Below are 57,671 nucleotides of genomic sequence, written 5' to 3'. Positions count from 1 at the left end.
TTTCGCCGACCATGCTGCAGTATTCGGGCGATTCCGGAACCATGTTGAAGTCGCCCATCAGGACGTAGTCGTCCGGGAAGGGCGGCTGTCGAAGACCGAATTCCTCGGCGCCGGAAATCGCGCCGCCGTCGAGGGCATAGGCCTGGGCTTGCGTTTTCAGGTGGCGGATCTGTTCGATCCTTTCGCCGCGATAGACATGGTCGAGATGGACCGAATAGACGCGAAGGGCGCCGCCGGGCGCATCGATGACGGCCTCGGTCGCGCCGCGCTGCAGGTTGAGCTTGTCGAGCGTGCGGCTGCGCGGCAGAGGAATGAGGCGCGAGGCGAGGATGGGATGGCGCGACAGCACCATGTTGCCGAACTGGAAGCGGCGGCTGCGCGCGCGACCGTCCTCGACGACAGAGCCCGCGTCAACGTCGCAGGCCGGCCAGTAGACGGAAAAATGCCCGGGGAGAAGGCTTTGGAGCTCGGCGACCATGTCGATTTCGCCGTTGCGGTGGAAGCCGCGGGTCACCTCCTGCAGCGCGATGATGTCGGCGCCTTCGATCTCTGCGGCGATCCGGGCAAGGTCCAGCCGCCCGTCAAGGCCGATGCCATACTGGATGTTGTAGCTGACGAATTTCACGATAATCTTTGACCTCTGCAGGAACCGGCTATATCGAAGCTGCGAAACGCAAGCAAAAGAACGGCGAACCGAAATGAAGTTTCTCGATCAAGCGAAAGTCTATATCCGCTCAGGCGACGGCGGTGCAGGGGCTGTCTCGTTTCGTCGCGAAAAATTCATCGAGTTCGGCGGTCCGGACGGCGGTGACGGCGGGCGTGGCGGCGACGTCTGGGTGGAGGCCGTCAACGGCCTGAACACGCTCATCGATTTCCGCTACCAGCAGCATTTCAAGGCCGCCACCGGCATGCACGGCATGGGCCGCAACCGGACCGGCGCCGGCGGCGCATCGGTGACGCTGAAGGTGCCGGTTGGCACGCAGGTGTTCGAAGAGGACGACGAGACGCTGATCGTCGACCTGACCACGGAAGGGCAGCGTTTCCGGCTTGCCGCCGGCGGCAATGGTGGCTTCGGCAACACACATTTCAAATCCTCGACGAACCAGGCACCCAACTGGGCCAATCCGGGTCTGGAGGGCGAGGAGAAGACGATCTGGCTGCGGTTGAAGCTCATCGCCGATGCCGGGCTGGTGGGACTGCCGAACGCCGGAAAGTCCACCTTCCTTGCGACCTGCACGCGGGCGCGGCCGAAGATCGCCAACTATCCCTTCACGACGCTGCATCCGAACCTGGGCGTAGCGACAGTCGACGGTCGCGAATTCATCCTCGCCGATATTCCCGGCCTGATCGAAGGTGCGCATGAGGGAACCGGCCTCGGCGATCGTTTCCTCGGCCATGTGGAGCGCACGCGGGTCCTGCTGCATCTTGTCTCGGCGCAGGAGGAGAATGTCGGCAAGGCCTACAAGACCGTAAAGAACGAGCTCGAAGCCTATGGTGGCGGGCTGACCGACAAGCCGGAGGTCGTCGCGCTGTCGCAGATCGACATCCTGGACGAGGACGAACTGAAGAAGAAGGCAAAGGAGCTGGAGAAGGCCTGCGGCCAGAAACCGCTCCTTTTGTCTGCGATCACCAATGTCGGCATGCTGGATGCGTTGCGCGCCTTGCGCGACGAGATCGTCCGCTTCGGCACGGAAGAAAGGGAAGGCGACTAGCATGGCTTCGACCCGCACGGCGCTTTCGAGCCACAAGCGCATCGTCATCAAGATCGGTTCTGCGCTGCTGGTCGATCGGGCGACAGGGTTGAAAAAGGCCTGGCTGGATGCGGTTTGCGCCGACATCGCAGCACTTCGCGCCGGCGGCGCGGAGGTGCTGGTGGTCTCGTCGGGGGCGATCGCGCTCGGCCGGACCGTGCTGAACCTGCCCAAGGGCGCCTTGAAGCTTGAGGAAAGCCAGGCGGCCGCCGCCGTCGGCCAGATCGCCTTGGCCCGGGCGTGGTCGGAGAGCCTTTCGACCGAGGGAATCGTGGCCGGTCAGATCCTGCTGACCCTTGGCGATACGGAAGAGCGGCGGCGCTATCTCAATGCACGCGCAACGTTGAAGCAACTTCTGAAGCTCGGCTCCGTTCCGATCATCAACGAAAACGACACGGTCGCAACGACCGAGATCCGCTATGGGGACAACGATCGCCTGGCCGCGCGCGTTGCGACCATGGCGGGCGCGGACCTGCTGGTGCTGCTTTCCGACATCGACGGGCTTTACACGGCGCCCCCGCATCTCGATCCGCAGGCCCGGTTTCTCGACACGATCGCCGAGATCACACCGGAAATCGAGGCAATGGCGGGCGGGGCCGCTTCCGAGCTGTCGCGCGGCGGCATGCGTACCAAGATCGATGCCGGCAAGATCGCCACCGCTGCGGGCTGCGCGATGATCATCGCATCCGGTAAGCCGGACCATCCGCTCCGCGCCATTGCGGAAGGGGCTCGTTCCTCGTGGTTTGCCCCAGCCGGTTCGCCGGTTACTGCCCGCAAGACGTGGATCGCCGGACAGTTGCAGCCGGCCGGCATCCTTTCCATCGACGAGGGTGCGGAGGCGGCGCTGCGCTCCGGCAAGAGCCTCCTTCCCGCCGGGGTGCGGTCGGTGTCCGGCCTGTTCTCACGCGGCGACACTATTGCGATCGTCGGCTTGAATGGCCGCGAGATCGCACGCGGCCTTGCGAGCTATGACGCCGAAGAGGCCAGGCAGATTGCGGGAAAGAAATCGGCGGAGATCGCCGGCATCCTCGGCTATCCGGGGCGGGCCGCGATGGTACACCGCGACGACCTCGTCATGACCGGTGCAATGCGGCCGGACGGCGCGTCGGCGCAGAAGAAGGATCCCGCCCATGCTTGAGCAAACCAACGTCGCCGAACTGATGGCCACGATCGGCAAAAGAGCGCGCGCAGCCGCCCGCCCGCTGGCAACGGCGTCGACGGAGACGAAGAACCGCGCGCTCGAAGCGATGGCGAAGGCCATCCAGGCGGAAAGCGAAACGATCCTTGCAGCCAATGCGATCGACCTTGTGCATGCCCGCGAGAGCGGCGTTGCAGCATCCTTCATCGATCGGCTGACGCTGACGCCGGAGCGGATCGAGGCGGTTGCCGCCGGCATTCGCGACATCGCTGCCTTCAAAGACCCTGTCGGTGACGTGATCGCCGAATGGGATCGCCCGAACGGGTTGCATATCGAGCGTGTGCGCACGCCGCTCGGCGTCATCGGGGTGATCTACGAGAGCCGGCCGAACGTGACGGCGGACGCTGGCGCGCTGTGCTTGAAGGCCGGCAACGCGGTCATCCTGCGGGGCGGCTCGGACAGCCTGAACTCGTCACAGGCCATCCATGCCTGCCTGGTGCAGGGCCTGAAGGAAGGCGGATTGCCCGAGCATGCGATCCAGATGGTCCCGGTTGCCGACCGGGCGGCCGTCGGTGCCATGCTGTCGGGCCTCGACGGCTGCATCGACGTCATCGTGCCGCGCGGCGGCAAGAGCCTGGTCGCCCGTGTGCAGAACGAGGCGCGCGTTCCGGTCTTCGCCCATCTCGAAGGGCTCTGCCACATCTACGTCGACCGTTCCGCCGACCTGGAGATGGCGCGCCGCATCGTCGTCAATTCGAAAATGCGCCGCACCGGCATCTGCGGTGCGGCCGAGACGCTTCTGATTGACCGGGCGGGCGCCGAGACGCTGCTTTCGCCGCTTGTTTCGGCGCTGAAGGAAGCCGGCTGCGAAGTCCGTGCCACCGACGAGATTCGCGCCCGTGTCCCGGGTCTCGAGCTGGCGACCGAACAGGACTGGTCGACCGAATATCTCGACGCAATCATTGCCGTGGCGCTGGTCGATGGCGTCGAGGGCGCGATCGAGCATATCGGCCGCTGGTCATCGGCGCATACCGAGGCCGTGATCGCGCAGGATCAGGCCGTGGCCGACCGCTTCTTTGCGGAGATCGATTCTGCGATCCTTCTGCACAATGCCTCCACCCAGTTTGCCGATGGCGGCGAATTCGGCATGGGCGGCGAGATCGGCATCGCCACCGGCAAGATGCATGCCCGCGGCCCGGTCGGCGTGGAGCAGTTGACCTCGTTCAAATACAGGGTGCGCGGCACCGGACAGGTGCGGGCGTAAGTGAAGCCGGAGGGGATCGAGTCGCGCTACCTGCGGATGCCGCATGTCGAAAAGGGCATGGCGGTGGGCCTGTTCGGCGGCTCGTTCAATCCGCCGCACGAGGGCCATGTGCTCGTGGCCGATATCGCGCTTCGCCGCCTTCGCCTCGATCAGCTCTGGTGGATGGTAACGCCCGGAAATCCGCTCAAGGATCATCGCCAGCTCGCGCCGCTCGCCGAGCGCCTGCAGTTCTCGGAGGCGATCACCCCCGATCCGCGTATCAAGGTGACCGCCTTCGAAAAGACGACTGGACAGAACTATACGGCCCGCACGCTTGAAATCGTCAGGGCTCGCAATCCCGGCGTCCATTTCGTCTGGATCATGGGCGCAGACAGCTTGCAGGGCTTTCATCGCTGGCAGAACTGGCAGAGGATTGCCCGGACCTTTCCCATTGCGGTGGTGGACCGGCCGGGCTCTACGCTGGCCTTCCTGTCCTCGATGATGGCCAAGACGTTCGACCATGCCCGCGTGGACGAGGAGGATGCCGGCGCGCTTGCCTATCGTCGTGCGCCCGCCTGGACGTTCATTCACGGCCCGCGCTCGCTCCTCAGTTCCAGCGCGCTTCGCCACCGGGCCGAAGCCCAGAAACGCAGGGATGAAGAGTAGTATCTTGAAACCGGCCCCTATTGATGCCTAAATCTAGATGTGGTTCGACGCGAATGCGCGAATCACTACCGTGCCGGATCTGTTAAGTGGAAAGGATTTACTCTGACAACAGTGCACGCGAAGGGAAGCGTTCGCGCTCTTCCCAAAAGCGCAGGACGCGGCGACGATGCTGCCGAACGCGCTCTTCAAGCCGTCCTCGCAAGCCTCGAGGATTCGAAGGCCGAAGATATCGTCACGATCGACATTGCCGGGAAATCCGCGCTGGGCGACTACATGGTGGTCGCGTCCGGGCGATCCAACCGTCATGTCGCGGCGATCTGCGACCACCTGACCACCGACCTGAAGGATGAGGGCTTCGGTTCCGCCCGCGTCGAAGGATTGGAGACCGGCGACTGGGTGCTGATCGATACGGGCGACATCATCGTCCACGTGTTCCGTCCTGAAGTCCGCGAGTTCTACAACATCGAAAAGATGTGGGCCGCTCCGGACATGGAAGAGGGCACGTTGCACTAGAACGTCGCGCGCCCGCCTTCGGAGCGCGCCAGGCGGCCAAATGTTGAGACGCCCCTTGGGGCGAGCGTTGCCGCTGTGCGACGGAGGTACCGGGTCAATGCGAATCGGGCTTTTTGCGGTGGGACGGCTGAAGGCCGGGCCCGAGAAGGATCTTGCCGCGCGTTATCTCGATCGCTTTGCCAAGTCGGGTCCGGCAATCGGGCTCGAACTCGGCAAGATGGTCGAGGTGGCGGAGAGCCGTGCCGCAAATGCGCAGACCCGCAAACGGGAGGAAGCGGCCCTTCTCGAAAAGGCGCTTCCCACGGACGCTGTGCTCGTGCTGCTGGACGAGCGCGGCAAGGCGATCGGGTCGGAAGATTTCGCGGGCCTGATCGGAAGATGGCGCGACGATGGCAAGCGCGAGGTGATGATCGCGATCGGCGGCGCGGACGGGCTGGAACCGGCTCTGCACGCGCGCGCCGATGCTGTTCTTTGCCTCGGCAAGATGACCTGGCCGCACCAGCTTGTCCGCATCCTCATCGCCGAGCAGCTTTATCGCGCCACCACCATTCTCTCCGGCCATCCCTATCACCGTGTCTAGGCAGGATTTGTCCGTCAGGTCGAAATTTCGGCGCTGTGTTCTGGCGAAATTGCGCTAGGTCTCGTGAGGACGATTCGATCGAGCGCGCGTGCAAGCAAAATTGATTTCCAGTTGCGCACCCGCGTGCGCTAGACGGTTCGGATAAACAAGGCGCGGGAACATGGCAGCGTCGGCACCAGACAGAAGCGGGGAACGAAGGGCGGCCCGTCGCGCATCGCGACTGGGCCTGGTTGCGTTTGCCCTTGCGGCAGTGCTTTCCGCCCCCGTCTTTGCAACCGCTTCGGAACAGGAGCCCGGCACGACGGGGCGGATCGCCCAGAACTCGGATGGGGAAGCCGATCCGGCGGCCGCGATCGCGCTTCGTCGCGACGGCACCCGGCGCGAGTTGGAGGAGCTGTCGAAAACCATAACGCTTTCGCAGGACAAGGTTCGAGAGCTGGAAGTCGGTATCGACCGGCTGGCAAAGGATCGCGCGTCGCTGCGCGAGGCGATTGTCCAATCCGCCCGGGCGCGCCAGGAAATGGAAGCGAAGATTCTCGCCGGCGAAAAGCGCCTGGCCGAAATGCGCGGCGAGGAAGAGGCGGCCCGCGCTTCGCTGCACGAGCGCCGCGGCCTGCTTGCCGAAGTGCTGGCGGCGCTGCAGCGCATGGGACGCAATCCGCCCCCTGCCATCCTGGTCACGCCCGACGACGCGCTCGGCTCGGTGCGTAGCGCCATCCTGCTCGGCGCCGTCGTTCCCGGAATCCGGGCCGAGACTGACAAGCTTGTCGCCGACCTGCAGAAGCTTATCGCGATCCGAAACGAGATCGGCAAGGAGAAAGCCGATCTGGCAACCGCCATGGGCAACCGGCTGGAAGAGGAGAAGCGGTCGCAACTCCTGATCAGCGAGAACGAGGCTCTGGCGGCGGAGAATACGCGGACGTTGGAAGCGGAGCGTCGGCGCTCGGACGAACTCGCCGGACGTGCCACCAGCCTGGAAGGCCTGATCGGCAGCATGGAGCGCGAAATCGCATCGGTCCGCGAGGCAGCAGCTCTTGCACGCGTGCAGGAAGCCGAACGGGCGAAGCAGACGGAAGACGAACGCCGGCGCGCGCGCGAGGCGGCGCTCTCCGCCTCGCCCGACAAAAACCGCATTGCTCCCGCATATCCGTTCTCCGAATTGCAGAAGCGGCTGGCTTTTCCCGTTGCGGGTGACGCGGTGCGGCAGTTCGGCGATGCGGATGGCACGGGCCATTCGTCACAGGGGCTGATTCTTGCGACGAATGCGGGTGCGCTGGTAACGGCGCCCGCCGATGGCTGGGTGGTGTTCGCAGGGACATTCAGGAGCTATGGCCGGATGGTCATCCTCAATGTCGGGGACGACTATCATCTCGTGCTGTCGGGCATGGACCGGGTGAATGTCAGAGAAGGACAGTTCGTCGTGGCGGGTGAGCCGCTCGCCGTGATGGGTGAAAAAAGAGTGGCAAGCGTGAATGCATTGGCGCTGGAAACGGATCGGCCAACGCTTTACATTGAGTTTCGAAAGAACGGCAAACCGGTTGATCCCAGACCCTGGTGGACCGCAAGTGTCTCTGGAAAGGTACGTGATGATTCGTAGGGCTTCCCTTGTTCTCGTCGGAGCACTGATGGGTGCTACGGCCATGAGCGCAATCTATTCGGTGACGGCGCCGGCAGAGGCTGCGGGTTCGTCAACCTACCGCGAACTGTCGATCTTTGGCGACGTTTTCGAGCGTGTGCGCGCGCAATATGTGACCCCGCCCAAGGAAGACCAGCTGATCGAAAATGCGATCAACGGCATGCTTTCTTCGCTTGATCCGCATTCGTCCTACATGAACTCCAAGGATGCCGAGGACATGCGCACGCAGACGCGCGGCGAATTCGGCGGCCTCGGCATCGAAGTGACGATGGAAGATGAACTGGTCAAGGTCATCACGCCGATCGACGACACCCCGGCTGCCCGCGCCGGCGTACTTGCAGGCGACCTGATTTCGAAGATCGATGGCGCGGACGTTCGCGGCCTGAAGCTTGAGGAAGCCGTCGACAAGATGCGCGGCAAGGTCAACACGCCGATCAAGCTCACGCTCATCCGCAAGGGTGCCGACAAGCCAATCGAACTGGAGATCATGCGCGACATTATCGCGGTGAAAGCGGTGAAGTATCGCGTCGAGAACGACGTCGGGTACCTGCGTGTGATTTCGTTCACGGAGAAGACCTTCGATGACCTCGAAAAGGGCATCGAAAAGATCAAGGCCGATGTTCCCGCAGACAAACTCAAGGGCTTCGTTCTCGACCTGCGCCTCAATCCGGGCGGCCTGCTGGATCAGGCGATCAACGTTTCGGACGCTTTCCTGGAACGCGGCGAGGTCGTGTCGACGCGCGGCCGCAACGAGGACGAGACCCGGCGCTTCAACGCCGCCCCGGGTGATCTGACCGACGGCAAGCCGCTGGTCGTTCTGATCAACGGCGGCTCGGCTTCGGCTTCGGAGATCGTGGCAGGTGCGCTGCAGGATCTGCGCCGTGCCACCGTCGTCGGTACCCGTTCGTTCGGCAAGGGATCGGTCCAGACGATCATTCCGCTCGGCGACGCCGGTGCTCTGCGCCTGACGACGGCGCTCTATTACACGCCGTCGGGCAAGTCGATCCAGGGCACGGGTATCACGCCGGACATCAAGGTCGACCAGCCGCTGCCGCCGGAACTGCAGGGCAAGCTCGAAACCGCGGGCGAATCGAGCCTGCGTGGCCATATCAAGGGCCAGAGCGAGAACGAGGAAGGCTCCGGCTCCGCTGCCTACGTGCCGCCGGAAGCAAAGGACGACCTGCAGCTGCAGTACGCCCTCGAACTGCTGCGCGGCGAGAAGACCGATCCGTCGTTCCCCGCCAATCCTGAAAAGGCTGAGCTGAAGAACTGAACTCAGACGACCCGGCTTGCTGCTGTGGCGAGCCGGGTCTTTCGCATTCGCGGGCAGGGCGGCCTCACTTGGGAACGGATCTCAATGCACCCCTCGGTCAGAACCGGAAGGTGTCGTCCGGCCGCAAGCGCGCGCCGCGCCATTCGGCGGTGCGCCTGGCCGCCTTCTTCGTCATAGCCGGCGTTCTTGGCCTTTCAGCATGGTCGGCACTCGGCCCGCGCGGCGACTTCAAGACGCCCAATCCGGTCGACCAGCAAGCGCAGAAGGCGGAGAACCAGCCCGCCGTTCCGGACTCATCTTCGGAGAGCGCCGCAGGTTCGCCCGCGGCCGGCGGCGTGCGGCGCGAACGGGGTCTCTCCGGCGCGAGCGTGGAAGAAACCCGCAATGCCGATGGCAGCATCGTGAGAATATTCACGCCAAAGGATCGCGACGGCACGGGGCCGCTGATCATCGAAGCTAGCCGGATCGGGCAGGATCCGCGCTCCGCCGCCTTCCCCAACGAAGACCTCGTCGAGACGACCTCTTACGGAAAATTGCCGATTGTCGGACCTGACGGACTGCGTCCGATGGAGCAGTACGCCCGTCCCTGGTCGGGCGCACGCGGCACGCGGATCGCCATCGTGGTCGGTGGGCTGGGCCTCAGCCAGACCGGTACGCAGAAGGCGATTCGAGACCTGCCGCCGGAGGTGACGCTCGCCTTTGCATCGAGCGGCAACAGCCTTCCGCGCTGGATGCAGGAGGCCCGCCGCGAGGGACACGAGATCCTGCTTCAGATACCGCTTGAGCCCTTCGAGGATCCGAGCAACGAAACTGGTCCGCATACGCTGCGCACCGATTTCAGCGCCAAACGCAATCTGGACGAACTGCACCGGGCGATGGGGCAGATCACCAACTATACCGGCATCATGAACTACATGGGCGGACGGTTCCTGGCCGACGCCGATGCCATGGAACCGGTCATGCGCGACGTTTCCGAACGTGGGCTTCTGTTTCTCGACGACGGTTCCTCCGCCCAGTCGTTGTCCGGCACGATCGCCGGTGCGCTCGACATGCCGCACGCCTTTGCCGACGTGCAGCTCGACGCGACGCTTTCGCGAGACGCCATCCTGCGCAAGCTCGACGAGCTGGAGCGGATCGCGCGACGCAATGGCAGCGCGATCGGCGTGGCCTCAGCCTTCGACGAGAGCGTCCAGGCCATCGCAGAATGGTATCAGGAGGCCAGCCAGCGCGGTCTGGAGGTCGTCGGTGTCGCCGCACTTGCCGAACAGAAAAGCCAGCAGTAATCCGGCTGGAGTAGAGACAATCAGAAACGGAAACGACGATGAGCAAGGAAAAGAAGCGGTCGGTGCTGGCCGAAGACCTGCCGTACCGCCCCTGCGTGGGGATCATGGTGCTGAACCGGCAGGGGCTGGTCTGGGCGGGGCGGCGCATCGCCATCGGCAATTCCGAATATGACGGCTCGCCGCAGCTGTGGCAGATGCCGCAAGGCGGCATCGACAAAAACGAAGATCCGCTGAAAGCGGCGCATCGCGAGCTTTACGAGGAAACGGGCATGCGCTCGGTGTCGCTCATCGCGGATGCCGGCCGCTGGATCAACTACGATCTGCCACAGCACTTGATGGGCATCGGGTTGAAGGGGAAGTATCGCGGTCAGACGCAGCGCTGGTTCGCATTCCGCTTCGAGGGCGACGAGAACGAGATCGCCATCAATCCGCCGCCCGGCGGTCACGAGGCGGAGTTCGACGCCTGGGAATGGAAGGAGATGCGGCAATTGCCGGAACTCATCGTGCCGTTCAAGCGCAAGGTCTATGAGGAGGTCGTCGCGGCCTTCGCCCATCTCGCCCCGTAGGCTCCATCCGTCTGGTCTGTTGAACGCTCCACGTGAAACCGCCCACGGCTTGCGCCGCGGGCGGTTTGCTGTTTGGCGGTCGGGCTGGACGACGACGAAAGTCGCCTCCAGCCGAAGCCATTCCCGGTCAGATGAAGGCGAAGTCGTCGACGCTCAGCGACTTCACGCCTTGCAGCGTGGCGACGAGCTCCAGATCGGCGTCCGTTCCCTTGCCATCCGCATCGAACCAGAGGCGCCCGTTGTCGGTCTCGAACAGGAAGGTGCCCTTGGTGGCGGTCGCGACCGGGTCGGCGCCGGTCACGAGCGTCACGGTCTTGTCCGCCGCGGCGATGCCATAGGCGCCCTTGGAGATGACGAGCTTGTCCTGGCCACGGGTGAAGTCCGTGATCACGTCGCCCTCGCCGTCGCGACCGGCGCTGTCGAAGACAAACTGGTCATTGCCGGTGCCACCGGTCAGCCAGTCGTCACCGGCCCCGCCGATGAGCTTGTCGTTGCCGGAACGGCCGTCGAGGACGTCGTCCGAACCGTTGCCGTAGAACACGTTGTTCCCGGCGTCGCCGCGAATGGCGTCGTCATTGTTGCTGCCCTGGATGATTTCGATGTTCTTCACCGTCAGGCCAAGCGCCAAGCCCTTGTTCGTCGCCTGGTTCTGCAGGTCGAGGACCACGGAGGTGGTGCCCCCTCTGAAGGACAGCGTGTCGGTGCCGGACCCGCCGTCGAAAGCGTCCTTGCCGCCGAAGTCGGTCCGGATGAGCAGGTCATTGTCGGCGTCACCGAACAGACTGTCGTTGCCGGCTCCGTCTTCCAGCTTGTCGGCGCCAGCGCCGCCGCGCAACGTATCGTTGCCGGCATTGCCCTTCAGCCAGTCGGCCAGCGCACCGCCCGAAACGGAATCCTTGGCCTTGCCGCCATCATAGTCCAGCGCTTCGAAGCCCTGGAAGGACGTCGTTGCATCGACCTTTACGGTACCGGTGGAGAAGTTGAAGGCGATGTCCTTCGTCTGCTCCGTCATCAGGAGATGCAGCGTGTCGCCGCCTTCGCCACCATCGGCAAAGTCGCCCGCGCCGGCATAGACATGGTCGTTGCCCTTGTCGCCGTAGAGCTTGTCCTTGCCGCCGGTGAGGCCGAGGCCATCGCCGTAAAGCGTGTCATTGCCGTCACCGCCACGCAGCGTGTCGTTGCCGGCATCCCCTGACAGAAGGTCGTTTCCGCCGCCGCCGGTGAGGGTGTCGTCACCCGCCCGGCCGCGCAACTCGTCGGCCAGGTTGCCACCGGTAAAGATGTCCTTGCCGGACCCGCCGACCAGGGAGACGCGCTCCACGCTCTTCACCGTCACCGGCGCATTGGCCACGGTCACGGTAGAGGCGACCTTGTAGGTGATGCCCTGGGTATACTTGCTGAAGTCGATGGAGGCGAAGTCCGTGCCGGTGCCGCCGTCGAGCGTCAGCTTGCCCGTGGAAGCCGCGCGGTAGAACTTGTCGTCGCCGTCACCCATGTTGACGCTGTAATGGCCCACGGCCTTGGCACCGTCGCGGACATAGATGTCATCCGCTCCGCTGCCGGCGTCGATGGTGTTCGTGCCGCCGGCGTCACGGATCACGTCGTTGCCCGCGCCGGCGGTGAGCTTGTCATTGCCCTCGCCACCGTCGAGGACGTCGCTGTAGGCCGTGCCGATCAGCGTGTCGTTGCCGGCATAGCCGTAGAAGGTGACGCCCTTGGCAGCGCCGACCGATTTCACCACGTCGTTTCCGGAGCCGAACTCGACCTGGAAATACTCGAAGTTCTTCATCGAGGTGCCGTCCGTCAGGGACGCCGTCGCGGCGTTCACGGAGAAGGTCTGGCTCGACGTCAGCGACTTGCGGTCGACATAGAGGCGGTCGGTGTTTGCGCCGCCATCGGCCTTGTCGGCCCCGCCGTCGCCGAGATAGACGCGGTCGTCGCCATCGCCGGCATTGACCGTATCCTTGCCCGTCCCGGCGCGCAGTTCGTCGTTTCCGGCTCCGCCGTTGATCGTGTCGTTTCCTGCCCCGGCATCGACGACGTCATGGCCGCTGCCGGTCGTGATCTTGTTGGCACCGGAACCTACGGCATGAATGCTGTAGTGCTCGATGCCGGAGAAGGTCGTGCCGCCGGAAAGCGTGTTGACCTGGGTCGGCAGCTTGGCTGTGAAGTCGCCGGTGAACTTGGTGACGATGAGGCGGTCGCTGCCGCTGGCATCGGTGATCTTGTCCTTGCCGTCGCCGAAGGCATAACGATAGGTATCGTTGCCGCTACCGCCCTCGATGACGTCATCGCTGAGGCCCCCCGTGAGGTCGTCGTCGCCGGACCCGCCATTCATCGTGTCCTTGCCGGCGCCTCCATTTATGGTGTCGTTGCCATTGTCGCCGTAAAGGAGGTCGTTGCCGTCGTCGCCATTGATCATGTCGCCGTCGTCGCCGCCCCAGATCCTGTCGTCGCCTTCGCCGCCGGAAAGGATATCGATCCCTTTTTCACCGTAGAGTGTGTCCTTGCCCTCCGCGCCGTTGAGAATGTCGATTCCGTGGCCGCCATAGAGCGTGTCGTCGCCTTCGCCGCCGTCGAGGTAGTCGCTGCCGCGGCCGCCCTTGAGGGTGTCGTTGCCACCGCCGCCCATGAACATGTCGTTGTAGTTGCCGCCGGTGATACTGTCGGCGAAGTCCGTGCCGGTGATCTGGTAGCTCTCGACGTAGCTCGTCTTGATGTTGCCGATGAGCGTCTGTTCGGAAATCCAGTCCTTGATCGAGATTGAAACGCCGCTTGTGCGGTCGCCATAGTCGACGATCAGGCGGTCGGTGCCCGACCCGCCATGGACGATGTCGCCGGCCATATCCACGAGCCCGCCGGCCATGAGCGTGTCGCGGCCGGATCCGCCATTGAGACGGTCGGCGCCGAGACCGCCGGTAAGCATGTCGTCGCCACTGTCGCCGTTGAGCGTGTCGTTGCCGGTATCGCCGACAATATAGTCGCTCTGGAAGGAGCCGTTGAGCTGGTCGTTGCCGACGCCGCCCATGATCGTATCGCTTCCCATGCCGCCATTGACGATATCGTCGCCGTCGAGCGCCATGATCATATCCTGCTCGGCCCCCAAGAGGTCCTTGCCTATCAGATTGTCGGCTCCCATCGAGCCCATGATCGTTGCCATGCGTTTCTCCTAGTGATGGCTGTTGTCGGGATTTGCATTTCCCGGAGACGGCAGTCGTACCGCCGGCCGGGACGGGAGGAGCGTCGGCGGAGACTGCAGCGCCGGACATTGCTTCGCGTCACTGCACCTGGCTTTCGTCCTCCACACGCTGCCGGAGGCTCCGGCTTTCGAAGCGGCGCGCCAAACGCTGCTTCACGCAGCCATATTGAGGAGAAAGGGCGGGTTCTCTGTTCCGCCGGGAACAGCAACCAGCGATGGAGAATACGCCTAGGATGAGCGGGTGGGGCGCGGGCACTACGCTAGCCTGCCACCGAGCCGGCACACCCGCGACGTCCATCTTCTCTGCGCGTCGCGTTGTTCAGGGGGAACGAGAGTTCGAGCCGCCCGGCCATGCGCCACACGGGTCAGGCACCCCGGTTTGCGGAGGCAGAGACGTAGCCATGGCGAGGTCTGGTCGGGATGCGGGAATGTTCGGCTGCGGCGACCGGCGAGCGTTGCGTTTGCCGCAACCCTGTTGCGATGCTGCGGCGGATGATATTCGCGAAAAAAAAATCCCCGGCGGATGGCCGGGGATTCGATGTCGAGCGACGGTGGCGTCGAATGGTTGTGACGAACGCCGGTTATTCTGCTTCGTTGGCCGGAGCTGCGTTGAGCTGGCCGTATTTCTCGGCGCCGAGCGTGTTCAGCAGCTCCAGCTGCGTTTCGAGGAAATCGATGTGTCCCTCTTCGTCGGCCAGAAGCTCTTCGAAGAGTTTCATGGTGACGTAGTCGCCGGCGTCATGACAGATGTCGCGGGACTTCTTGTAGGCCGTGCGGGCGTCGTATTCGCCAGCGAGGTCGGCTTCGAGGACTTCCTTGACGTTCTGGCCGATGCGCAGGGGGGCGACCGTCTGCAGGTTGGGATGACCTTCGAGGAAGATGATGCGCGCGACCAGCTTGTCGGCGTGCTGCATTTCCTCGATCGATTCGGCACGCTCCTTCTTGGCGAGGAGCGTGTAGCCCCAGTCTTCCAGCAGGCGGTAGTGCAGCCAGTACTGATTGACGGCCCCGAGCTCGAGATAAAGCGCCTCGTTAAGCTGCTCGATTACTTTTTTGTCGCCTTTCAAGGTCCGCTCTCCTGTTGTCTTCATGGAATTGTTTGAGGCGGGCCATGAAATCAAATATCTCCGCGTCCGTCGAGTAGCGGTCGGCGTGATACTGTTCGGTGGTGCGGATGATGATGTCGACGACGTTGGGGAAACAGCCGCAACAGCGGCCACGTTTCTCCATGGCATGATAGACTTTTGCCGGCACGATCAGTTGCCAACGGTCCTGATCGAGGAGCTCGTTTATGACGTCAACGATCTCTTTGTCGCTAATGAAGTTGCAGCTGCAAACCAGCATTTGTTCTGCCTGCCATGCGTAACGCCCTGAATTCCAGCGATTAAGCAAAAGGAGATATTTGCTGTCAAGATAAAACGGGTCAGCATCGCTGCCGCATTCTTTAAAGTCATTCTAAACTTGAGAAATTTGTTCGTGTTTTCAAAATGTTGGATTGATCAATTGCTGTTTTAGCGATGGCAGATGTCGCCCTGGCCGGCGATCACTTTTTGTTGCAGGCTGGCCTTTTCCACGGGAGATCGACTGCGAAAAACTCGGCCGGCGCGATGCGCGTTTTCGTCCTGCCTCAATGAAAGTTGCGCCCCTTCGGCATGACCTGCGCGTCGTCCCGCAGCTCGGCGTGCGCGTCCGCCAGCCGGCGTGCATCATTTCCGGCCAGCCGCAACCGGCGCAGAGCGCCCTTTTCGCGACCCTCCTCGTTGACAGGATGGAGCACCTCGTCGGCCCGGCTCATGGAGGCGAAGCTGCGCAGTTCTTCCTTCAGCAGGCCGAGTGCCTGCGTCATGTCCTCCAGGTGCTCGGCAACCACATGGATGACGCCGCTTTCTCGCTGCAGCCGGCCGCGCACCTTCACGAGCCGTGCCCCCATCACGACCTGGCGGTATTTTTCCATGACCTTCTTCCAGATGATGATGTTGGCGCTGCCGGTCTCGTCCTCGATCGTCATGAAGATCACCCCCTTTGCCGACCCCGGCTGCTGGCGGACGAGGACGAGACCTGCAACGGTGACGCGGCTTCCCTTGGCAGCCGTTTCCAGTTCCGCGTTCGGTTTGATGTTCTGTCGGGAAAAATCGGCGCGCATGAATGAAACCGGGTGCGCCTTCAATGACAGCGTCAGGTAGCGATAGTCGTTGATCACCTGTTCGCCGGCAGGCATGGCCGGCAGCGGCACAGGCGGCTCGGGGCGCAATTCATCCGTCCCGACCCGCTCGAACAGCGGCAGCGTGCCCGGCCCGCCTCTCTCGTCCAGGGCCTTGACCGCCCAAAGCGCGGCTCGACGGTCGAGGTCCAGCGAGCGGAAGGCATCGGCATCGGCAAGCCGTTCGAGGACGGAGCGCGCCAGACCGGAGCGAAGCGCGAGATCGCGCACCGAGCGATAGCCCCCTCCCCGGTTCGCAAGCAGGATCGCCATGTCCTTTTCGGCCAGTCCCTTCACGAGACGAAAGCCGAGCCGCACGGCGCGCTTCGACTTGACGACGTCCCGCATCTCCCGGTGACGCGGCGCGATCAGTCTCCTATCGAAGGCGTCGTCGCCCTCGAGCGTACAGTCCCAGTCGGAAAGGTTCACATCGACGGGCAGCACGCGGACGCCGTGCTCGCGGGCGTCGCGCACGAGTTGTGCCGGCGCGTAGAAACCCATCGGCTGGGAATTGAGGATCGCCGCGCAGAAGGCATCGGGATAATAGGCTTTCAGCCAGGACGAGGCATAGACCAGAAGGGCGAAGGAGGCGGCATGGCTTTCGGGAAAGCCATATTCGCCAAAGCCCTCGATCTGGCTGAAACAGCGCTCGGCGAACGCCTGCGTGTAACCACGGCCGACCATGCCGTCGATCATCTGCTTCTTGAAGCCACTGACCTGGCCGGTCCGGCGGAAGGTAGCCATGGCGCGGCGAAGCTTGTCGGCCTGGGCGGGTGAGAAGCCGGCCGCGGTGATGGCGATCTGCATCGCCTGTTCCTGGAACAGCGGCACGCCGAGGGTCCGCTTCAAAACCTCTTTAATCTCATCCTTGGGATAGATCGCCTGCTCCTTTCCTTCGCGGCGCTTCAGATACGGGTGGACCATGTTGCCCTGGATCGGGCCGGGCCGGACGATCGCGACCTCGATGACGAGATCGTAGAACACTCTCGGCTTCAGCCGCGGCAGCATGCTCATCTGCGCGCGGCTCTCGATCTGGAAGACGCCGAGCGTGTCGGCCCGGCAGATCATGTCATAGACCTCGTCCTTCTGATCCTCATACACCGCTGCCAGCGTCTTCGGCTCATGGTAATGGCTTTCGAGGAGCTTGAAGGCCTTGGCGATGCAGGTCAGCATGCCGAGCGCCAGCACATCGACCTTCAGCAGCTTCAGGGTGTCGAGATCGTCCTTGTCCCATTCCACCATGTAGCGGCCGGGCATCGCCGTCGGCATGATCGGCACCACCTCGTCGAGGCGATCCCGGGTGATCAGGAAGCCGCCGACATGCTGGGAAAGGTGCCGGGGGAAACCCATCAGCTTCTGCGCATAGGAGAGCATCCGTAGCGTCGTCGGGTCGCGCAGGTCGAGACCGGCCGCCTTGACCTGCTCTTCGGAGAAGGAGGACCGCCCCCAGCCCCAGATCGAGCCTGAAAGGGCCGACTGGACATCGTCCGAGAGGCCGAATGCCTTGGCCACCTCGCGGCCCGCCGACCGGCCCCGGTAGCTGATGACGGCGGCGGCGAGGCCCGCATGCTCCCTGGTGTATGTCTCGTAGATGAATTCGATCACTTCCTGCCGGCGTTCGTGCTCGAAATCGACGTCGATGTCGGGCGGCTCGTCCCGGTCTTCGGAAATGAACCGGTCGAAAAGCAGGGTGAACCTGTTGGGGTCGACCTCCGTTATCGCGAGGCAGTAGCAGACGGAGGAATTGGCGGCCGAGCCGCGCCCCTGGCAGAGGATACCCCGACTGCGCGCAAAGCTGACCAGCTTGTGCACAGTCAGGAAATAGGGTTCGTAACGCTTCTTGTGGATGAGTGCGAGTTCATAGGCCAGTCGCTCCTCGACCTTGGCAGGCACGCCTTGCGGATAGCTTTGACGAGGATAGCGGCGGGATGCGCCTTCGCGAACGAGCCGCAGGAGCGTCTCTTCCGGGGTGGAGCCCTCGTCGGATTCGTCCGGGTAGATATGGCCGAGCTCCTCCAGATCGAAGGAAAGACCGCGAAGGAACCGGGCGCTGTTGGCAATCGCCTCCGGATGGTCGCGCAAAAGGCGGGCCATCTCGGCGGGAGACTTCAGGTGGCGCTCCGCATTGGACTGCCGACGAAAGCCGAGACCCTCGACCGTCGTGCGGCGGCGAATGGCGGCAACGACGTCCGCGATCGGGCGGCTGTCCGGCGCATCGAAAAGCGCGTCATTGGTGGCGAGGGGCCGGACGCGCGCCTGCCGGGACAGCATTGCCAGCGCGGCAAGATCGAGCCGGTCGAAGCCGTCGTAGCGCGGCACGAGGCCCAGATAGAGCCGGTCGGCGGCTTTCTGCCGCAAGGGTTCGAGCACCGCCAGCAGCGATTTCGGCTCCGGTCTGCCGGGGGGCGGCATGAGGATGAGCTGCAGTTCCGCCTGCCATTCGAGAAGGTCCGGCAAAAAAAGGGTGCAGTTTCCCTTGTCGTCCGCGCGCAGGTTGCCACAGCTCAGGAGGCGGCAGAGGTGAGCCCAGCCCCGCCGGTTCTGCGGAAAGGCGAGAACATCGGGCGTGCCATCGGCAAAGACGAGCCGGGCGCCGGGGCGGAAGCCGGCATAGTTGTCGGCCTTTGCTTTGTTGTAGGCCCGGACCACGCCTGCAACAGTGTTGCGGTCGGCGATCCCCAGGCCGCCAAGGCCGATCCGGCTGGCGGTCTCCACCATGGCTTCGGGGTGGGCCGCGCCTTCCAGGAAAGAGAAATTGGAACGCGCGCCGAATTCGCAGAAGTCGGGTGGGGTGCTCATGCCAGGATCCCATGGATGAACCAGCGCGGAAGGTGCGGCTGTTCCCCATAGATCCCCTCGCGGAACAGCCAGAAGCGGCGACCGGCCTCGTCTTCGACCCGGAAATAGTCGCGGGACGGCTGGTTCTCCCCGTCGATCCACCACTCTGCAGCGATCCGTTCAGGACCCTCCGTGCGGGCGATCCGATAAAGGCTCCGGCGCCAGCGGAAGCTTTTCGGCGCGTCCTCAGGTACGCCGGCCATGGTTTCGACCGGCTCGGGCGGGGTGAAGAGGCGCAACGGGCGGTCCATGCAGGCGGTTGCCGTGACCGCTGCCGCCCCGTTCCGGCCGACGGCTCGCTCGCTCTCCAGACGGTCCAGGATGGGGGCGAGACGCGCGGCGCGTTCGGGCAGATGGCTTTCGGCAAGCGTGACGGCAAGCAGGCTGTCGGGGCCGAAGCGGGCGACGATCCGCTCGGCGAAGGCAGACAGCGAGCAACTGTCGCCGGTGCCGTCGGCAAAGCCCTCCTGCACCGTCTCGAAAGGCTCGGCGGTGAGCACGCAGAGGCGGACGATCTCGAACCCGTATCCGGCATCCAACCCGTCATGAACCGCCGCAAGCCGCTCGCGGAACAGAAGCGTGATGCGATCGGGATCGCGCTGGGGGGCGGAGGTCGCCGCATGGATGCGAAAGACGCGGCCGTCGACGCGAAAGAGCAGAAGCGCAAACAGGCGTCCGCCCTCGCCGCGTCGCTCGAGGCCCTCCTTGAGCGACCCTGCAAGATGGGCGGAAAGCGCCAGGATGTCGTCCGCGGAACTGACGGGATCGAACAAACGGCGCTCTGCCGAAAGAACCGGTACCGGCAAGCGCGGCGAGATGGGCTCGTCCTCCAGGCCGAGCGCCTGGTCCAGCCGCAGGAGCAGCAACGGTCCGAAGCGGCGGGCAAGCGGCGCGCGCGGCAGGGGCAGAAGATCGCCGATTGCCTTCAGCCCGACCCGCCCGAGCATCTCGGCTGTATCCTTGGGCAGGCGCAGCGCCGGCGTCGGCAGAGGTGCCAGCGCCGCTTCCGCCACATCGGCATCGATCACGCCGCCCTCGCCGAAATGGCTGACCGCCCAGGACAAGCCGGGAGAGGACGAAATCGCTCCGCGTGCCTCGACGCCGAGCGCAAAGAGCGAGGATAGAAGTCCATCGAGCAGGGCCCGCTCACCGCCGTGCAGATGGGCGCAGCCGGTGATGTCGAGATAGAGCCCGTCGTCGCCGTCGAGGGCGACGAGCGGCGTGTAGCGGTCGCACCAGTCGGCCAGGGCCTCGAGCAGCGCCCGGTCAGCGGCGGGCTCGGCGGGAAGGATATCCAGCGACGGGCAGATGGCACGTGCCTCCGTGACCCCATGCCCCTTGCGCAGGCCGATGCGTTCGGCCTCACGATCGAGACGGCTTATCCGCATGGCATTTTCGCTGCGGCTGGCGAAGACGACGGGCGGATGATCAGGGCGTCCTTTGGAGAGCCACGACCGTCCCCAGCGGGCCCGGGCCACCCTGTCGGCGGGAAGATAAGGAAACCAAAGGCAAAGTATCCTCTGGCTGCCGCTGTGGCTGCTGAGCGGCAGGGTGTGATTCAGGATGGGGTTCGGGGCAGGTTTCTGTGCGGCGAAAGCGGCGGTCATCGGTGTTCCACTCCAGGACTGTGCCGACGGCGTCGGCGATCTTGCTTTTTTCCGGGGTGACGAGAAAAGCCGGATTGCCGAGGCTACCGGCCAGCGTCGACCCGTCCGGCAGCGGGCGTTCGCCTGAAGGCGCCGGCTCGACGCGCAGGCGGCAGAGCGCGCTGCTTGCCTCCTCCTCGCCCGCCTGGCGCAGCAGCAGAAGAAGGCTGCCGTTCGCCTTCGCGCGCAGTTGCAGGCGGCGGCTTTCCGTCAGGCCGAAACAGGCGGGATTGCCGCGGATCTCCAGAATGACGGCCGAAAAGGCCGAGATGCCGAGTGCGGCTTCCGCCATCCAGAGCGCATCCTGAACCGTCCGCGGGCGGGCGAGGAAGAAGCGTGCCGGGTCGAGGCCATAGTTCTTCAAGCCCGGGGCATGGGGCATTCCGGCCTCCGAAAGTGCCATTGCCTGGCTGATCCAAAGTGTTGCGCCGGTCTTCGCGATCTCCTGCCGCATGGCGGCAACGGCAAGCGTGAAGCCGGTGGCCGCGCCCATGTCGCGCGTCTGCGCATTGCGGATCTCGACGAGCCCGCAGGCCGGCAGGCCGGCTGCAAAAATAGCATCGAGGCCGTCTGTTGCCGGGGGATCGTTCCGCGCCGCCTCCTGCGCATCCCACTGCCAGCGGGATTTTCGCCCGGAGAGGCCGGGCCCGTCGGCGTTTTCGATGCGTGCGACGGCCTCTCGCAAGGCAACAAGCCGCTCACGCGCCAGGGCAGGCGTTGCCATGACGGTCGTTCCTCTATTTGTTCATGTTATGTTCTTATGGATTCCAGAACGGCCGAAAAGAGTCAACGCCAATTCGCTACAGGACGATCACAACATTGCGCTCCAGAGGATCAGAGGCAGCCTCTCGGAGAACATTTCAGCAGCACCCTCGATGATAGCGGCATCCCGCGGGATCCGGCCTGAACGGCGCGCCTCGCTCTCGCTCAGCCGCCCGCGCGGCAGGAAAGACCGCCATAGCGGGCATCAAGGCTGATTGCCGCGCGACGTACGGTATCGGCGAAAAGACGCCCGTCCGCACGCAATCCGCCGGCGGCGCGGCCAATCACGCTCACGCCGGGAACAGCCGCCCCGAACCGCAGCAGCCGTCCGTCGCCCTCAACCCGCATCGTGCCGGGCTGTTCGCATGGCGGAGGCTTTCCTGAGCGGAGAGCAGCCAGGATCCGAATCTATGGCGAAGTCAGTAGAAGACGTGGATCGGCCAGGCAGGGAACTGGCGGGTGGGACTTCCCTGCCCGTCGGCGGGTTTCAGGAAATCCAGAAGCCCCTTCTTGCGGGCTGGCTTTTCCGTGGTGTCGCCCTTCCGGCGTTCGCTGCCATCGGAAGCGCAGTCATCGACCGAATGCGGAGAGAAATAGCCGAGCGTCATTCCACCCATATAGAACATGCGCCAACTCCTGATCATCCCCGGCCGTTAACGACCGTGAAGTAATCATGGCGGAATCGTGACGCATGTCAATAGTCTATAGATTTAGTGCTCTAACCGACTGCGGGCTCCGGTCTAGGCCTGCTGGCCAACGGCCCTCTTTTCAGGGACGTCGTCCTCGATAAGCCCGGAAGTGCCGGGAGAAGCAACGAACTGCTCGAGCGTCATATTGTCGAGAATGGAAGCAATGGCGTCGCGCACGTCGGTCATGGCGCGGCGGACCTGACAGGCTGCCGGGTCCGCGCAATCGTCACAAGCCTCGTAAGCCGTGCGGCTGGCGCAGCGAATCGGTGCCAACGGCCCGTCCAGCACGCGGATGGCATGACCGATCCGGATCGCGGATGCGGGATGAGACAGGGCGTATCCGCCTCCCGGGCCCTTCTTGGAGCGCAGGATGCCGGCATTGCGAAGCTCGAGCAGGATGGTGTCGAGAAACTTCTTCGGAATGTTGTTGCGGAGCGCAATTTCACTGACGAAGGCGGTTTCGCCAGGGGCCAGGCGCGCCAGATCGACCAGAGCCTTCAGCCCGTACTTGCCCTTCTTTGTCAGCATGTCATTCTGCTTTCCAGTTGCAAAAACGGCGCCGTCAGGTCCGCCCAAGGGGGGCGCCCCGATCAAAAAAATCACCCGCCTGTCGGTGAGATCGAACGCCCGCCACCCATACGGATGATTCCGACGCATTTTAGGCACGCAAGTGCTAAAATCATATAAAAAAGGTATACTTTATTCGCGAACGGCAATGCAAGGCGGCGGATTGCCCCGAATCGTATTTCGCGCACCGAATTAGAGCCGACGTTGCCGATTGGCAACCGACCGGAGCACTCGGAAGAGCATTCAGGCCCGCCCGGCTCCTTCCCGGGATGCATGCGCGAGATGCCGCCGGCGCAACTCGGCCTGGACCTCGTCCTGAAAGTCCAGCACCTGCAGACGCATTTCCGCCTCGTCGCAGCCTAGCGCCAGCAGTTCTTGGGCAAGCCGGCGGCATTCGGCACGCCAGTAGTGCAGCGCGGGTTCGCCATGCAGGGTTTCCAGTTCGGCGGCGCAGCGCCGAACGACGCCCGTCCGCCGGGCGATCGGAAACGGTACCGTAGCCCTGTTAGACGTCAGGCCGGCGTTGGCAGATGCTGCGCTCATGAATGCTGTCCCCTCGTATGCGATCGATCCTGCATACCGGGCGCATGGTTAACGTCAGGTTTCCATTGCGGTATTGCTGTTCCGCTTGGTGACGGAAGCACAAGCGTCCTCCGTCCGAAGGTCATAGCTGCGCTTCAGAGCAATGCCGTCGGAGAGCCCGGCGCACCGTTGTCCTTGACCGCCTGCATCACCACGAAAGTGGAGGTATTGGAGACGTTCGGCAGGCTGGAGATCTTTTCGCCCAGCACTTCGCGATAGCGTCGGATGTCGGGAGTCCTGACCTTCAGGAGATAGTCGAACGAGCCGGCTATCATGTGGCATTCCTCGACCTCCTGGATGCGGCGGACGGCGCTGTTGAACGCTTCCAGCGCCTTCTCCCGCGTGTCCGACAGCTTCACTTCGGCAAAGGCGATGTGGTCGAGGCCGAGCTTGCGCAGGTTGATCTCGGCATGGAAGCCGAGGATGAAGCCATCCTCAATCAGTCGCTTCAACCGCGCCTGGCAGGGCGTCTTTGACAATCCCACCCGCTTGGACAACTCTGTCACGGAGATCCGTCCGTCCTGACTGAGCACGTCGAGGATGCGAATATCAAATTGGTCCAAATCGTCGATAGTCTGCAACTTCGTCATTCATTCGGTCTCGATTATGGTCGTAAAATAGTTTGATCGGACTAAAATTGGAAGAAATCAAGTCAACATGATTTCTTCGCCGGTGCTAACATTCACGGGCTGCGAAACGAGGCGCCGGAGGGCCGGCTTATCGGCGTGGCCCGTCCGGGCGACCGGTTGAAACGCCCCATCATTCACGAGCGCGTCACCATGACCAACACCTCCCCCTCCCCGAAGAATGCCGGCGTGGCCGGCGACCGTCGCCCCTTTGCCGATTTCGCCCCGCCGATCCGTCCGCAAGGCGTGCTGCGCCAGGCGATCACGGCCGCCTACCGCCTTCCCGAGGCCGAAGCGGTCGCCGCCCTGCTTGAAAGCGCCACGCTTGCGCCGGAGCAGCGCAATGCCGTAGGCGCCACGGCACGCAAGCTGATCTCGGCGTTGCGCGCCAAGCACAAGGGCACCGGCGTCGAGGGGCTGGTGCACGAATATTCGCTGTCGAGCCAGGAAGGCGTGGCGCTGATGTGCCTTGCCGAAGCGCTGCTCCGCATTCCCGACACGGCGACCCGCGACGCGCTGATTCGCGACAAGATCGCCGACGGCGACTGGAAGTCGCATATCGGTGGCGGCCGCTCGCTGTTCGTCAATGCCGCGACCTGGGGACTTGTCGTGACCGGAAAGCTGACGGGAACGGTCAACGACCGCAGCCTGTCGGCGGCACTGACCCGGCTGATCGCCCGCTGCGGCGAACCGGTGATCCGTCGGGGCGTCGACATGGCGATGCGGATGATGGGCGAGCAGTTCGTCACCGGCGAAACGATCGACGAGGCGCTGAACCGCTCGCGCGCCCTGGAGCAGAAGGGTTTTCGCTATTCCTATGACATGCTGGGCGAGGCCGCGACGACCGCTGCCGATGCCGAGCGGTACTATCGCGACTACGAGAATGCCATCCATGCGATCGGCAAGGCATCGGCCGGCCGTGGCATCTACGAAGGCCCCGGCATCTCGATCAAGCTTTCGGCGCTGCATCCGCGTTACGTGCGCGCGCAGGCCGATCGCGTCATGGTCGAACTGCTGCCCAAGGTGAAGGCGCTGGCGCTGCTGTCCAAGACCTATGACATCGGCCTCAACATCGATGCGGAAGAGGCGGACCGGCTGGAGCTGTCGCTCGACCTGCTCGAAAGCCTGTGCACCGATCCGGATCTTTCCGGCTGGAACGGCATGGGCTTTGTCGTCCAGGCCTATGGCAAGCGTTGCCCGTTCGTGCTCGATTTCATCATCGACCTTGCCCGCCGCTCGGGCCGGCGTATCATGGTGCGCCTTGTCAAGGGCGCCTACTGGGATGCGGAGATCAAGCGTGCCCAGGTGGACGGGCTCTCAGACTTCCCTGTCTATACCCGCAAGATCCACACCGACGTCTCCTACATTGCCTGCGCGCGCAAGCTTTTGGCCGCGACCGACGTGATCTTTCCGCAGTTCGCCACCCACAATGCCCAGACGCTGGCAACGATCTATCACCTTGCCGGTCCAGACTTTTCCGTCGGCAAATACGAGTTCCAGTGCCTGCACGGCATGGGCGAGCCGCTCTATGACGAGGTCGTCGGTCGCGGCAATCTCGACCGTCCCTGCCGCATCTATGCCCCTGTCGGCACGCACGAGACGCTGCTGGCCTATCTCGTCCGGCGCCTGCTGGAAAACGGCGCCAATTCCTCGTTCGTCAACCGCATCGCCGATCCCGCCGTATCGATCGACGACCTCATCGCCGACCCGGCCGAAGTGGTCCGCTCGATGGCGGTCGTCGGTGCCCGTCACGATCAGATCGCGCTGCCGGCAAATCTCTACGGCGTCCGCCGCAATTCCGACGGTCTCGATCTTTCAAACGAGACGACGCTGTCGGCGCTTTGCGATGCGCTGGAAGCGAGTGCTGCCGTTGCCTGGAAGGCAGAGCCGCAGCTGGCGGACGGTATCGCCGGCGGTGAGACCCGCCCGGTCGTCAATCCTGGCGACAACGGCGATATCGTCGGCCATGTCACCGAAGCCTCCGACGAAACGGCGCGCAAGGCCGCAACGCTGGCCGCTGCCGCTGCTCCCCGCTGGGCGGCCGTTTCCCCTGCGGAGCGGGCGGCCTGCCTGGAGCGGGCGGCAGACGCCATGCAGGCGCGCATGCCGACGCTGCTCGGGCTGATCGTTCGCGAGGCGGGCAAGTCGCTGCCGAACGCGATCGCCGAGGTGCGCGAGGCGATCGACTTCCTGCGCTACTACGCCGAACAGGCACGCCGCACGCTCGGCCCGGCGCATGCGCCGCTCGGCCCGGTCGTCTGCATCAGCCCGTGGAACTTCCCGCTGGCGATCTTCACCGGACAGATCGCAGCCGCACTCGTCACCGGCAATCCGGTGCTGGCGAAGCCGGCGGAAGAAACGCCGCTGATTGCCGCCGAAGGGGTACGGCTGCTGCACGAGGCCGGTGTTCCGGCCGAAGCACTGCAGCTGCTTCCGGGCGACGGTCGTGTCGGGGCCGCACTCGTCGCGGCGCCCGAAACCGCAGGCGTCATGTTCACCGGTTCGACCGAGGTCGCCCGGCTGATCCAGGCGCAGCTTGCCGGCCGCCTCTCCGCCGACGGCAAGCCGATCCCGCTGATCGCCGAGACCGGCGGCCAGAATGCCATGATCGTCGATTCGTCGGCACTGGCCGAACAGGTCGTCTTCGACGTGATCGCATCGGCCTTCGACAGCGCCGGACAGCGCTGCTCGGCGCTGCGCGTCCTCTGCCTGCAGGAAGACGTGGCCGACCGCACGCTCGGCATGCTGAAGGGAGCGCTGCACGAGCTCACCATCGGCCGGACGGACAAGCTCTCCGTCGATATCGGCCCCGTGATCACCGGCGAGGCGAAGGGCATCATCGAAGGCCATATCGAAGGCATGCGCAGCAAGGGCCGCAAGGTCGAGCAGATCGAACTCGCCGCCGAGACGGCCAAGGGCACATTCGTGCCGCCGACGATCATCGAGCTTGGCGGTATCTCCGAGCTTAAGCGCGAGGTGTTCGGTCCCGTCCTGCACGTCATCCGCTTCAAGCGCGAGAACCTCGACCGGCTGATCGACGAGATCAACGCCACCGGCTACGGTCTCACCTTCGGTCTGCACACCCGTCTCGACGAGACGATCGCCCATGTCACGAGCCGGGTGAAGGTCGGCAACGTCTACGTCAACCGCAACGTTATCGGGGCGGTCGTCGGCGTCCAGCCGTTCGGCGGACGCGGGCTGTCCGGCACCGGCCCGAAGGCTGGTGGTCCGCTCTATCTCGGACGCCTCGTCAAAACCGCGCCGATCCCGCCGCAGCACAGCTCGGTGCACACCGATCCGGCGCTGACGGATTTCGCCAATTGGCTCGGCATGCGCGGCATGAATGCCCAGGCGCAGGCCGCGCGCGATACGGGCAGCGCGTCTGCGCTCGGCCTGGACATCGAACTGCCCGGCCCGGTCGGCGAACGCAACCTCTATGCGCTGCACCCGCGCGGCCAGGTGCTGCTCGTCCCGCAGACCGAGATGGGCCTTTACAGCCAGATCGTCGCAGCGCTCGCCACCGGCAACCGTGCCGTCATCGATGCGGCTTCAGGCTTGCAGGCATCGCTGAAGGATCTTCCCGCAAGTGTTGCCGCCAGGGTTGCATGGTCGAACGACTGGGCGAAGAGCGGTCCCTTTGCCGGTGCCCTCGTGGAGGGCGATGCGGAACGGGTTCGCGCGGCAAATGAAAAGATCGCCGTCCTGCCCGGCCCGCTGGTGCTGGTACAGGCCGCATCCACGGAGGCGATCCTGGCCGGAAATGCGGAAGCCTACTGCCTCAACTGGCTGCTGGAAGAGGTCTCCACCTCGATCAACACCACGGCCGCCGGCGGCAATGCCAGCCTGATGGCGATCGGCTGATATCGGCTGATGAATCTCGCGGGTGCCGGACCAGTGTGTCGGCGCCCGCAGCTATCCGTGAGCCAAGATTTTTCGGCCGCAGCCGGAAGCGTCCAAACACTCCGCCAAGTGCGGTAGATCGTTCCTACCCGGCGGTCGCGTCGGCACTGGCCTCGATGCGTTCCATATCGTCGTCGGACAGGCCGAAATGATGGCCGATCTCGTGGATCAGGACATGCGTGATGATGTCGCCCAGCGTTTCCTCGTTCTCGGCCCAGTAATCGATGATCGGACGGCGGTAGAGCGTGATGCGGTTGGGCATCTCGCCCGTCTCGACGGTAAAGCGCTCCGAGATCCCGCGTCCCTCGAACAGGCCGAGCAGGTCGAAAGGCGTTTCAAGCGCCATGTCCTCGAAAACGTCGTCGCCCGGAAAATCGGAAATCTCGATAATCAGGTTGCCGGTGAGTGCGCGAAACTCGTCTGGCAAATTGCCATAGGCCTCTACAGCCAGCGACTCGAACGTGCTGATCGTCGGGGCGTGGCGGTTCTGCCAATCTTCTGTCTGGTCTACGCGGGCCATGAGCACTCCTTTATGCGTCATATAGCACTTCGCGAACGCATTTCGAGTGATGAATTCCGGCGCCGCCGCTCAAGGCTTCGTGTAAGGGAAGGCCCGACATTCTTTCGGCGACGAGACGACGGCACGAAAACGTCGATCTTGCGCGGTCAGATCGAGGCTAGGATAGCTATCGCGCGCAACGCTCCTGTTGCACCGTTAGCGCTGGCGCAGGGCCGTGACCTCGATCTCGATCAGCATTTCCGGCTTGATCAGGCCGCAGACGACCATGGTTGCGGCAGGGCGGATCTCGCCGAACGCTTCGCCGAGGATCGGGAAGACGGTGTCGGCGAAGGATGCGTCGGTGACGTAGTAGTGGCAGCGCACGGCGTCGGCGAGCGAAAAGCCCGCCTCCTCAAGTGCCTTGCGGATGGTCGACAGACAGTTGCGGGTCTGCTCCTCGACGCTGTCCGGCATCTTCATCGTGGCATAGTCGTAACCGGTCGTGCCGGAAACGAAGCACCAGTCGCCCTGCACCACCGCCCGCGAATAGCCGGCGGTGCGTTCGAAGGGCGACCCGGAAGAGATCAGGCGTCGCATGCTCGCAACCTCGCTCAGGCCCAGGGGCGCGCCGCTGCTGCCGCGTTCTCGTAGGCGTCGATGGACGCCGCTTTCTCGAGCGTCAGTCCGATGTCGTCGAGGCCGTTCAGCAGGCAGTGGCGGCGGAAGGCGTCAATCTCGAACGAAATCTTGCCGCCATCGGGGCCGGAGATCTCCTGTGCCTCGAGGTCGACCGTCAGAACGGCGTTGGAGCCGCGGCTGGCGTCGTCCATCAGCTTTTCAAGGTTTTCGGGGCTGACGACGATCGGCAGGATGCCGTTCTTGAAACAGTTGTTGTAGAAGATGTCGGCAAACGAGGTCGAGATCACGCAGCGGATGCCGAAGTCGAGGAGGGCCCAGGGCGCATGCTCGCGGGAAGAGCCGCAGCCGAAGTTGTCGCCGGCGACGAGGATGCTGGCGTTCTGGTAGGCGGGCTTGTTCAGAACGAAGTCCTGATTGAGCGAGCCGTCTTCGTTGTAGCGCGCTTCGGCGAAAAGACCCGTGCCGAGCCCGGTGCGCTTGATGGTCTTCAGGTAGTCCTTCGGGATGATCATGTCCGTGTCGATATTGACCACGGGCAGCGGCGCGGCGACGCCGGTCAGCTTGACGAACTTGTCCATGACGTGAACCTCGATTGCGATACTTTATCGTTCCGGGCCTGCGTTTAGATCAGTTTCGCCGGGAAATGAAGGAGAATCTTGCGTAGCGGAAGCTGCAAACGACCGAATCTTGCCCGTGGCGCGGCCACAGGTTGCGCGCAACGTCCGTGCGTCCGTTCCTCAGAGGTCGATGATCGTTCCGCGACCGTCGTTCCAGATGCGAGGTTCGCGCTGGCCGGGCTTGCCGGTGCGGGCGTAGCACCTGGCGCGAACCGGCGCCGGCTGCATCTTGGCTGCGATCCAGCTGCCGAACATGATCACGGACGCAATACCGGCAAGCGCAAGCCCGAGGGAGGCTGCGAACACAAGTGTCACGCCGGCGATGACGACGGCCAGGGTGGCGACGAAAATGGAGCGAATGCTGTGCATGATTGGCCCTTTCCTCTATCGTCAATGTGGGCAGCGAATGTGTTCATTGCAAGGCTTTTGCAGTGGCCAGTGTGTCGCACCTCGCGCTGCCACGAATCTGGCCCCGCCGGCGTGCCAATGTGCTTGCCCATCCGGCCGAACCGGGGCAGAAAGGCGAAATGAACACGCCGTTTCGCAATCATCCACTTCGCCTGCGCCGGTCGCTCCTGTCCGTCCCGGCGAGCAATGCCCGGGCGCTGGAAAAATCTGCCACGCTCGCATGCGACGGCATCATCTTCGACCTGGAGGATTCCGTTGCGCCCGAAAGCAAGGCGGCAGCGCGCGAGGCGCTGAAGCAGCATTTCGCCGGCCTCGACCGCGCGTCGCCTGTCGAACGCATCATCCGCATCAATTCGCCGTCCGGCAGTGACGGCCCTGCCGATCTCGAAGCGGTGCTTGCCTGCGGACCGAATGCCGTGCTTCTGCCGAAGGTGTGCGAGCCGCAGGACGTGCTTGCCGTTGCCGACTGGCTGGCAGACCAGGGAGTGGACGACAGCCCCCGGCTGTGGGCGATGATCGAGACGCCGGCGGCGATGCTCAATCTGGCAGCGATCGCGGAAGCGGGGCGCACCAGCGGAGGCCGGCTCGACTGCCTCGTCGTCGGCCTGAACGATCTCAGGCTTGCGACCGGCATTGCCGACGTGCCCGGCAGGCCCTTCCTCGTTCCGCTTCTGATGCAGGTGGTGGTTGCGGCGCGCGCTTCCGGGCTCGACGTGATCGACAGTGTCCATAATGGCTTTGCCGACATTGGAGCCTTCGGCGCAGAGTGTGAGCAGGGCCGGCAGATGGGCTTTGACGGCAAGATGCTGATCCATCCGGCGCAGATCGAACCGGCAAACCGTTCCTACGGCATTCAAGATGGGGCGGCAGACGAGGCCCGCGCCATTGTCTCAGCCTTCGCGCGGCCTGAAAATGCAGGCAAGGGTGCGGTCAATCTCGACGGCCGCATGGTGGAACGCCTTCATCTCGACCAGGCCGAGCGCCTGCTTGCCAAGGTCGAACTCATTGCAAAAAAAGAGAACCGCACATGAAAGTCTATCGCTTCCTGACCGGCCCCGACGACGCCTCCTTCTGCCACAAGGTGACGCTGGCCTTGAACAAGGGCTGGTCGCTTCACGGCTCGCCGACCTATGCCTTCAACGCCGAAACGAAGCTGATGCAGTGTGGCCAGGCCGTGGTGAAGCAAGTGGAAGGCAAGGAGTACCATCCGGACATCAAGCTTTCGGAGCAGTGACGGCCGGTAGGGACGGCGCGCGCATCAGCCGGTCCGTTCCTGCTCGAATATGATCCGTGCTTCCAGCCCGCCGGCATGTCCCTCCGGCGGCGAGGCCAGCTCCAGGCGGGCATTCATCTGGGCAAGCAGCCGCTCGGCGATGGATATGCCGAGTCCCGAACCCTTGGCATTGGTCCGGCCGCGGCCGAAGCGCTTGCGGATCATATCCAGCTCCCAATCGGCCAGCAGCGGGCCGCCGTTGATGATGCGGACGGTTCCGTCGTGTTCCAGCCGCACGTCGATCGGATTATCCGGGTCGCCGTGAACAAGGGCGTTTTCGATCAGGTTGCGAAGCGCGATGGCGAAGCCGTCCTCGCTTGCTGGCTTGCGTAGCACAGAGCCTTCGGCGCGATGGAACTGCAGCCGTCCGGCGCCTTCCGGGTGGCGCTGGAAATCGAGGACGACGAGTTCCAGAATGCGGGCGAGATCGACCGGCGCGCCGACGGCGCCGACGCCGGCCTCGGCGCGCGCCAGCTGCAACAGCTTCTCGGCGAGGTGGCTGAGCTTGACGAGCGAGGCCTCGACCTGGCGGGCGCGCGCCTTCCTGGGGCCCCCCGGCAGTTCGTCGATCAGCACCTGGGTTTGTGCCAGCGCGCCGGCGATCGGCGTGCGCAGTTCATGGGCGCTGTTGGCCGTGAACTCCCGCTCGGCCTCCAGCGCCGCCTTCAGCCGGGCGAGGAGCAGGTTCACCGAACGCACGATCGGCAGCAGTTCGCGCGGCATGCCTTCGCGCGCAATCACTGCCAGATTGCCGCCGTCCTTGCTCGCAATGCTCTGGCGCAAGGCGTCGATCGGCTTCAGCGTCCGCCGCACGATGTACCAGACAAGCGCCACGCTGGCAGGCACCAGCAGGAGAACGGGCAGGAACAGCGCCATCGCGCCCTCGAACAGCGCTTCGCGCCGGTTGGCCAGCGCATCCGCGACCTGAAGATAGAGCTTTTCACTGCCTTCGGTCGTGGCCGTATAGAAGCGGTAGTCGGAACCGCGCCAGAAGCCGCGCCTGAGCGGAGCGTCGAACCCGGCCTCCGGCGCATCGTGCGAACGCAGCAGCACGTCGCCCTCCTCGTCGCGCAGCTGGTAGATCAGGTATTCCTCGCCCGTTGCCGGCACGACGCCTTCAAAGCGGCGGTTCGAACCCGGTTCGTCGCCTCTTTCGACATCGTTGACCACCAGGATCAGCAGCCGCTCGGCCGTTTCCTGCAGCGAGCTGTCGAAAATCTCGCCGAATTCGTCCTGCATGACCATCGCGCCAAGTGCGGCGGCGAGCAGCCAGAAGCCCGCCAGCGCCCCGGACAATGCCAGCGTCAGCCTGCGGGTGATGCTGCGTTCGCTCATGCCTGCATTCCGAGGCGGTAGCCGACCCCGCGGACGGTCAAAATATGGTCGTGCCCCAGCTTCTTGCGAACACGGCTGACATAGACCTCGACGGTGTTGCTTTCGATCTCGGAGCCGAACGCATAGAGCGCTTCCTCGATCTGCCCTTTCGAGACTGTGGCGCCGGGCCGGGCCAGCAGGACGTCGAGGACGGCCCATTCCCGGCCCGAAAGCACAACCTCGCGGCCGTCCGTGACGATCCGCCGGTCCGCGGGGCCGATCTCCAGTGCGCCCAGCCGGATCACGGGGGAGGGATTGCCGCCATAGCGGCGCGCCACCGCAAGCATCCGCGCCGACAATTCGCCGAGATTGAAGGGTTTGACGAGGTAGTCGTCGGCACCGCTGTTCAGTCCCTCGATGCGGTCTGAAATCTGGTCATGCGCGGTCAGGATGATGACGGGCGTCTTGCTGCCGGCCTCGCGCAGCGCCTTGAGAAAGGCGATGCCGCTGCCGTCAGGAAGGCGCAGGTCCAGCAGGATCAGGCCGTAGTTGACCGCCTTTGCTGCCGCGCGCGCATCTTCGAGTTGCCGGACCCAGTCGACCGCGTGGCCATTCGCTGCGACATGGTCGCGGACGGCTTCGCCGAGAATGGCATCGTCTTCGATCAAAAGTACGCGCACGCCGCCCTCTTCCTGGAGCGCACGCGAATTGCCGGCGCTTCCGTGGTCATCGTCACGATTTTCGTGGATGCAATCAAGTCGCCGCCCATCGCTTGCCAGCGCGATCAGGTTGCGGATGTGGAGCGGCACCGCGAAAGAACGTCGAGCGCGGGGTCGTAGACGCTTGTCCGGACAGACATCATGCCAAGCACCGTGTGGAAGAGATTGTCGTGTGAGGCGGGCTCGTTCGCCCGCTCCGTGAGGCATGCAAGGTCGACTGCAGCGCGGTCCTTTCCTCCCAGCCACAGAAGGAAGGGAACGTGGGTCTGCACATCGGGAGCGATGATGTAGGGGGCGCCGTGCAGGTAGAGGCCGCTTTCGCCAAGCGATTCGCCGTGGTCCGACATGTACAGCATCGAGCCGTCGATGCTGGCGTCGCGTCGCTTCAGGCCGTCGATGATCGTTGCAAGCACATGGTCGGTGAAGGCGATGGAATTGTCGTAGGCGTTGACGATTTCATCCTGTGTGCAGTCGCCGAGTTCCGCCGTGCGGCAATCGGGCGTGAAGTGACGATAGGCGTCGGGGTAGCGTTCGAAATAGGCAGGCCCGTGGCTGCCGAGCTGGTGGATGACCAGCACGCTGTCCCTCTTCACGCCGTCGAGCCACCCGCCCAGGCGATCGAGCAGGATCGCGTCCGTGCATTCGCCGTCCGCGCAGAAGCGGGGATCGGTGCTGTCAGGCATGAAATGATAGGTCACGCGGTCGGCAACGCCCTTGCTGCCGGTATTGTTGTCCCACCACTCGGCGTCGATGCCCGCATGGGACAGGACGTCCATGAGGTTCTCCGTCTCGAGCCCCTTGCGATGGGTGTAGGTTTCGCGCGTGTAGACGGAGAACATGCAGGGCAGGGACACCGCGGTCGCCGTACCGCAACTGGTCGCGAAGGGAAAATAGACGACGTTGCGCGCCTCCAGCTCAGGATTGGTGGGGCGCCCGTAGCCGCCCAGCGAAAAGTTCTGCGCCCGCGCCGTTTCGCCTGCGACGATCACCAGAACGCGCGGCTTGCCGTCGGGCGGGGCCACGACGCGGGCATCCCTGCCCAACGGCTGGACGACGATGTTTTCCTCGGCGGTCGTGCGCGACACATAGCGCACGCCGCTGACGATCGGGCCGATAGGGTTGAGGCTCGTCAGCCAGTCGCGGTGTTCGCGGCTCGTGCTGATGATCAGTTTCATCTGCGTCAGTGCCGCAACCGTTGCGATCAGCAGCAGCGGAACGACGAATATCAGGTTCCGACGCGCCTTGGCGCGAAAGGCAAGGTGCTCCACCTTCACCCAGAGTATGAGCAGGGATGGCGCCGCGCCGTACAGAACGAGGTGCCAGACGAAGGTGGGCGTGATCAGATTGTCCGCTTCCGCCTGTGTCGTCTCTGCCGCATTGCGGATCATGTCGACGCTGATCACGACGCCGAAGCGGTCCATGAACCACGACGCTCCGGCGCTCGCCAGGACGAGGAAAATGAACAGCGGCTTCGTGACGAAGCGCATGGACAGGGCGATGCAGACTGCAAAGAGCAGGGCGGCAAGGCCAATGCCGAAGACCACCGTGGACTGAATGGTTCCGCTGAAATAGGTGGCAGTCTTCTGCCAGAAGCTGTGGTTTGCAGTCGCGAGGATAAAGCCCGCGACGAGGAAACTGAACGGCACGGCGCCGATGGCCGGACGCCATCCGCCCGCAGAGGGAGCAAGATTGCCCTCACAAGTCGCCATTCCCGTTCCTCTCGATCCGTTTCGATCGCGGACCGGGTGGTCTCGACCCGCGCCTGCATTAGGGCGTGGCCTGCCGCGACAGATATGACATCCGTTGCCGGGTGGCCCGACATTCGGAGGCGAAATCTGTAAGGGGAAGCTGACAGCAGCCTGAACGGCGATGGAGGAGCGTTGGCAGTTGCGACGGCAGGAACGGGCCGATCCTGCACAACGTCGTGTTGCAGCGCAAAAATGCCTTGATTGATCAATTCGTGGGCGGCGTGCGCGCTTGACTCGTTTTTGTGCGAATCCTATGGATTTTTAAACCATTTGGTCAAAGTGAAGGGGAACGAAACATGACGAACAGCCTCCTGATTAGACGCCGCACCGTTCTCGCCGGCGGCCTCGCTCTGAGCGCCAGCGCTTTCCTGCCGCAGGCGCGGGCGCAGGCGCCGCTCAAGGTCGCGGGCATCCATGCTTCCCCTGTCGAAAACGCCTGGAATTCGCGTCTGCACGAGGCGCTGCAGGCGGCAGCCAAGGACGGCGTGATCGAGTACACCTTTTCCGAAGGGGTTTCCGGCACTGACTATCCCCGCGCGATGCGTGAATATGCCGAGCAGGGCAACAAGCTGATCGTTGGCGAATCCTATGCCGTCGAGCGCGAGGCGCGGCAGGTGGCCGCCGACTATCCCGACACGGCCTTCCTGATGGGATCCAGCGGTGAGGCGGCCGGCGACAATTTCGGCGTATTCGGCACCTGGAACCATGACGGCGCGTATCTGGCCGGCATGCTGGCCGGCAAGATGACCAAGTCCGGCGTCGTCGGCTCCGTCGGCGCGATCCCCATTCCTGAGGTCAACATGCTGATCAACGCCTTTGCCGCAGGCGTGAAGGAAGTCAACCCCGACGCCAAGCACCTCGTTTCCTTCATCGGCACGTTCTTCGATCCGCCGAAGGCGCGCGAGGCGGGCCTGGCGCAGATCGACGCCGGCGCCGATATCCTGTTCGGCGAGCGTATCGGCACGGCGGATGCCGCCAAGGAACGCGGCATCAAGTCGGTCGGCTCGCTGCTCGACTATACGCCGCGTTACCCCGATACCGTTTTTGCCAATGCCATGTGGTATTTCCGCCCGATCCTCGATGCGGCCGTCGCCGATGTCAACGCCGGCAAGCCGGTGGGCAAGAGCTACACCGCATTCGGCCTGATGAAGGAAGGCGGCAGCGATATCGTCTACGTCAAGAGCGTGGCGCCGGCCGAGGCGGAAGCGGCGATGGAAGCGCGGCGCGCCGAGATCAAGGCCGGCACCTTCGAAGTGCCGATCATGATGGAAGAGCCGAAGTAAGCAGCGCAAGCCCGTGCCAAGCGTCGAAAGCGAAGCGATCTCGGATGCCACGGCTCTTGCCGGTGCGATCGCCAAAGGTGCGCTTTCGGCGGACCAGGCCATGGAGGCGGCAATCGCTGCCGCTTCCAGCCATGCCGGGCTTGGCGCGATCTGCCGGCTGGAAACCGACCAGGGTCGTGCCACAGCGGCAGCGCTCGAACAGGAGCGGATCGTCGATCCCGATCGTTTCGCGGAGCGCCCCTTTGCCGGCGTTCCGACGCTGGCAAAGGATCTCGGTGGCCCCTTCGCCGGATTTCCCGTGCGCGCCGGGTCGCGCATGCTGGACGGCAGGCTCGATTCCACGATGGATTCGGATCTTGCGGGGCGTTTCCGTGATGCCGGCTTTGCCCTGTTCGGGCTGACCACCACCCCGGAATTCGGCCTGTCGCTGTCAAGCGAGCCGGTGCGCGGACCGATCTGCCGCAACCCGCTCGATCCCCGGCTGACCGCCGGCGGGTCCTCGGGCGGCGCTGCTGCGGCTGTCGCGGCAGGGATCGTTTCGATCGCGCATGCCACCGATGCGGGCGGATCGATCCGCGTGCCGGCGGCCTGTTGCGGGCTTGTCGGGCTGAAGCCGACCCGCGGTGCCATCCCCGGCGGGCCGCTCTTCGGCAATCATCTCGGCGGCATCGTCGGTGAACTGGCCATCTGCCGTTCGGTTCGCGACAGCCGGATGATCTTCGAGGCGGTGCGCGGCAGGGCGAGAGGACCTTTCGCCGACCCAGCCGAAGCCGCTCCCGTCACGGGTCGCCTGCGGGTGGGCGTGTTGGCCGAGACCGGTTTGGAGTTTCCGACCGATCCAGCGCGCAGCGGGGCGGTTCTGGAGGCAGCAGGCGCGCTCGAGAGAGCCGGCCACACGGTCGCGCGCCTTAACTGGTCCGACTTCGCTCCGTTGGTTTCCGCCTCCTCGGCCATCTTTGCGGACATCATTTCGGTCAACCTCGCCTTACTGGTGGATACGCTATCGCTCGATCCCGGCCATGCCGAACCGCTGACCGCCGCCTTCGTCGAAAGAGGGCGGAGGATATCGGCGGCTGCCCTCTGGACTTCGCTCGATGCTGCGGTGCATGTGAGCCACAAGACTTGGGCGCTGTTTGACAGCCTGGACTGCCTATTGATGCCGATGCTCGCCACTGCTCCCCTGCCGATCGGATCCTTCCCGTCCGATCACGACGATACCGACCTGCACCTCAGGCGCATGACTGCCTTCGCGCCACTCGCCGGCCTTGCCAACATCTCCGGCTTTCCGGCATTGACCCTTCCCTTCGGCGCGGATACCGAAGGCCTTCCGCTGCCGGTCCAGCTGATGGCGCCGATGGGGGCGGAGGGGCTTCTCCTGTCGCTTGCCGCCCGCCTGGAGGCAGAAGGACGCTGGCAGCATTGCTTTCCCGTTTCGGGGCTTGCCGCATGACCAACGAAACGCGCGTTATTCCCGTCCTCGAACTCTCGCACATCAGCAAGCGGTTCGGCCCGATCGTCGCCAATGACGACATCTCGATCTCTCTGAGGCGCGGCGAGTTGCTGGCGCTGCTCGGCGAAAACGGTGCCGGCAAGACGACGCTGATGAGCATCCTCTTCGGTCACTACACACCGGACGAGGGCACGGTCCGCGTCGACGGCGTCGAGCTGCCGCAAGGCCGCCCGCGCGCGGCCATTCAGGCCGGCGTGGGCATGGTGCACCAGCATTTCTCGCTGGCTCCGAACTTGACAGTTCTCGAAAACGTCATGACCGGCACGGAGCCGCTGTGGTCGCTGCGCTCGGGCACCGCCGCTGCCCGCCGCAAGCTTCTGGCGATCGCCGAGCGCTTCGGCCTTGCCGTCGATCCCGACGCCCGCCTCGGGGATCTCTCCGTGGGCGAGCAGCAGCGGGTCGAAATCCTCAAGGCGCTCTACAACGATGCGCGGATCCTGATCCTCGACGAACCGACCGCCGTGCTGACCAATATCGAGGCAGAACGGTTGTTCAGCACGTTGCGCGAGATGGCGCGACAGGGGCTGTCGCTGATCTTCATTTCGCACAAGCTCGACGAGGTGATGGCAGCGGCCGACCGGATCGTCGTCCTGCGTGGCGGCGAGGTGGCAGCCGAGCGCAAGGCGTCCGAGACAAACAAGGCGGAGCTTGCCGAACTCATGGTCGGCCATCGCGTCACGCGGCCAAAGCGCGAGGCGGCGACACCCGGCGAGATCGTGTTCGAAGCATCTCGACTGACGGTATCGAGCGGCGGCATCGAGCGGCTGAAGGAGATCGACTTCTTCCTGCGCGAGGGCGAGACGCTCGGCATCATCGGCGTTTCGGGCAATGGCCAGGCGTCACTGTCGCAACTGATGAGCGGGCTGGCAAAGCCCGCGGCCGGCGAAATGCGGCTCTTCGGCGAGCCGGTCACGGCCCTCGACGTTCACGATCTCGTCGAGGCGGGCATCGGCCGCATTCCGGAGGATCGCCACAAGCAGGGCGCCATCGGCGAGATGGCGATCTGGGAAAACGCAGTGCTGGAACGCATCCGCCAGCCGCTGTTCTCGCGCCGCGGCATCGTGAACCGTGCGGCCGGCCAGGCCTTCGCCGCCACGATTATCGAGGAGTTCGACGTGCGTGGCGGCACACCCGCGAGCCGTACCCGGCTTCTTTCCGGCGGCAACATGCAAAAGCTGATCCTCGGCCGGAACCTTTATCGCCGCCCACGCATCCTGATCGCCTCCCAGCCGACGCGCGGGCTGGATGAGGGGGCCGTGGCGGCCGTCCACGCGCGCATCCTCGAGGCAAGGAAGCAGGGCACCGCCGTGCTCCTCATCTCCGAGGATCTCGACGAGGTGATCGGCCTTGCCGACCGTATCCAGGCGATCGCCAAGGGCCGGCTGTCTGCCCCGATCGCCGCAGAGCATGCCGATCCGCGCCGGCTCGGCCTGATGATGTCCGGGGACTGGACTTCCGGCGATGGCGTCTCCGGCGAAGGAAATTCCCATGCGTCTTGAACGCCGCGAACACCGGCCGCTCGTCCTCGTCGTGCTGTCTCCGATCCTTGCGGTGGTGGCGGCGCTTGCCATTGCCGGCATCCTGATCGCCGCCGCCGGGGCGCCGGTGCTGGAGGCCTATGGCCGCATCCTGACGGGCGCTTTCGGTACCCGGCTGGCCGCGACCGAGACGTTGACGCGGGCGACACCGCTGATGCTGACCGGGCTCGCGGCGGCGGTAGCCTTCCGGGCGCGGCTCTGGAACATCGGCGCCGAGGGGCAGTTCTACCTCGGCGCAATCATGGTCGCCGCACTGGGCTCGAGTGTTCTCTCCAGCCTGCCGGGGCCGGTGCTGATACCGCTTCTGTTTGCCGCCGGCGCGATTGCCGGCATGGCGCTGATGCTGGTGCCGCTGTGGCTGCGGCTGCGCTTCTCGGTCGATGAGGTGGTGACCAGCCTGCTTTTGAATTTCGTGGCGGTGCTGTTCGTCTCGATGATGATCGACGGGCCGCTGAAGGACCCGCTCGCCTTCGGCTGGCCGCAGTCGATGCCGGTGGCCGAGCACACGCTGCTGCCGAAACTGATCGAGCGCTCGCGCCTGCACATCGGGCTGGTGGTCGCGATCGTCGCAGCGCTGCTGGTCTATCTGTTGCAGGCGCGCACCGTCTTCGGGCTGCAATCGCGGGCTGCCGGCCTCAACCCGGAGGGCGCGGTCTTCGCCGGCGTGCCGCTCGGCCGCACGCTGGTCAAGGTCACCTGCCTGTCGGGCGGGCTTGCAGGTCTTGCCGGCGCGATCGAAGTCATGGGCGTGAAAAGCTATGTAACGACCGATCTTTCGCCGGGTTACGGCTATGCCGGCATCATCGTCGCGATGCTCGCCAACCTAAACCCGCTCGGGGTGATCGCGGCTGCGCTCTTTACCGCCACGATGTTCGTCGGTGCGGACGGGATGAGCCGGGCGATGGGCATTCCCACCTACATTGCCGACGTAACGGTGGCGCTGTCGCTGCTGACCATGCTCGTCGCCATCTTCTTCACCCAGTACAGGATCCGCCGATGAGTGCGTTTTTGGATATCATCGCCTCTGCGGGTCTCTGGGCGGCAGTGCTGCGCATCGCCACGCCGCTGATCTTTGGCACGCTCGGCGCGCTGCTTTCCGAGCGCTCGGGCGTGCTCAACCTCGGCATCGAGGGGATCATGACCTTCGGTGCCATGATCGGCTGGCTCGCGGTGTTCAACGGCGCGGACCTGTGGACGGGCATGCTGGTGGCGGCGCTGTCGGGCGCGCTGTTCGGACTGGTGCATGCGGCGATGACCGTGTCCCTCGGCCTGTCGCAGCACGTGACCGGCCTCGGCATTACCTTGTTTGCCTCGTCGCTCAGCTACTACATCTTCCGTCTGGCGGTGCCGCTCGCCTCCACGCCGCCGACCGTGACGCCGTTCCAACCGATCTCGGTCCCGGGCCTCTCCGACCTGCCCTTCATCGGGCCGGCGCTGTTCACGCAGACGCTGCCGACGTATCTTTCGATCGTCATCGCACTGCTTCTTGCCTACATTGTCTACCGCACACCGCTGGGGCTTGCGCTGCGGATGAGCGGGGAAAACCCACATGCGGCCGAGGCGCAGGGCGTCGATCCGATCAAGGTGCGCTACGGCGCCATCATGGCCGGCAGTGCGCTGATGGCGATGGGCGGGGCGTTCCTGACGCTGTCGGCCTTCAACAGCTTCTTCCCGACCATGGTGCAGGGGCGCGGCTGGATCTGCATTGCGCTTGTCGTCTTCGCCTCGTGGCGGCCGGGCCGGGCGCTGTTCGGCGCGCTGCTGTTTGCCTTCTTCGACGCCTTCCAGCTCAGGCTGCAAACCGTTCTGGGCAACGTGCCGTACCAGATCTTCCTGATGATGCCCTATATTCTCTCGATCGCCGCACTCGCCGTGATGGCGCGTCGCGCCCGCGTGCCGCAGGCGCTGATGCAGCCATACCGGCGCGGCGAGCGGTAGCCTTTCCCGTCCCGCAATTTGCTTCAGGTGACCAAATGTTCGATGTGCTGATCAAGAACGCCAATCTCCCCGATGGCCGCGAGGGCATCGACATTGCCATCAAGGACGGCAAGATCGTCGAGGTCGCGCAGGGGATCGAAGCGGAGGCGGGCGAGGTGATCGACGCCAGCGGCCGGCTGGTGACGCCGCCCTTCGTCGATCCGCATTTCCACATGGATGCGACGCTGTCGCTCGGCCTGCCGCGCATGAACGTCTCCGGCACGCTGCTGGAAGGGATTTCGCTCTGGGGCGAATTGCGGCCGACGCTGACGCGCGAGGCGCTGGTGGAGCGGGCGTTGCGCTACTGCGACCTCGCGGTAAGCCAGGGCCTGCTTGCGATCCGCAGCCACGTCGATACCAGCGACCCGAAGCTGGTGACGGCCGAAGCGCTGATCGAGGTGCGCGAGAAGGTGGCGCCCTATATCGATCTGCAACTCGTGGCCTTTCCGCAGGACGGCTACTACCGTGCCGAGGGGGGCGTGGAATCGCTGAACCGGGCGCTCGACATGGGTCTCGACATCGTTGGCGGCATACCGCATTTCGAGCGGACGATGGCCGACGGTGCTGCTTCCGTGTCGGCGCTGTGCAAGATCGCCGCCGATCGCGGCCTGCCAGTCGACATGCATTGCGACGAGACCGATGATCCGATGTCGCGCCATATCGAGACGCTTGCCGCGGAGACGGTGCGCTTCGGGCTGAAGGGACGCGTTGCCGGCTCGCACCTTACCTCGATGCATTCGATGGACAACTACTATGTCTCCAAGCTGATCCCGCTGATGGCGGAAGCCGAGATCAACGTGATCCCCAATCCGCTGATCAACATAATGCTGCAGGGCCGGCACGATACCTATCCGAAGCGGCGTGGCATGACGCGGGTGCGCGAACTGATGGAGGCCGGGCTGAACGTTTCCTTCGGGCACGACTGCGTCATGGATCCCTGGTACTCGATGGGCTCGGCCGACATGCTGGAGGTGGGCCACATGGCGATCCACGTCGCCCAGATGGCCGGTATCGAGGACAAGAGGAAGATCTTTGACGCGCTTACCGTCAATTCGGCCAGGACCATGGGGCTGGACGGTTACGGTATAGCGAAAGGCTGCAACGCCGACCTCGTGATCCTGCAGGCGCGCGATCCGCAGGAGGCGCTGCGATTGAAGGCGAACAGGCTCGCCGTCATGCGTCGCGGCAAGGTTATTGCACGTGCCGCCCCGCGCATCAGCGAGCTGCATCTTGCCGGCCGGCCGGCGACGGTCGATGCCGCAGCCTATGCACCGTTGCGGCTCGGCGCGAACTGACTTGTCCCTGCCCTTCAAGCGCGCGGGCTTCAGTCGAAGTCCGGCGGCCGGCGGTGCTGGAAGAGAAGGGTTTCGATCGCCGAGCGGATCGCGGCGACAACGGCTTCCAAGAAGGGAACCATGTTCAAGGTCTCCTGTGGTCATCCGCCAGTTGCCGGCGGCACGACACCCTGATCGCATGACGAAGCACATCGGCTCAGTTCCCGCGGGGACATCCCGCATGCGCAAATTTCTTTCGTCGCGGCGATTTTCCTTGAACGGAAGTTGCGCTAAGAACCGCGCGACCTGAGTTCCACCGAGCATTCGACAAGGATATCCCATGACAGTGCGCAACCTTTTCCTCCTGCCTGGCGACGGCATCGGCCCGGAAGCCATGGCGGAAGTCCGCAAGATCATCGCCTACATGAACGAAGACAAGGGCGCCGGCTTCGTCGTCGATGAAGGGCTCGTCGGCGGCTCGGCCTATGACGCGCATGGCGCGGCGATTTCGGAAGAGGACATGCAGAAGGCGCTTTCGGCCGATGCCGTCCTGTTCGGTGCTGTCGGCGGGCCGAAGTGGGACGCCGTCCCCTACGAGGTGCGCCCGGAGGCCGGCCTTCTGCGCCTGCGCAAGGATCTCGAACTCTTCGCCAACCTGCGCCCGGCGATCTGCTATCCGGCGCTCGCAGCCGCCTCGTCGCTGAAGCCCGAGCTGGTCGAAGGCCTCGACATCCTGATCGTCCGCGAACTCACGGGCGGCGTCTACTTCGGCGAGCCGAAGGAGATCATCGACCTCGGCAACGGCCAGAAGCGCGGCATCGACACCCAGGTCTACGATACCTATGAAATCGAGCGCATCGCCGGCGTCGCGTTCGAACTGGCGCGTACCCGCAAGAACCACGTCTGCTCCATGGAAAAGCGCAACGTCATGAAGTCGGGCGTTCTGTGGAACCAGGTCGTGACCGAGACACACAAGGCGAAGTACTCGGACGTGCAGCTGGAGCACATGCTGGCTGATGCCGGCGGCATGCAGTTGGTGCGCGCGCCCAAGCAGTTCGACGTGATCGTCACCGACAACCTGTTCGGCGACATGCTTTCCGACGTCGCCGCCATGCTGACCGGCTCGCTCGGCATGCTGCCGTCCGCCTCGCTCGGTGCGCCGGATGCCAAGACCGGCAAGCGCAAGGCGCTCTACGAGCCGGTGCACGGTTCCGCACCTGACATCGCCGGCAAGGGCATCGCCAATCCGATCGCCATGATCGCCTCGTTTGCCATGTGCCTGCGCTATTCCTTCAACCTGGTGCAGGAAGCCGACAATCTGGAGAAGGCGATCGCTAACGTGCTCGATCGCGGCATCCGCACCGGCGACATCATGGCCGAGGGTGCCACGCAGGTCGGAACCGTCGAGATGGGCGATGCCATTCTGGCGGAGTTCAAGACCCTCTAGGTCTGAGCGGTTCACGAGCCTTTTACCACGCCCCCGGATCAATCCGGGGGCGTTTTCGTTTTCAGTGCCTTGAAAAGGAGGCGCCCACCCTCACATCGTCGTGCACTGTGCTGCTTTCACGACGGAATGGCGGCGCTAGACCTGTAACCTTACGTCGGAGCCAGCATCCGGCCTGTATCGGGAGATTGAATGAACCGTCCGTTTGCCTCTACGCTCTGGATCTTCGTTTCTGCGGCGCTGCTTGCGGCCGCCCTTTTTCCGTTCGACCCAGCGCTGTCGCAGCGAGCGCAAGGGCTGCCGGAAGGGGTTGTCGCCTTCAACCGGCACATTACCGACTTCGGCACTTTCGGCTGGATGATCTATGGCTCCGGCCTGTTTGCCATCATAGCCTTCATCGTCTGGCGCGTCAGCGCTAACGAGGCGATCAGCAGGCGCGGCCGTACGGGCTGGCGGCTGTTTCTGTATTTTTTCCTGACCATTGGCAGCGCCAGCGCGCTGGTGCATCTCCTGAAGGCGGTCATCGGCCGCGCGCGACCCGAACTCTTTGCCGAACTTGGCGCCTATAGCTTGTCACCGATGACCGGCAACACGATCTTCGAGAGCTTTCCGTCTGGCCACTCGGCGGCGGTCGGTGCGTTCTTCGGTGCGTTCGCCCTGCTGGTGCCGCGCCTGCGACCGCTCTTCGTCGCTGGCGCCGTGCTGATCGGCGTTTCGCGGATCATTGTCGGCGCGCATTATCCAAGCGACGTCGCTGCCGGGCTGCTCGTCGGCCTTTGGTGCGCGCTGATGGTGGCGTTCGTCTTTGCGCGGCATAACGCCCTGTTCCGGCTGGACGGAGCCGGATGGCCGCGACCGAAGACCGCACTGGAAAAGAGGATGGAGGACAAGGCCGAACACTGAAAGACCGGCGCGTGTCGCCACGCGCCGGTCTCCATGTTCTGAACCTCGGGGGGAAGCTCAGTCCATTGCGTGTATGTCGCGATCCTTCGTTTCCGGCAGGAACAGCAGGCCGATGACCAGCGTGATCGCCGCGAAGATGATCGGGTACCAGAGGCCGAAGTAGATATCGCCCTGGGCCGCGCTCATCGCGAAGGCCGTCGCCGGAAGAAGGCCGCCGAACCAGCCGTTGCCGATATGGTAGGGCAGCGACATGCCGGTGTAGCGAATGCGGGTCGGGAATAGTTCGACCAGCAGGGCTGCGATCGGCCCGTACACCATGGTGACGTAGATCACGAGAACGGTGAGGATCGCGATGATCTTCGTCCAGTTGACCGCCGCCGGATCGGCGACCATCGAGAACGGACCGCCGCCGGCGATGGAGAAGACTGCCATGTCGTTTACGCCGCCTGCCTCTTCTGCGGTGAGCAGCTTGGCAGCGACGAGGTCCGCGCCCGTCATGGTCGTCTTCTCGCCGGCGCGGATCGCGGCGGCGTCAAGGCCGAGCTCCGGATTGGCGCCGACAAAGGCGTCGAGCTTGCTGTCCGGAACCATGGCGCCGGCACGCGCCAGCGGATAGCCGGCATCCTGCAGCGCTATGTTGACCTGCTTTTCGAAGGCAGCCGTCATTGACTTGGCCTGATCGCCGGCTGCGACGGCGTCGAAGCTGTTGATCGTGGCGTTGCCGATGACGACAGTTGCCGGCGTGCCGGCTGCGGCCGTCGTCACCACGTCATAGGGAACCGAGTTCTTCGTCAGGAAGGCGGTTGCGATGTCGCACGAGGTGGTGAACTTCGCCGTGCCCGTCGGGTTGAACTGGAACTTGCAGTCGCCGGGGGCGGCGCTCACCGTCGCGCGGACGGTTGCCTGTGCCTGTGCAAGTGCCGGATTGCCGGCCCAGGTCAATGCCTTGAACAGCGGGAAGTAGGTCAGGATGGCGAGAAGCAGGCCCGCCATGATGATCGGCTTGCGGCCGATCTTGTCGGACAGCCAGCCGAACAGCACGAAGAAGCCGGTACCGATGATCAGCGAGGCAGCAACCATGATGTTGGCCGACTGGCCGTCGATCTTGAGAATGCCTGTCAGGAAGAACAGGGCGTAGAACTGGCCGGAATACCAGACCACGGCCTGGCCAACCACGGCGCCGAACAGCGCCAGCAGCGCGATCTTGGCGTTCTTCCACTGGCCGAAAGCCTCGGACAGCGGTGCCTTGGAGCCCTTACCTTCTTCCTTCATCTTCATAAAGGCCGGCGATTCGTTCATCTTCAGGCGAATCCAGACGGAAATACCGAGCAGGACGACCGAGACGAGGAATGGAATGCGCCAACCCCAAGCGGCAAAGGCTTCCTTGCCAAGCATAAACTGTACCGACAGGATGACGACGAGCGACAGGAACAGGCCGAGCGTGGCTGTCGTCTGGATCCAGGAGGTGTAGTAGCCGCGGCGACCGTTGGGGGCGTGCTCTGCCACATAGGTCGCAGCACCGCCATACTCACCGCCGAGTGCAAGCCCCTGCAGCATGCGCAGCACCAGAAGCAGGATGGGGGCTGCGATGCCGATCGACGAGGCGCCGGGCAGAATGCCGACGAGGAAGGTGGACAGACCCATGATCAGGATCGTCACCAGGAAGGTATATTTGCGTCCCACCAGATCGCCGAGGCGGCCGAAGACCAGCGCGCCGAACGGGCGCACGAGGAAGCCGGCGGCAAATGCCAGCAGCGCGAAGATGTTGCGGGTTGTCTCTGGATACTCGCTGAAGAAGGCCGCGCCGATGAACACCGCCAGCGAACCATAAAGATAGAAATCATACCATTCGAACACGGTGCCAAGCGACGAGGCGAAGATGACTTTCTTCTCCTCGCTGGTCATTGGACGCGTCTTGCCGCCGTCCACTGTCGCGACATTTGCCATTGTGAAATCCTCCACTCCAAACGGCTATTTTGAGCGCTCCGTTCCCCGGATCCGGCCAACCCTCCTCGGTTGGGCGGACGTGGTGCGCCTTGTCACAAGATGGCAGAAAAGAGGCAGCGGCGCTGCGCGGCTTTCGGATTATGACTTTAGTCTAACGCCGGGCAGGCGAGGCGACACGACCGTGACGTGAACGTGAAGGCGATACAGTCAAGGATCTCCTTGACTCCCGGTCAAAATCGCTTAATAGCAGCCCCGGAAAAAGGACAGCGTCCCATGCTTTGCCGCGACCGTGACATCGCTCCCAGCAGCCTCCTGGCGGAACTCGCCGGGCAGGTACGGCGTTCGCCCGTTTCTTTCAAAACCACGGCCAAAACGACGACGAAAACCGTCTGACGTCTCTGGCCCGCCGCTCTCTCCCCGGCAAGGCCGGGGACAAGAAATCCGCGCTCGAAGACAGCGGATTTCCCCTCAGGACCGAGGAGAGACAGAGAAAGAGAGCAAGACCAATGGGTTTCAAGATTGCAATCGCCGGCGCCACCGGCAATGTCGGACGCGAAATGCTGAATATCCTGTCCGAGCGCGGCTTTCCCGCCGACGAGGTCGTGGCGCTTGCCTCGAGCCGTTCGGTCGGCACTGAGGTTTCCTTCGGCGACAAGACGCTGAAGGTCCACAATCTCGATACCTATGATTTTTCCGACACCGACATTTGCCTGATGTCCGCCGGCGGCGCTGCTTCGCTAAAGTATTCGCCCAAGATCGGCCAACAGGGGTGCGTCGTCATCGACAACTCGTCGGCCTGGCGCTACGACGCTGAGGTTCCGCTGATCGTTCCGGAAGTGAACCCCGATGCGGTCGAGGGCTTCACCAAGAAGAATATCATCGCCAACCCGAATTGCTCGACTGCGCAGTTGGTCGTTGCGCTGAAGCCGCTGCATGACCACGCGAAGATCAAGCGCGTCGTCGTTTCGACCTACCAGTCGGTCTCCGGTGCCGGCAAGGAAGGCATGGACGAGCTGTTCAACCAGACCCGCGCCGTCTTCGTCGCCGATCCGATCGAGAGCAAGAAGTTCACCAAGCGCATCGCCTTCAACGTCATCCCCCACATCGACGTCTTCATGGAGGACGGCTACACCAAGGAAGAATGGAAGGTGCTGGCCGAGACGAAGAAGATGCTCGACCCGAAGATCAAGGTCACCTGCACGGCCGTGCGCGTTCCGGTCTTCATCGGCCATTCCGAGTCGGTCAATATCGAGTTCGAGAACGAGATCACCGCCGACGAAGCCCGCGACATCCTGCGCGAAGCGCCGGGTTGCCAGGTCATCGACAAGCAGGAGAACGGCGGCTACATCACGCCTTACGAGTCTGCCGGCGAAGACGCGACCTATATTTCACGTATCCGTGAGGATGCGACCGTCGAAAATGGCCTGAACATCTGGGTGGTTTCCGATAACCTTCGCAAGGGCGCGGCGCTGAATGCAGTTCAGATTGCCGAACTCCTCGTTAATCGCGGCCTGATCAAGGCCAAGAAGCAGGCCGCTTGAAGGTCTGAACACTAAAGGACAATGAAGGTCCCGCCTCCAGCGTCAGACGGGTGCGGGACCTTTGCCTCAAACGAAGCACCGGTGGCGGATCGGCCCCAAGATTGCATCGAACGGCGAAGGCAGGTCTGACAAGAGTGGCATGTTTTCGTTAGAAGCAATTCGAGAGATCACGGGGTTTATTCAATGAACTTGTTCAAGCGGGTATTCCAGGGGCTGGCGGCAATGGCGCTGGTGGTGGCTATTCCGGCAGCGGCCTCGGCCGCGCAATGTGGCAACAATGCCGCCGGCTTTTCCGCCTGGGTTGACCAGTTCAAGCGGGACGCGTCCGCAAACGGGATCAGCCCGCGCACGCTCGACCGCGCCTTCACCGAAGTCTCCTACAACAAGGCGACTATCCGGGCCGATCGCGGCCAGAAGAGCTTCAAGCTGTCGCTCGACCAGTTCATGCAGAAGCGCGGCGGTCAGGCGATCATCAATCGCGGCAAGGGTCTGAAGCGCCAGAACGCCGCCCTCTTCGCGCGGATCGAAGGCCAGTACGGTGTGCCGGCCGGTCCGCTTCTCGCGATCTGGGGCATGGAAACGGGTTTCGGCGGCTTCCTCGGCAAGGAGCACACGCTTTCGGCCGTGGCGACGCTGGCCTATGACTGCCGCCGCTCGGAGTATTTCACCAACCAGCTCTACGCCGCGCTCAATCTCGTGCAGAACGGTACGCTGAGCACGCAGGCCCGCGGTGCCGCCCATGGCGAGATCGGCCAGACGCAGTTCCTGCCGGTCAACGTGCTGAAGTTCGGGGTCGACGGCGACGGCGACGGCCGCATCGACCTCGTTCGCTCCAAGGCGGACGCGCTCGCATCGACGGCCAACTTCCTGCGCGGGCACGGCTGGCAGCCCGGCGCCGGCTACCAGCCCGGGGAGCCCAACTTCGCCGCCATCCAGGGCTGGAACGCCGCCAATGTCTATCAGCGCGCGATCGCTATCATCGCAGCCGAGATCGACCGCGGCTGATCGCAGTTCCTGCATCAGGTGAAATCGCAAGGCCCGGCCCAGTGCCGGGCTTTCTCACATTCCGGGGCGGCCGAAATCGCCGGTCTTGGCATCCATGATCCACAGCTCGCCCGTGGAAATGTCGAACCATGCGCCATGCAGGTTCAGCTTGCCGCGCTGCTCCAGAATCTGGACGCAGGGGAAGGTGCGCAGGTTGGCAATCGAATTGCGGATCGAGACGCGCTCCAACGCACGCTGGCGCTCGGAGGCGGTCATGACGTCGTTGCTCTGGATCTGCTCGGCAGAGGGCTTCAGCAGGTTCATCCAGCGGCCGATGAAATCGCCGGGCGACAGCGGTTCCGCGTCGGGATCGAGCGCTGCCTTGATGCCGCCGCAACGCCCGTGCCCCATGACGACGATGTCGCTGACGCGCAGGGACTGCACGGCGAATTCGAGTGCCGCCGAAGTCGAATGATAGTGGCCGTCGGGCTCGTAGGGCGGCATCAGGTTCGCGACGTTGCGTACCACGAAAAGCTCGCCCGGGCCGCTGTCGAAGATCGTCTCCGGTGCAGCGCGGGAGTCGCAACAGGCAATCACCATCGTCTTCGGCTTCTGCCCGGCTTCCGCGAGCGTCTTGTATCGCTTCTGCTGTTCGCTGAAGCGACCATCCATGAAGTTCTGGTAGCCGGTCAGAAGGTGATCAGGAAAGCGATGCATGTGGTCGATACCCCCGTGCGGTGACGAATGAGTAGAAGGCGCGGGACCTGCTGTAACGACCGGGACTTGGCTGCGCAAGTCCGTGGTGGTCGCTCCCGCGGTTTCCCGGGCATGTTTGCGCGCTATGCGTCAAAAGCAGGCTGGCGCGACCTCATCGGTTGCGCTTCGACGCGCCCGGATGGACAAGCCGGCGTACCTGTACCATGGCCATCGGCGTCGAGAGGCTGGAGGAATCCTGTTCCAATGTCAGTTCGTCCGCACCGCGCTTGGCGCTGCGGGCCACGATCTCGAAGACGCTGGCCGTTGCAAGATGCAGCGCACGCTCCTCCGGAAGGCCGTCCAGCAGTCGTGACAGAAAGAGGGCCGCGACGAGGTCTCCGGTGCCGTTCGGCGGGTTGGGCACCTGCCGATGCTCGGCGAGCAGTGCTGTGCGGCCTGAAAGGTAGAGATTGCCGATGCTGCCGGTCATCATCGGATGAGCAGAGGTCACCAGCATCTGCGACGGTCCCAGCGACAGGGCGGCATCCATGATCGCACCGTTCGTCTCGAGCGGTGCTCCGGCGAGCCAGGCAAGTTCGAAGCGGTTGGGCGTGGCGATCGAGGCCAGCGGCAGAAGTTCGTCGCGGATGGCTTCGGCTATCGCCACCGGAACATAGAGACCGTTCTCGTCGCCGCAGACCGGGTCGCAGAGGTAAACGAGGTCGGGGTTTTCATTCTTCAACGCCTGCACGAGCCTGGCGATCGAGGCGGCCTGTTCGGCATTGCCGATATATCCCGACATGATGGCCTTTATCTCGCCGCGCCAGGGGGCCCGGATGAGGTCGTCGATCAAGGCGTCGAATTCGGATGGAGACATGGTCACGCGCGTCGCGCGTCCGTGGCCGGGATGCCAGGGCAGGATGACGGTTGGCAGGGCCCAGACGGGGTGGCCGAGCGTCTCCAGTGCGAACACCGCCGCGCGATTGCCGACCGTTCCGCGCACGACGTGGCTCGATATGACCAGAACCGCGCCCTTATCGCTCTCGTTCATCCGAAATGTCCTTGCGTTCCTTCGCCGGCAATTTCATTGGACCATGAACAGATGGACCGCAAGCCTATGTGGTGGTTCCACCTCCACGCCTCGCATGGGCGGCCACCATTTGCGTGCGTGGCGGCTCCGATTCGAGGAGGCTGCATCGAGATTTCACCCAATATCGTCGGAGTTTTCGCCAAAATTGCTGCTTTCCGGCGGCATTTTCGCCCTTCCGGGGCTGCTTTCCAACAAAATCGATTGAATTTTTCAAGGCCTCTATAAATCCGTCGCTTAGAAAATTTGTTCTGCTAGGTTCCGCATCGCAAACCTGTCGGGGGAAGTTTCATGGCATCACGCAGCAACACCAAACGCGACAAGCAGATCGAGGCCGCGACGGCTGCGGCGGCGAAGCTGGGCGAAAAGATCATCGATCCCGCGATCCTGTTCGGGCGGGCGAGCAACGACGACCTCGAACTCTACAGCGCCGAGATGCTGGCAGCGACGGCGGCGCATGCGCATGACGAGATCTATGCCTGGGATGGCTGCGAGCCGCGCGTGACGGTCGAGACGATCGCTGCGATTGCGCCGCAAGGAAAGCCGGTATCGGTCCTGTCTGTCACCGACCGGAACCAGCCGTTCCTGTACGATTCGGTGATGGGCGAAGTGACGAGCACGCACCGCGACATCCACCTTGCGATTCATCCTATCCTGGTGATCGAGCCGGAGCGGGAGCCGAAGCTTTTCTCGCCGGAGACGCTGAGCGACCCCAGCCATCGCGTCAGCCATATCGAGATCCACCTCAATGAGCTGGCCGCCTCCGAGGCGGCGAGCCTGATCGAGCGCATCCGCCACGTGCTGTCGCAGGTTCATCTGGCCGTCGGCGACTGGAAGCCGATGATGGACACGCTGACGCGTGTCGTTGCGGAAACCGCCGAGTTTGGGCCTTCGCGCCGCCCGGCGGAGAAGGATGAGGCGGTCGCGTTCCTCGAATGGCTGCGCAGCAACAACTTCACCTTCCTCGGCATGCGCGAATACACCTACAACAGGGACGGCGAGAATGCGTCGGTGGAGCGCAGCGTCGACAAGGGCCTGGGCATCCTCTCCGATCCCGACGTGCGCGTCCTGCGGCTCGGCAAGGATGCCGTGACAACGACGCCGGAAATCCTGGCCTTCCTCGAGGGACCCGATTTCCTGATCGTGACCAAGGCCAATGCCCGCTCCGTCGTTCATCGCCGCGCATACATGGACTATGTCGGCGTCAAGCGCTTCGACGAGAACGGCAAGGTTACGGGCGAACTCAGGATCGTCGGCCTCTTCACCTCTACGGCCTATACGCATTCGGCATCCGAGATCCCGCTTCTGCGTTCGAAGGCACAGGCGGTCATCGAACATTTCGGCTACGATCCGCAGAGCCATTCCGGCAAGATGCTGATCAATACACTCGAGGCCTATCCGCGCGACGATCTCTTCCAGATCGACGCCGGCCTGCTCGCCACCTTCTGCGAGCAGATCAACGAGCTGGCCGATCGGCCCCGCATCCGGGTGCTGCCCCGCATCGACCATTTCGACCGCTTCGTCTCCGTGATCGTATACGTTCCGCGCGAACAGTACGATTCCGACGTCCGAGAAAAGATCGGGGTCTACCTGAAGACTGTCTATGACGGGCGTGTCTCCGCTTATTATCCGGCTTTCCCCGAAGGTGGACTGGCGCGCGTGCACTTCATCATCGGCCGTTCCGGCGGGAAGACGCCACGAATTCCGCAGAAAAAGCTGGAAGCGTCGATCCGCGACATCGCGACCCGCTGGACCGACAGGTTCGAGGCGCTGTCGGGTCCCGATTCCGTCAAGCTCCTCGCACCGCAGGCCTATCAGGAGGCGTTCACTCCGGCCGAGGCGCATGCCGATCTCGGCTTCTTCGAGGCGGCGACCCCGGCCGATCCCATCCATATCGCCTTCTATCGAAAGTCGGACAACAAAGACACGAAGGCGCTCGAACTGAAGATCTTCCACGCCGGCGACCCCGTTTCGCTGTCCAGGCGGGTGCCGCTTCTGGAAAACCTGGGCTTCAACGTGGTCAGCGAACAGACCCATGATGTCACGGTGGTGGACCAGGACGGTGCCAGCCGGCTCGTCGTGCTGCACGATATGGAACTGCGCCATCGCGACGGGCTCGACATCGATCTTGCCAGGCTTTCCGGCGTGCTGAAGGACGCGTTCCTTTCGGCATGGCTTGGACGCACGGACGATGACACGTTCAACCGGCTGATCATGACTGCCGGCCTCGACGTGCGGGAAATCATGGTGCTGCGCGCCTATGCCCGCTATCTGCGTCAGACTGGGATTGCCTATTCTCAGGGCTACATCGCCGATACGCTCAACAAGTATCCGGCCATTGCCTCCGATCTGTTCCGGATGTTTTTCGCCCGGCTGGATCCGCAGCTTGCAGAGCGCAAGCGCACAAAGCGCAGTGAAGAGCTGGCCGCTTCGATCGAAGAAGCGCTCGGCGGCGTGCCGAGCCTCGACGAGGACCGGATCCTGCGCCGCTACGTCAACGCCATCCAGTCGACGCTGCGGACCAATTACTTCCAGCGCGATGGCGCCGGCCAGCCGCTCGCGACCCTTGCCTTCAAGCTCGACCCGCAGGCGCTCGAAGGCCTGCCCGATCCGAAGCCGTTCCGCGAGATCTTCGTCTATGGCGCGGAGGTGGAGGGCGTGCACCTGCGCTTCGGTCGCGTCGCACGCGGGGGGCTGCGCTGGTCCGACCGTGCGCAGGACTACCGCACGGAGGTGCTGGGTCTCGTGAAGGCCCAGCAGGTGAAGAATGCGGTCATCGTGCCTGTCGGCGCGAAGGGCGGCTTCTATCCGAAGCAACTGCCGGTCGGGGGTAGCCGCGATGCCGTTTTCAATGCCGGCAAGGAGGCCTACAAGACCTTCATCCGCACGCTGCTTTCGGTCACCGACAACATCGAGGGACAGGACGTCGTGCCGCCACGCGACACGGTACGCCTCGACGGCGACGATCCCTATTTCGTCGTTGCCGCCGACAAGGGCACGGCGACATTCTCCGACACGGCCAATGCGCTGGCGCAGGAAGCCGGATTCTGGCTGGACGACGCCTTCGCCTCGGGCGGATCGGCGGGCTACGACCACAAGAAGATGGGCATTACCGCCCGCGGCGCCTGGGAAGCGGTGAAGCGCCACTTCCGCGAGATGGATGTCGATATCCAGAAGACGCCGTTCACGGTCGTCGGCGTCGGCGACATGTCCGGCGACGTCTTCGGCAACGGCATGCTGCTCTCCCGCAAAACGCGGTTGATTGCTGCTTTCGACCACCGCGACATCTTCATCGATCCGAACCCGGATACGGAGGTTTCTTTCGCCGAGCGCAAGCGCATGTTCGCGCTGCCGCGCTCGAGCTGGCAGGACTATGATCGCGCGGCTCTTTCCAAGGGCGCCATGATCATCTCGCGCAACGAGAAGTCGGTGACGCTGACGAGCGAGGCCATGGCTGCAATCGGCATCGATAAGCAGAAGGCGACGCCGTTCGAGATCATGAGCGCGATCCTGAAGGCGCCCGTGGATCTCCTCTGGTTCGGCGGCATCGGCACCTATGTCCGCTCGGCCGGCGAGACGGACGCCGAAGTCGGCGACCGCGCCAACGACGCGATCCGCGTGACCGCCGACGAGCTGAGGGCGAAGGTCATCGGCGAAGGCGCCAATCTCGGTGTCACCCAGCGTGGCCGCATCTCCTTCGGCCTCAAGGGCGGCCGTTGCAACTCGGATGCGATCGACAACTCTGCGGGCGTCAATTCGTCGGACGTGGAGGTCAACATCAAGATTGCGCTCGCCTCGGCCATGCGCGACGAGCGTCTGACGCGCGAGAAGCGAAACAAGCTGCTTGCGACCATGACCGACGAGGTGGCGCATCTCGTGCTGCGGAACAACTACCTGCAGTCGCTCGCGATTTCGCTGTGCGAGCGACAGGGGCAGGGCAACCGTACCGGCCTTTCGCGGCTGATGAGCCGGCTGGAAGCGGCGGGCCAACTCAACCGCCAGGTGGAGGTGCTGCCGAGCGAACAGGCGATGGACGAGCGCTACCGGGCCGGCATGCCGCTGACCCGGGCGGAAATCGGGGTGCTGCTGTCCTATTCGAAGATCGTGCTCTTCGAAGAGATCCTGCATAGCGACCTGCCGGACGATCCCTATTTCGAGCCGACACTGACCGGCTATTTCCCGGGCAAGATGCAGCGCACCTATTCCGGAGACATCAAGACGCACCGGCTGCGGCGCGAAATCATCGCCACGATCCTGGCCAACGGGGTGATCAACCGCGGCGGTCCGGCTTTCGTGAGCCAGCTCACCGACGGGACCGGCTATATGAGCGCCGATGTGGTCAAGGCTGCGATGCTGGCTTTCGAGGGGTATGACCTGCTGCCGCTCTATGCGGCGACGGACGCGCTCGACAACCAGATTGCCGGTGCTGCGCAGAACGAAGTCTACGAGGATCTCGGCCGCGTCTTCTCCAATGCCACCGCTCTCCTCCTCACGACAGGGGCGATCGGTGCGCCGATGGAGACGGCCGTGCACAAGCTGAAGCAGGCGCTGAAGCAGCTCCGGCCGCATCTGGCCGATCTCCTGCCGGAATCCGCCCGCGACGAGCTGCGCCGAAAGGCCCTTGCGTTCGAGGACAAGGGCGTTCCGGAACAGTTGGCACGGGCGATCACGGAACTGCTCGCCATGAGCTTCGTGCCCGAGATCATGCTGATCGCGACACAGACCGGCGACAGCCTTATTCGCACGGCGGAAACCTATGCCGGGGTAAGCGATACGCTGAATATCGTCGCGTTGCTGGGGGCTGCCGGGCGGGTACCGACGACGGACCTTTACGAATCGCTGGCATTGTCGCGAAACCTTTCCGACATCGCGAACGCCCGCCGCGACCTGACCATCGCCATCCTCACCCGGCACAAGGGCGACAAGGCGCCGCTGGCGGCGTGGCGTGCGGCCGATGCGGAACGGCTCGGCATGGTCACCGGCCGGCTCGGCGCGCTGACGGAGGCGGGGGAGGCGACGCTTGCCAAGATCTCCGTCGCCGCCGGCGTTCTGAGCGACCTTGCGCATGGCAGGACGAGGTGACAATGTCCGGACAGGGTGCGGTCAGGCCGCGCCCTGTCTTGCCCGTCGCGCGGGCGAACACCGTCCGCTCGTTGCCGGCAGGCGGAAAAGCGGGTGATGGCGCCTAGAGGCGCGCCGGAGGACGGATGACGGAACAGCATGGTGAAGCCGGGCGCGCGGGGCGGCTCGGCATCTGGGGCTGGATGCTGTTCGACTGGGCGGCCCAGCCGTTCTTCACGGTCATCACCACATTCATCTTCGGCCCCTATCTCGTCTCGCGGATGGCGGCGGATCCCGTCGCCGGGCAGGCTGCGTGGAGCTACACGCTGACGATCTCGGGCATCGTGATCGCACTGATGTCACCGGTGCTGGGCTCGATTGCCGACGCTTCCGGGCGTCGCAAGCCGTGGATCGGCTTCTTCGCCGTGATCCAGATCGCAGCCTTGTGGATGCTTTGGTATGCCGCGCCGGGCACAAGCCTGCTCGTGCCGCTGACGATGGTGGTTCTTGCAACGGTCGCCGCCGAGTTTTCCATCGTCTTCAACGATTCGATGATGCCGAGCCTCGTTTCACCGCAGGACGCGGGGCGTGTCTCCAACCTCGCCTGGGGGCTCGGTTATCTCGGCGGCATGGTGGTGCTGATCGCGGTCGTGCTGTTCCTTGCGGCAGACCCCGCAACCGGGCTGACTGCACTCGGCATTGCGCCGCTGTTCGGCCTCGATGCCGCAGCCGGCGAAGATGCGCGGATCACCGGTCCGATTTCCGCCGTCTGGTATCTCGTCTTCATCCTGCCGATGTTCCTGTTCACGCCGGACCTCGGGCGCGGTCTGCCCATCCGCAAGGCGGTTCGTTCCGGCCTCGCCTCCATCGGCGACACGATCGCCGAACTGAAGGGGCGACGCGGCATCCTGCGTTTCCTGGTGGCGCGAATGATCTACCAGGACGGGGTCAACGGGCTTTTGGCGCTGGGCGGCACATTTGCGGCCGGCATGTTCGCCTGGCAGACCATGGAACTCGGCATCTACGGCATCATCCTCAACGTGGTCGCGATCGGCGGGTGCTTCTGGGCAAGCCGTCTCGACACGCGCCTCGGCTCGAAAAGGGTGGTCGTCGCAAGTCTTGCCTGCCTCACCGTCGCCACCCTCGGCATCGTCTCCACCGCGCCCGGCCATACGTTGTTCGGGCTGCTGCCGCTTTCGACGGACGATTCCGGCGGGCTGTTCGGCACTGCGGCCGAGAAGGCCTACATCGTCTACGGCCTACTGGTGGGGATCGCCTTCGGGCCGGTGCAGGCCTCGGCCCGTTCCTATCTCTCGCGCAGCGTCGCACCGGATGAGGCGGGACGTTATTTCGGCCTGTACGCGCTGACAGGCAGGGCAACCTCCTTTGCCGCGCCGCTTTCCGTCGGCCTGGTCACCAGCGCCACCGGCTCGGCGGCGCTCGGCATGGGGGCGCTGGTCGTCTTCCTCATCGTCGGGCTGTTGCTGCTGCTGCCCGTGCCCTATCCGGCCGATGCGGCGGGCGCCGTTGCGAAAACTCCGTCGCGATCGC

General features: G+C 64.1%; 46 protein-coding genes (2 of these 46 only partly in view). 25 read left to right on the top strand and 21 right to left on the bottom strand.

Translation table 11 applies throughout. The features are described from left to right. Nucleotides 1-625, bottom strand: the 5' portion of a protein-coding gene (locus HV823_RS02005; protein WP_176948069.1) for an endonuclease/exonuclease/phosphatase family protein. 236 nt of this gene lie to the left of the window's left edge; only the first 625 of its 861 coding nucleotides appear in the window; it begins with the start codon at nucleotides 623-625; its stop codon lies off the left edge, out of view. A gap of 73 nt (nucleotides 626-698) precedes the next feature. On the opposite strand from HV823_RS02005, the gene obgE reads away from it, so the two are divergent. From obgE to HV823_RS01955, 10 genes are all read left to right on the top strand, one after another. Next, complete coding sequence (gene obgE / locus HV823_RS02000; RefSeq protein WP_176948068.1) at nucleotides 699-1,712, top strand: GTPase ObgE; 1,014 nt, start codon at nucleotides 699-701, stop codon at nucleotides 1,710-1,712. A 1-nt stretch (nucleotide 1,713) separates the two neighbouring features. Next, nucleotides 1,714-2,889 (top strand): glutamate 5-kinase, encoded by a 1,176-nt coding sequence (gene proB, locus HV823_RS01995; protein ID WP_176948067.1) that lies wholly within the window; start codon nucleotides 1,714-1,716, stop codon nucleotides 2,887-2,889. After that, on the top strand, nucleotides 2,882-4,153 hold the full coding sequence (locus tag HV823_RS01990; RefSeq protein WP_246300655.1) for a glutamate-5-semialdehyde dehydrogenase: 1,272 nt from the start codon (nucleotides 2,882-2,884) through the stop codon (nucleotides 4,151-4,153). Before proB ends, HV823_RS01990 begins: the two co-directional genes overlap by 8 nt. A 15-nt stretch (nucleotides 4,154-4,168) precedes the next feature. After that, nucleotides 4,169-4,798, top strand: a complete 630-nt coding sequence (locus HV823_RS01985) for a nicotinate-nucleotide adenylyltransferase (RefSeq protein WP_176948181.1) — start codon at nucleotides 4,169-4,171, stop codon at nucleotides 4,796-4,798. A 39-nt stretch (nucleotides 4,799-4,837) separates the two neighbouring features. Beyond that, on the top strand, nucleotides 4,838-5,311 hold the full coding sequence (gene rsfS / locus HV823_RS01980; protein ID WP_176948066.1) for a ribosome silencing factor: 474 nt from the start codon (nucleotides 4,838-4,840) through the stop codon (nucleotides 5,309-5,311). 97 nt (nucleotides 5,312-5,408) lie between these two features. After that, the gene (rlmH, locus tag HV823_RS01975; RefSeq protein WP_176948065.1) at nucleotides 5,409-5,891 is read left to right on the top strand and encodes a 23S rRNA (pseudouridine(1915)-N(3))-methyltransferase RlmH; all 483 of its coding nucleotides are present in this window, start codon (nucleotides 5,409-5,411) and stop codon (nucleotides 5,889-5,891) included. Between the two features lie 160 nt (nucleotides 5,892-6,051). Continuing rightward, nucleotides 6,052-7,488, top strand: coding sequence for a murein hydrolase activator EnvC family protein (locus HV823_RS01970; RefSeq protein WP_176948064.1), 1,437 nt, complete (start codon nucleotides 6,052-6,054; stop codon nucleotides 7,486-7,488). After that, nucleotides 7,478-8,800, top strand: a complete 1,323-nt coding sequence (locus tag HV823_RS01965) for a S41 family peptidase (RefSeq protein ID WP_176948063.1) — start codon at nucleotides 7,478-7,480, stop codon at nucleotides 8,798-8,800. Before HV823_RS01970 ends, HV823_RS01965 begins: the two co-directional genes overlap by 11 nt. 68 nt (nucleotides 8,801-8,868) lie before the next feature. Next, on the top strand, nucleotides 8,869-10,083 hold the full coding sequence (locus tag HV823_RS01960; protein WP_176948062.1) for a divergent polysaccharide deacetylase family protein: 1,215 nt from the start codon (nucleotides 8,869-8,871) through the stop codon (nucleotides 10,081-10,083). Nucleotides 10,084-10,121: 38 nt separating this feature from the next. Then, nucleotides 10,122-10,649, top strand: coding sequence for an RNA pyrophosphohydrolase (locus HV823_RS01955; protein ID WP_176948061.1), 528 nt, complete (start codon nucleotides 10,122-10,124; stop codon nucleotides 10,647-10,649). 127 nt (nucleotides 10,650-10,776) lie between these two features. Here the strand turns inward: HV823_RS01955 and HV823_RS01950 are convergent, their stop codons facing one another. From HV823_RS01950 to HV823_RS01910, 10 genes are all read right to left on the bottom strand, one after another. After that, nucleotides 10,777-13,809, bottom strand: coding sequence for a calcium-binding protein (locus HV823_RS01950; protein WP_176948060.1), 3,033 nt, complete (start codon nucleotides 13,807-13,809; stop codon nucleotides 10,777-10,779). 620 nt (nucleotides 13,810-14,429) lie between these two features. Beyond that, nucleotides 14,430-14,915, bottom strand: coding sequence for a bacterioferritin (gene bfr / locus HV823_RS01945; protein WP_176948059.1), 486 nt, complete (start codon nucleotides 14,913-14,915; stop codon nucleotides 14,430-14,432). Then, nucleotides 14,881-15,192: a (2Fe-2S)-binding protein gene (locus tag HV823_RS01940; protein WP_176948058.1), complete on the bottom strand. Its 312-nt coding sequence runs from the start codon at nucleotides 15,190-15,192 to the stop codon at nucleotides 14,881-14,883. The genes bfr and HV823_RS01940 overlap by 35 nt, the downstream gene beginning before the upstream one ends. 283 nt (nucleotides 15,193-15,475) lie before the next feature. Further along, nucleotides 15,476-18,847: an error-prone DNA polymerase gene (locus HV823_RS01935; RefSeq protein WP_176948057.1), complete on the bottom strand. Its 3,372-nt coding sequence runs from the start codon at nucleotides 18,845-18,847 to the stop codon at nucleotides 15,476-15,478. Continuing rightward, nucleotides 18,844-20,364: a Y-family DNA polymerase gene (locus HV823_RS01930; protein WP_343051702.1), complete on the bottom strand. Its 1,521-nt coding sequence runs from the start codon at nucleotides 20,362-20,364 to the stop codon at nucleotides 18,844-18,846. The genes HV823_RS01935 and HV823_RS01930 overlap by 4 nt, the downstream gene beginning before the upstream one ends. Beyond that, on the bottom strand, nucleotides 20,315-21,256 hold the full coding sequence (locus tag HV823_RS27190; protein ID WP_343051701.1) for an ImuA family protein: 942 nt from the start codon (nucleotides 21,254-21,256) through the stop codon (nucleotides 20,315-20,317). Before HV823_RS27190 ends, HV823_RS01930 begins: the two co-directional genes overlap by 50 nt. A 457-nt stretch (nucleotides 21,257-21,713) precedes the next feature. Continuing rightward, the gene (locus tag HV823_RS01925) at nucleotides 21,714-21,920 is read right to left on the bottom strand and encodes a hypothetical protein (RefSeq protein ID WP_176948055.1); all 207 of its coding nucleotides are present in this window, start codon (nucleotides 21,918-21,920) and stop codon (nucleotides 21,714-21,716) included. A gap of 114 nt (nucleotides 21,921-22,034) precedes the next feature. Continuing rightward, nucleotides 22,035-22,511: an RrF2 family transcriptional regulator gene (locus tag HV823_RS01920; protein ID WP_176948054.1), complete on the bottom strand. Its 477-nt coding sequence runs from the start codon at nucleotides 22,509-22,511 to the stop codon at nucleotides 22,035-22,037. A 282-nt stretch (nucleotides 22,512-22,793) separates the two neighbouring features. Further along, on the bottom strand, nucleotides 22,794-23,093 hold the full coding sequence (locus HV823_RS01915) for a DUF6074 family protein (protein ID WP_176948053.1): 300 nt from the start codon (nucleotides 23,091-23,093) through the stop codon (nucleotides 22,794-22,796). Nucleotides 23,094-23,227: 134 nt separating this feature from the next. Beyond that, nucleotides 23,228-23,722 carry an Lrp/AsnC family transcriptional regulator gene (locus HV823_RS01910; RefSeq protein ID WP_176948052.1) on the bottom strand — a complete coding sequence of 165 codons (495 nt, stop codon included), beginning with the start codon at nucleotides 23,720-23,722 and terminating at the stop codon, nucleotides 23,228-23,230. Nucleotides 23,723-23,911: 189 nt separating this feature from the next. On the opposite strand from HV823_RS01910, the gene putA reads away from it, so the two are divergent. Next, the gene (gene putA / locus HV823_RS01905; RefSeq protein ID WP_176948051.1) at nucleotides 23,912-27,619 is read left to right on the top strand and encodes a trifunctional transcriptional regulator/proline dehydrogenase/L-glutamate gamma-semialdehyde dehydrogenase; all 3,708 of its coding nucleotides are present in this window, start codon (nucleotides 23,912-23,914) and stop codon (nucleotides 27,617-27,619) included. A gap of 124 nt (nucleotides 27,620-27,743) precedes the next feature. Here putA and HV823_RS01900 read toward each other — a convergent pair whose 3' ends face one another. The 4 genes from HV823_RS01900 to HV823_RS01885 form a co-directional block, all read right to left on the bottom strand. Beyond that, nucleotides 27,744-28,178, bottom strand: coding sequence for a metallopeptidase family protein (locus tag HV823_RS01900; protein ID WP_176948050.1), 435 nt, complete (start codon nucleotides 28,176-28,178; stop codon nucleotides 27,744-27,746). 195 nt (nucleotides 28,179-28,373) lie between these two features. Then, nucleotides 28,374-28,754 (bottom strand): RidA family protein, encoded by a 381-nt coding sequence (locus HV823_RS01895; protein WP_176948049.1) that lies wholly within the window; start codon nucleotides 28,752-28,754, stop codon nucleotides 28,374-28,376. A gap of 14 nt (nucleotides 28,755-28,768) precedes the next feature. Then, on the bottom strand, nucleotides 28,769-29,374 hold the full coding sequence (gene leuD / locus HV823_RS01890; RefSeq protein ID WP_176948048.1) for a 3-isopropylmalate dehydratase small subunit: 606 nt from the start codon (nucleotides 29,372-29,374) through the stop codon (nucleotides 28,769-28,771). Nucleotides 29,375-29,533: 159 nt separating this feature from the next. Then, on the bottom strand, nucleotides 29,534-29,782 hold the full coding sequence (locus HV823_RS01885; RefSeq protein ID WP_176948047.1) for a hypothetical protein: 249 nt from the start codon (nucleotides 29,780-29,782) through the stop codon (nucleotides 29,534-29,536). Between the two features lie 158 nt (nucleotides 29,783-29,940). On the opposite strand from HV823_RS01885, the gene HV823_RS01880 reads away from it, so the two are divergent. Together HV823_RS01880 and HV823_RS01875 are read left to right on the top strand one after the other, a co-directional pair. Beyond that, nucleotides 29,941-30,852, top strand: a complete 912-nt coding sequence (locus tag HV823_RS01880) for an HpcH/HpaI aldolase/citrate lyase family protein (protein ID WP_176948046.1) — start codon at nucleotides 29,941-29,943, stop codon at nucleotides 30,850-30,852. Beyond that, on the top strand, nucleotides 30,849-31,055 hold the full coding sequence (locus HV823_RS01875; protein WP_176948045.1) for a DUF1737 domain-containing protein: 207 nt from the start codon (nucleotides 30,849-30,851) through the stop codon (nucleotides 31,053-31,055). Before HV823_RS01880 ends, HV823_RS01875 begins: the two co-directional genes overlap by 4 nt. Before the next feature lie 24 nt (nucleotides 31,056-31,079). On the opposite strand, the gene HV823_RS01870 is transcribed toward HV823_RS01875, so the two are convergent. The 3 genes from HV823_RS01870 to HV823_RS01860 all read right to left on the bottom strand — a co-directional run bounded on the left by HV823_RS01870 (nucleotide 31,080) and on the right by HV823_RS01860 (nucleotide 34,836). Continuing rightward, nucleotides 31,080-32,429 carry a sensor histidine kinase gene (locus HV823_RS01870; protein WP_176948044.1) on the bottom strand — a complete coding sequence of 450 codons (1,350 nt, stop codon included), beginning with the start codon at nucleotides 32,427-32,429 and terminating at the stop codon, nucleotides 31,080-31,082. After that, nucleotides 32,426-33,088: a response regulator gene (locus HV823_RS01865; RefSeq protein WP_176948043.1), complete on the bottom strand. Its 663-nt coding sequence runs from the start codon at nucleotides 33,086-33,088 to the stop codon at nucleotides 32,426-32,428. The genes HV823_RS01870 and HV823_RS01865 overlap by 4 nt, the downstream gene beginning before the upstream one ends. Nucleotides 33,089-33,192: 104 nt before the next feature. Next, a complete protein-coding gene (locus tag HV823_RS01860) occupies nucleotides 33,193-34,836 on the bottom strand; it encodes a phosphoethanolamine transferase (protein ID WP_176948042.1) in 1,644 nt (547 codons plus the stop codon). Between the two features lie 335 nt (nucleotides 34,837-35,171). On the opposite strand from HV823_RS01860, the gene HV823_RS01855 reads away from it, so the two are divergent. The 8 genes from HV823_RS01855 (at nucleotide 35,172) to HV823_RS01820 (ending at nucleotide 44,804) form a co-directional block, all read left to right on the top strand. Continuing rightward, nucleotides 35,172-36,158, top strand: a complete 987-nt coding sequence (locus HV823_RS01855; RefSeq protein ID WP_176948041.1) for a BMP family protein — start codon at nucleotides 35,172-35,174, stop codon at nucleotides 36,156-36,158. Between the two features lie 13 nt (nucleotides 36,159-36,171). After that, nucleotides 36,172-37,608, top strand: a complete 1,437-nt coding sequence (locus tag HV823_RS01850) for an amidase (RefSeq protein ID WP_425487622.1) — start codon at nucleotides 36,172-36,174, stop codon at nucleotides 37,606-37,608. Further along, complete coding sequence (locus HV823_RS01845) at nucleotides 37,605-39,167, top strand: ABC transporter ATP-binding protein (protein ID WP_176948040.1); 1,563 nt, start codon at nucleotides 37,605-37,607, stop codon at nucleotides 39,165-39,167. Before HV823_RS01850 ends, HV823_RS01845 begins: the two co-directional genes overlap by 4 nt. Continuing rightward, entirely contained in the window at nucleotides 39,157-40,206 is a 1,050-nt protein-coding gene (locus tag HV823_RS01840; protein ID WP_176948039.1) for an ABC transporter permease, read from the top strand. The genes HV823_RS01845 and HV823_RS01840 overlap by 11 nt, the downstream gene beginning before the upstream one ends. Continuing rightward, nucleotides 40,203-41,144 (top strand): ABC transporter permease, encoded by a 942-nt coding sequence (locus HV823_RS01835; protein ID WP_176948038.1) that lies wholly within the window; start codon nucleotides 40,203-40,205, stop codon nucleotides 41,142-41,144. The genes HV823_RS01840 and HV823_RS01835 overlap by 4 nt, the downstream gene beginning before the upstream one ends. Before the next feature lie 35 nt (nucleotides 41,145-41,179). After that, nucleotides 41,180-42,478 carry an amidohydrolase family protein gene (locus HV823_RS01830; RefSeq protein WP_176948037.1) on the top strand — a complete coding sequence of 433 codons (1,299 nt, stop codon included), beginning with the start codon at nucleotides 41,180-41,182 and terminating at the stop codon, nucleotides 42,476-42,478. A gap of 319 nt (nucleotides 42,479-42,797) precedes the next feature. Beyond that, the gene (leuB, locus tag HV823_RS01825) at nucleotides 42,798-43,904 is read left to right on the top strand and encodes a 3-isopropylmalate dehydrogenase (RefSeq protein ID WP_176948036.1); all 1,107 of its coding nucleotides are present in this window, start codon (nucleotides 42,798-42,800) and stop codon (nucleotides 43,902-43,904) included. Between the two features lie 189 nt (nucleotides 43,905-44,093). Continuing rightward, nucleotides 44,094-44,804: a phosphatase PAP2 family protein gene (locus tag HV823_RS01820; RefSeq protein ID WP_176948035.1), complete on the top strand. Its 711-nt coding sequence runs from the start codon at nucleotides 44,094-44,096 to the stop codon at nucleotides 44,802-44,804. A 57-nt stretch (nucleotides 44,805-44,861) separates the two neighbouring features. On the opposite strand, the gene HV823_RS01815 is transcribed toward HV823_RS01820, so the two are convergent. Next, nucleotides 44,862-46,751 (bottom strand): MFS transporter, encoded by a 1,890-nt coding sequence (locus HV823_RS01815; protein ID WP_176948034.1) that lies wholly within the window; start codon nucleotides 46,749-46,751, stop codon nucleotides 44,862-44,864. Nucleotides 46,752-47,257: 506 nt separating this feature from the next. Between HV823_RS01815 and HV823_RS01810 the strand changes: the two genes are divergently transcribed. Continuing rightward, nucleotides 47,258-48,292 carry an aspartate-semialdehyde dehydrogenase gene (locus HV823_RS01810; RefSeq protein WP_176948033.1) on the top strand — a complete coding sequence of 345 codons (1,035 nt, stop codon included), beginning with the start codon at nucleotides 47,258-47,260 and terminating at the stop codon, nucleotides 48,290-48,292. Between the two features lie 183 nt (nucleotides 48,293-48,475). After that, nucleotides 48,476-49,297, top strand: a complete 822-nt coding sequence (locus tag HV823_RS01805; protein WP_176948032.1) for a lytic murein transglycosylase — start codon at nucleotides 48,476-48,478, stop codon at nucleotides 49,295-49,297. Between the two features lie 54 nt (nucleotides 49,298-49,351). Here the strand turns inward: HV823_RS01805 and HV823_RS01800 are convergent, their stop codons facing one another. Both HV823_RS01800 and pdxY read right to left on the bottom strand, forming a co-directional pair. Continuing rightward, nucleotides 49,352-49,993 carry a carbonic anhydrase gene (locus HV823_RS01800; RefSeq protein WP_176948031.1) on the bottom strand — a complete coding sequence of 214 codons (642 nt, stop codon included), beginning with the start codon at nucleotides 49,991-49,993 and terminating at the stop codon, nucleotides 49,352-49,354. 151 nt (nucleotides 49,994-50,144) lie between these two features. Further along, nucleotides 50,145-51,023: a pyridoxal kinase PdxY gene (gene pdxY, locus HV823_RS01795; RefSeq protein WP_176948030.1), complete on the bottom strand. Its 879-nt coding sequence runs from the start codon at nucleotides 51,021-51,023 to the stop codon at nucleotides 50,145-50,147. A 327-nt stretch (nucleotides 51,024-51,350) separates the two neighbouring features. On the opposite strand from pdxY, the gene HV823_RS01790 reads away from it, so the two are divergent. Further along, complete coding sequence (locus HV823_RS01790; protein ID WP_176948029.1) at nucleotides 51,351-56,141, top strand: NAD-glutamate dehydrogenase; 4,791 nt, start codon at nucleotides 51,351-51,353, stop codon at nucleotides 56,139-56,141. A gap of 125 nt (nucleotides 56,142-56,266) precedes the next feature. Then, nucleotides 56,267-57,671, top strand: partial view of an MFS transporter gene (locus tag HV823_RS01785; protein WP_176948028.1) — the 5' portion only. Its footprint extends 14 nt past the window's final position; 1,405 of the gene's 1,419 nt are visible here — the first part of the coding sequence; the start codon lies at nucleotides 56,267-56,269; its stop codon lies beyond the right edge, outside the window.

The sequence above is a fragment of the Mycoplana rhizolycopersici genome, from assembly GCF_013378445.1.
Lineage (GTDB): Bacteria > Pseudomonadota > Alphaproteobacteria > Rhizobiales > Rhizobiaceae > Mycoplana > Mycoplana rhizolycopersici.
The sequence above is the reverse complement of the archived record's forward strand: the minus strand, read 5'-3'. Positions and strand labels throughout refer to the sequence as shown.

Excerpts from the sequence above, each read along its gene's own strand:
- HV823_RS01840 (WP_176948039.1), top strand. The coding sequence starts at position 39,157 with ATGCGTCTTGAACGCCGCGAACACCGGCCGCTCGTCCTCGTCGTGCTG.
- HV823_RS01810 (WP_176948033.1), top strand. The coding sequence starts at position 47,258 with ATGGGTTTCAAGATTGCAATCGCCGGCGCCACCGGCAATGTCGGACGC.
- HV823_RS01815 (WP_176948034.1), bottom strand. The coding sequence starts at position 46,751 with ATGGCAAATGTCGCGACAGTGGACGGCGGCAAGACGCGTCCAATGACC.
- HV823_RS01925 (WP_176948055.1), bottom strand. The coding sequence starts at position 21,920 with ATGTTCTATATGGGTGGAATGACGCTCGGCTATTTCTCTCCGCATTCG.
- HV823_RS01915 (WP_176948053.1), bottom strand. The coding sequence starts at position 23,093 with ATGAGCGCAGCATCTGCCAACGCCGGCCTGACGTCTAACAGGGCTACG.
- rlmH (WP_176948065.1), top strand. The coding sequence starts at position 5,409 with ATGCGAATCGGGCTTTTTGCGGTGGGACGGCTGAAGGCCGGGCCCGAG.
- HV823_RS01835 (WP_176948038.1), top strand. The coding sequence starts at position 40,203 with ATGAGTGCGTTTTTGGATATCATCGCCTCTGCGGGTCTCTGGGCGGCA.
- HV823_RS01805 (WP_176948032.1), top strand. The coding sequence starts at position 48,476 with ATGAACTTGTTCAAGCGGGTATTCCAGGGGCTGGCGGCAATGGCGCTG.
- HV823_RS01940 (WP_176948058.1), bottom strand. The coding sequence starts at position 15,192 with ATGCTGGTTTGCAGCTGCAACTTCATTAGCGACAAAGAGATCGTTGAC.
- HV823_RS01900 (WP_176948050.1), bottom strand. The coding sequence starts at position 28,178 with ATGGCCCGCGTAGACCAGACAGAAGATTGGCAGAACCGCCACGCCCCG.
- HV823_RS01800 (WP_176948031.1), bottom strand. The coding sequence starts at position 49,993 with ATGCATCGCTTTCCTGATCACCTTCTGACCGGCTACCAGAACTTCATG.
- leuD (WP_176948048.1), bottom strand. The coding sequence starts at position 29,374 with ATGGACAAGTTCGTCAAGCTGACCGGCGTCGCCGCGCCGCTGCCCGTG.
- HV823_RS01895 (WP_176948049.1), bottom strand. The coding sequence starts at position 28,754 with ATGCGACGCCTGATCTCTTCCGGGTCGCCCTTCGAACGCACCGCCGGC.
- HV823_RS01855 (WP_176948041.1), top strand. The coding sequence starts at position 35,172 with ATGACGAACAGCCTCCTGATTAGACGCCGCACCGTTCTCGCCGGCGGC.
- HV823_RS01790 (WP_176948029.1), top strand. The coding sequence starts at position 51,351 with ATGGCATCACGCAGCAACACCAAACGCGACAAGCAGATCGAGGCCGCG.
- HV823_RS01875 (WP_176948045.1), top strand. The coding sequence starts at position 30,849 with ATGAAAGTCTATCGCTTCCTGACCGGCCCCGACGACGCCTCCTTCTGC.
- HV823_RS01820 (WP_176948035.1), top strand. The coding sequence starts at position 44,094 with ATGAACCGTCCGTTTGCCTCTACGCTCTGGATCTTCGTTTCTGCGGCG.
- HV823_RS01885 (WP_176948047.1), bottom strand. The coding sequence starts at position 29,782 with ATGCACAGCATTCGCTCCATTTTCGTCGCCACCCTGGCCGTCGTCATC.
- HV823_RS01880 (WP_176948046.1), top strand. The coding sequence starts at position 29,941 with ATGAACACGCCGTTTCGCAATCATCCACTTCGCCTGCGCCGGTCGCTC.
- HV823_RS01860 (WP_176948042.1), bottom strand. The coding sequence starts at position 34,836 with ATGGCGACTTGTGAGGGCAATCTTGCTCCCTCTGCGGGCGGATGGCGT.
- proB (WP_176948067.1), top strand. The coding sequence starts at position 1,714 with ATGGCTTCGACCCGCACGGCGCTTTCGAGCCACAAGCGCATCGTCATC.
- HV823_RS01965 (WP_176948063.1), top strand. The coding sequence starts at position 7,478 with ATGATTCGTAGGGCTTCCCTTGTTCTCGTCGGAGCACTGATGGGTGCT.
- HV823_RS01830 (WP_176948037.1), top strand. The coding sequence starts at position 41,180 with ATGTTCGATGTGCTGATCAAGAACGCCAATCTCCCCGATGGCCGCGAG.
- HV823_RS01955 (WP_176948061.1), top strand. The coding sequence starts at position 10,122 with ATGAGCAAGGAAAAGAAGCGGTCGGTGCTGGCCGAAGACCTGCCGTAC.
- HV823_RS01990 (WP_246300655.1), top strand. The coding sequence starts at position 2,882 with ATGCTTGAGCAAACCAACGTCGCCGAACTGATGGCCACGATCGGCAAA.
- pdxY (WP_176948030.1), bottom strand. The coding sequence starts at position 51,023 with ATGAACGAGAGCGATAAGGGCGCGGTTCTGGTCATATCGAGCCACGTC.
- HV823_RS01950 (WP_176948060.1), bottom strand. The coding sequence starts at position 13,809 with ATGGCAACGATCATGGGCTCGATGGGAGCCGACAATCTGATAGGCAAG.
- HV823_RS01970 (WP_176948064.1), top strand. The coding sequence starts at position 6,052 with ATGGCAGCGTCGGCACCAGACAGAAGCGGGGAACGAAGGGCGGCCCGT.
- HV823_RS01920 (WP_176948054.1), bottom strand. The coding sequence starts at position 22,511 with ATGCTGACAAAGAAGGGCAAGTACGGGCTGAAGGCTCTGGTCGATCTG.
- HV823_RS01935 (WP_176948057.1), bottom strand. The coding sequence starts at position 18,847 with ATGAGCACCCCACCCGACTTCTGCGAATTCGGCGCGCGTTCCAATTTC.
- HV823_RS27190 (WP_343051701.1), bottom strand. The coding sequence starts at position 21,256 with ATGGCAACGCCTGCCCTGGCGCGTGAGCGGCTTGTTGCCTTGCGAGAG.
- HV823_RS01845 (WP_176948040.1), top strand. The coding sequence starts at position 37,605 with ATGACCAACGAAACGCGCGTTATTCCCGTCCTCGAACTCTCGCACATC.
- HV823_RS01870 (WP_176948044.1), bottom strand. The coding sequence starts at position 32,429 with ATGAGCGAACGCAGCATCACCCGCAGGCTGACGCTGGCATTGTCCGGG.
- obgE (WP_176948068.1), top strand. The coding sequence starts at position 699 with ATGAAGTTTCTCGATCAAGCGAAAGTCTATATCCGCTCAGGCGACGGC.
- putA (WP_176948051.1), top strand. The coding sequence starts at position 23,912 with ATGACCAACACCTCCCCCTCCCCGAAGAATGCCGGCGTGGCCGGCGAC.
- leuB (WP_176948036.1), top strand. The coding sequence starts at position 42,798 with ATGACAGTGCGCAACCTTTTCCTCCTGCCTGGCGACGGCATCGGCCCG.
- HV823_RS01910 (WP_176948052.1), bottom strand. The coding sequence starts at position 23,722 with ATGACGAAGTTGCAGACTATCGACGATTTGGACCAATTTGATATTCGC.